We start from the raw sequence: 54806 nt of genomic DNA, 5'->3' as shown, positions 1-54806 counted from the left end.
GTGAGATCGCGGAACGCCAGCAGCTTGTCCGACTGCCCCTGATACAAATGCGTAATGCCCAGCGTCTGACAGCGATCTTCTACCAGTTTAGCTTTTCGTCCGGTAATAATCGCCACTTCAATGCCAGAGGTCAGCGCGCAGCGGATACCATAGCCATCGCGGACGTTGAACGCTTTCAGCTCCTCGCCGTGATTACCCATATAGATAAGCCCGTCGGATAATACACCGTCGACATCGAGGATCAGTAGACGGATCTTAGCCGCGCGATCGAGAAACATCTGGCTTACCGGCCCATAGCAGGTCGCTAACTGAGCATCAGCATTATTCATTATTTTTTCCTTACTTACACTACGCCCGCGCGCAGGAGATCGTGCATATGTACCACACCCAGCAGATGGTCGCCATCGGCAACCAACACGCAGGTGATATGACGGGATTGCATCAGGTTTAGCGCATCCACCGCGAGGGTGCCGGGACGGATGCGGATCCCTCCCCGGGTCATGACGTCGGCAATGCTGGCATCGCGCATATCGACGCCGGTGTCGAAGACCCGGCGCAGGTCACCATCGGTAAAGATACCGATGATGTTCATGTCGTCATCGCAGATAGCGGTCATACCTAAATTTTTACGAGTGATTTCCAGCAGCGCATCGCGCAGGGTGGCCTGCAGGCCGACGTGCGGGATCTCATCACCGGTATGCATAATATCATTGACGCGCAGCAACAGCTTACGACCGAGTGCGCCGCCCGGATGCGAGAGAGCGAAATCCTCAGCGGTAAAGCCGCGAGCCTCCAGCAGGGCGACGGCGAGGGCATCGCCCATCACCAGCGCGGCGGTGGTGCTGGAGGTGGGGGCCAGCCCTAATGGACAAGCCTCTTTCGGCACTTTCACGCACAGATGAATATCCGCCGCGCGCGCCATGCTGCTTTCAGGCCGGCTGGTGATGCAGATAAGCTTCACCTGCTGGCGTTTCAGGACCGGGATCAGCGCGAGGATTTCGTTCGATTCGCCGGAGTTCGACAGCGCAATCACCACGTCCTGCGGCGTAACCATGCCCAAATCGCCATGCGCGGCTTCGCCAGGGTGGACAAAAAATGCCGACGTGCCGGTACTGGCGAAGGTTGCCGCCATCTTGCGGCCAATATGGCCGGATTTGCCCATCCCCATCACCACGACTTTCCCGCCGCAGCGGAAAATCGTTTCGCAGGCGCGGGTGAAATCTTCATTTATATATTGATCGAGCTGGGCCAGACCTTCACGTTCAATTTCCAGCACCTGACGGCCGGCCTGTTGAAAGTCAAAATCCGTGGGCAAATCTATTTGCGACATGATGTTATCCCGAGTCATTCAACGAAGAGCGGCGCTGTCCAGAACAGCATCGCCAACCAAACCACAAAACCACTGACCAGCAGCGCGCCAACCAGTCGTCCCGGCTGCTGCCTACGGCGCCAGCACAGCACCGCGAAGATCAGGCTGACCAGCAACATCACGCCATAGTCGCGGGTAAAGGCTTCCGCCGCAAAGGCTCCCGGCGCGATCAGCGCCGGCAAACCCAGCACCAGCGCAATATTGAGGATATTCGCGCCGATGATATTGCCGATGGCAATGTCATCTTCCCCTTTGCGCGCCCCGGCGATGGCGGTGGCCAGCTCCGGCAGGCTGGTGCCTATCGCCACTACCGTCAGGCCGACGGTCAGTTCGCTGATGGCAAAATAGTTTGCCAGCACCGTGCTGTTATCCACCACCATGCGGGTGGCCATCGGCATGACGATCATCGCCACCCCTAACCACAGCAGAGCGACCGGCAGCGACCCTTCACGCGGCAGTTCCGCCAGCTGTTCGCGGGTCAGGCTATCGCTTCCCTGGCGTTCCGCCAGACGGGCGATCTTGATGGTGAACAGCAGCCATAGCAGCGCCAGCGCCAGTAAAAACAGGCCGTCGAGACGGGACAGTTGACCATCATAGAGCACCAGCCCCGCCAGCACGCTGACCAGCAACATTAGTGGTAATTCGCGGCGCAGAATATCAGAATGCACGGTAAATGGCCTGAGTAAGGCAGCCAGACCGAGGATCAGGAGAATATTGGTGATATTGGAGCCGAGCGCGGTGCCCACCGCCAGATCGGTCTGCCCATGCAGCGAGGCCGCGGTGGAAACCATGATCTCTGGCAGGCTGGTGCCAATACTCACCACCGTCATACCGATGATCAGCGGCGGGATCCCCAACATGCGACAAAGGATGGAGGCGGCATAGACCAGACGATCGGCGCTGTAGACAACCAGCAATAAACCAATAATTAACAGAGCCGTCGCTAAGAGCATCTAAAGTCCTTTCTTCAGGTATAATCGTCGCCTCGCTGGGTTATCCCTACGCAGCGTAACGAATTCTTAATTTTGACTTTATGCGTGCCAAAAGTAAAACAAATGCCAGCTTTCGCTAACCTGTGCAGGTAAGATTCTGTAAAAATGTTGTGATTGTGGCGTAAGAAAGGGCGATGCTTGCCCATCAGGTGCTTAGTAAGGATGATTTTATGAGCCAAACTCAGGCGAATTTAGTTGAAGTGCGCGGTATCCGCTTTTCTCGCGGCGATCGCGTGATCTTCGACGACATCTCGCTGTCGGTGCCGCGCGGTAAAATTACTGCGATTATGGGACCTTCGGGGATCGGCAAGACTACCCTGTTACGCCTGATCGGCGGACAGATCCCGCCGGACAGGGGAGAGATCCTGTTCGATGGCGAGAACGTGCCGCAGATGACCCGTTCACGTCTGTACACGGTGCGTAAGCGGATGAGCATGCTGTTCCAGTCCGGGGCGCTGTTTACCGACCTGAATGTTTTTGACAACGTCGCCTACCCGCTGCGCGAACATACGCATCTGCCGCCTGCGCTGCTGCATACGACGGTGATGATGAAGCTGGAGGCGGTGGGGCTGCGCGGTGCGGCGAAGTTAATGCCCTCCGAGCTTTCCGGCGGCATGGCGCGCCGCGCCGCCCTGGCGAGGGCCATCGCCCTGGAGCCGGATCTCATTATGTTCGACGAACCGTTCGTCGGGCAGGATCCCATCACCATGGGCGTGCTGGTGAAGCTGATTTCTGAACTCAACAGCACGCTGGGCGTCACCTGCATCGTGGTTTCGCACGATGTGCCAGAGGTGCTGAGCATCGCGGACTATGCGTATATCGTGGCGGATAAAAAGATTGTCGCCCACGGCAGCGCCCAGTCGCTACGGGAGAATGCCGACCCTCGGGTTCGTCAGTTCATTGATGGTATTGCCGACGGTCCGGTGCCGTTCCGTTATCCGGCTGGCGACTATCACCATGATTTATTAGGCATAGGGAGTTGAGCGACTGATGCTGTTTAATGCGCTGGCCGCGCTAGGCCATCGCGGTATTAAAACCACCGCGACCTTTGGACGCGCCGGATTAATGCTGTTTAACGCCGTTGTCGGCAAACCAGAGTTTCGCAAGCACGCGCCGCTGCTGGTTCGTCAACTCTACAACGTCGGCGTTCTGTCGATGCTGATTATCATTGTATCGGGCCTGTTTATCGGTATGGTGCTCGGGCTGCAGGGTTATCTGGTCTTAACCACCTACAGCGCAGAGACCAGTCTTGGCATGCTGGTGGCGCTGTCGCTGCTGCGCGAGCTGGGGCCGGTGGTCGCCGCGCTGCTGTTTGCCGGTCGCGCCGGGTCGGCGCTGACCGCCGAGATTGGCCTGATGCGGGCCACGGAACAGCTCTCCAGTATGGAGATGATGGCGGTGGATCCGCTGCGCCGCGTCATTTCTCCCCGTTTCTGGGCCGGCGTCATTTCGCTGCCGCTGCTGACGATTATCTTCGTCGCGGTGGGGATCTGGGGTGGCGCGCTGGTGGGCGTGAGCTGGAAGGGCATTGACGGTGGTTTTTTCTGGACCGCGATGCAAAATGCCGTCGACTGGCGAATGGATCTGGTGAACTGCCTGATTAAGAGCCTGGTATTCGCCATTACGGTAACCTGGATTGCGTTATTCAATGGTTATGACGCTATCCCCACTTCCGCCGGGATTAGCCGGGCGACTACGCGCACCGTGGTGCATGCGTCGCTGGCGGTTCTGGGGCTGGATTTTGTGCTGACTGCGCTGATGTTTGGGAATTGAGTTCATGCAAACGAAAAAAAATGAAATCTGGGTAGGGGTGTTCTTACTGGTGGCGCTGCTGGCGGCGCTGTTTGTCTGCCTGAAGGCGGCAAACGTCACCTCGTTACGTACCGAGCCGACTTACCGTCTTTACGCGACCTTCGATAATATCGGCGGCCTGAAAGCGCGCTCGCCGGTGCGCATCGGCGGTGTGGTTGTTGGCCGCGTGGCGGACATCACTCTCGACCCGAAAACCTATCTGCCGCGCGTGGAGCTCGATATTGATGAGCGCTACAACCATATCCCCGATACCAGTTCGCTGGCGATCCGCACCTCTGGCCTGCTGGGCGAGCAGTATCTGGCGCTGAACGTCGGTTTTGAAGACCCGGACCTCGGGACGACTATCCTTAAAGACGGCGGTACTATCCAGGACACCAAGTCCGCCATGGTGCTGGAAGATCTGATTGGTCAGTTCCTTTATAACAGCAAGGGCGGCGACAATCAGAATTCTGGCAATGATAAGGCCGAGGCAGAAGGTCATACTGACGCGACGCCGGCAGCCGGCACGACGCATTAATTTCAGGAGAAATACGATATGTTTAAACGCTTACTCATGGTCGCCATGCTGGTGATTGCCCCGCTGACCGCGGTCCAGGCGGCAGACCAGTCCAATCCGTATAAGCTGATGAATGAAGCGGCGCAGAAAACCTTCGATCGCCTGAAGAATGAACAGCCGAAGATCAAGGCCAACCCTAACTATCTGCGCGACATCGTCGACCAGGAGCTTCTGCCGTATGTGCAGGTGAAGTATGCCGGCGCGCTGGTGCTGGGCCGCTATTACAAAGAAGCCACCCCGGCGCAGCGTGAAGCCTATTTTGCCGCCTTCCGTGAATACCTGAAGCAGGCCTATGGCCAGGCGCTGGCCATGTACCATGGTCAGACCTACCAGATTGCCCCGGAACAGCCGCTGGGCAGCGCGACCATCATTCCGATCCGCGTCACCATCCTCGACCCGAATGGCCGTCCGCCGGTACGTCTCGACTTCCAGTGGCGTAAAAACACCCAGACCGGCAACTGGCAGGCCTACGATATGATCGCGGAAGGGGTCAGCATGATCACCACCAAACAAAACGAGTGGAGCGATCTGCTGCGTACCAAGGGCGTTGATGGCCTGACCGCGCAGCTGAAAGCGATCTCCGCTCAGCCGATCACCCTGGAACAGAAAAAATAATGAGCGGGCAGCTGAGCTGGACTCGTGATGGCGAGACGCTGGCGCTGCACGGAGAGCTGGATCAGGATCTGCTGGTCCCGCTCTGGGAGGCACGCGCCCAGGCGACGGCGGGGACAGCGATCATCGATCTCAGCCAGACCACGCGCGTGGACACGGCGGGCCTGGCGCTGTTAGTGCATTTTGTCGCGCTGATTCGCCGCCAGGGCCGGGAAGCGCAGCTGATCGGCAAGAGCGAAAATCTGCAAACGCTGGTCGGTCTTTACAACCTGCCTGCCGATATGATCCCATAATCTTTTCAGTGCCTTAGCGCTGAAGCTATTCCGAAAGCCCCGGCAATCTTTTCGCCGGGGCTTTTTGCTTGTTTAAGACCGCGCCACTTTCCTCTAAGATGTTGGGCTGTTTTCACTATCAGATAAATTTGAGCCCATGGAAAATCATGAAATTCAGACCGTGCTGATGAACGCACTCCTCCTCCAGGAAGTCCACGTCTCTGGCGATGGCAGCCACTTTCAGGTTATTGCTGTGGGTGAGATGTTCGATGGCATGAGTCGGGTTAAAAAGCAGCAGAGCGTCTACGCGCCGCTGATGGAATATATTGCTGACAACCGCATCCATGCGCTGTCGATCAAGGCCTTTACTCCGCAGGAGTGGGCGCGAGACCGCAAACTAAATGGCTTCTAAGCTGTGGGGGATCCCCTGCAGCGTATGTGAATTTTTAATAGAGAACAGAATCAATGGATAAATTCCGTGTTCAGGGGCCGACTCGCCTTCAGGGCGAAGTCACCATCTCCGGTGCAAAAAACGCCGCCCTGCCAATCCTCTTTTCCGCGCTGCTTGCCGAAGAGCCGGTAGAGATCCAGAACGTACCTAAGCTGAAAGATATCGATACCACCATGAAGTTGCTGAGTCAGCTGGGCGCGAAGGTAGAGCGCAATGGTTCGGTGTGGATTGACGCCGGCCCGGTCGATGTATTCTGTGCTCCGTACGATCTGGTGAAAACCATGCGCGCCTCCATCTGGGCGCTGGGCCCGCTGGTGGCGCGTTTCGGTCAGGGACAAGTTTCTCTGCCTGGCGGCTGCGCCATCGGCGCGCGTCCGGTCGATCTGCATATTAGCGGGCTGGAACAGCTGGGCGCCGAGATCAAACTGGAAGAAGGTTATGTTAAAGCCTCGGTCAATGGTCGTTTGAAAGGCGCGCATATCGTGATGGATAAAGTGAGCGTCGGCGCCACTGTCACTATCATGAGCGCAGCGACCCTCGCCGAGGGGACGACGATTATCGAAAACGCCGCTCGCGAGCCGGAGATCGTCGATACCGCGAACTTCCTTAACGCGCTGGGCGCAAAAATCAGCGGCCAGGGCACCGATCGCATCACCATCGAAGGCGTGCAGCGTCTGGGCGGCGGCGTTTACCGCGTGCTGCCGGACCGTATTGAAACCGGGACCTTCCTGGTTGCCGCAGCCATTTCCGGCGGCAAGATCCTCTGCCGTCACGCGCAACCAGATACCCTGGACGCCGTACTGGCGAAGCTGCGCGACGCCGGAGCGGACATCGAAACGGGCGAAGACTGGATCAGCCTTGATATGCACGGCAACCGTCCGAAAGCGGTTAACGTGCGTACCGCGCCGCATCCGGGCTTCCCGACCGATATGCAGGCCCAGTTCACGCTGCTCAACCTGGTCGCGGAAGGGACCGGCGTGATCACCGAAACGATCTTTGAAAACCGCTTTATGCACATTCCGGAACTGATCCGTATGGGCGCCCACGCGGAGATCGAGAGCAATACCGCGATCTGTCACGGCGTGGAGCAGCTTTCGGGCGCGCAGGTGATGGCGACCGATTTGCGTGCCTCGGCGAGCCTCGTGCTGGCAGGTTGTATCGCTGAGGGAACCACCATCGTCGATCGCATCTATCATATCGATCGTGGCTATGAGCGTATCGAAGATAAACTGCAGGCGCTGGGTGCCAATATTCAGCGCGTGAAAGGCGAGTAACCGCATCCTGTCAGGGCCCGGGCGTCTATCCCGGGTCCTTGTCGAACAATCACATCACTTGTCCATCTTCTTTTGACGCATCATCTGCGTTCTGTCGATAAACTCATGCGTTACCGGATCATGGTAGCGTGACGGCCAGATGACCCACGGCTGTGTATCCAGCGCCGTGGCGATGATTAATTCGCCTTTCGGCCAGGGGCGGGTCAGGGCGTTCGCCAGCGTTGAAGAACTCAGACCGTGCCGTCGCGACTCTGCCGCCAGCGATGTTCCCCGTTTACGTAATCCCGCAACAATATCTGCGGGATGCCAGTCGATGAACTTATCCATAAATTCTCCTGGTGATAAAGATCCTGATCGGCCCATATGGGCGACGGGGACACTATACCCGCGCACCAGGTAAGGTTCTAACAAGTTCTGTTAAAGCGCCGGAATATTCAGAATGTATCAAGGTATCCGGAAATTTACGGTAGGGAATGGGTTTTTACTGGAACTTTCCCGCGCATTGCGCGGGAAGGGGGAGGGGATTAATGATCGCGCTGAACCGCGATATGCGCCAGCCCGATCAAGGCTTCACGCCAGGGGGTGTCAGGGAGAACCTGCAGCGCGGCAATCGCTTTGTCAGCTTCTTCTTCGGCACGTTTCTGCGTCCATTCCAGCGAACCGCAGGCAGCCATCGTTTCCAGGACGGCATCCAGCAGATGGCGGCCGTTGCCCTGCTCGATTGCCCCGCGAATCATCGCCGATTGATCGGCGGTACCATGGTGCATGGCGTGCAGCAGCGGTAGCGTCGGTTTGCCTTCGTTGAGGTCGTCACCGACGTTTTTACCAAGCCGCTCTCCGTCGGAGCTGTAATCGAGTAAATCGTCGATCAGCTGGAAAGCGGTGCCGAGATAGCGGCCATAATCCTGCAACGCGCGCTCTTCTTCCGCAGTGCAGTCGGCCAGTAATCCCGCACACTGCGAGGCAGCCTCAAACAGACGCGCCGTCTTGCTGTAGATGACACGCATGTAGTTCTCTTCCGTGATATCCGGGTCATTGACGTTCATCAGCTGCAGCACTTCGCCTTCGGCAATGACGTTCACCGCTTCCGACATGACCTCGAGGATCTTCAGCGAGCCCAACTGGGTCATCATCTGAAAGGCGCGGGTATAGATAAAATCGCCGACCAGCACGCTGGCGGCATTGCCAAACGCCGCATTTGCCGTGGCTTTGCCGCGACGCATATCAGACTCATCGACGACGTCGTCATGCAGCAGGGTGGCGGTATGAATAAATTCAATCAGCGCAGCAATGGTGACATGCGCGCTCCCCTGATAGCCCACCGCGCGGGCGGCGAGCACAGCAATCATCGGGCGAATGCGTTTGCCGCCGCCGCTGACGATGTAATAGCCTAACTGATTGATAAGCTGAACATCGGAGTTGAGTTGCTCAAGAATCGTCGCATTGACACCCGCCATATCTTGCGCGGTTAACTCATTGATTTTTTCTAAATTCATCGCAAAAGCCGGGCCAAATGTCCTGTTACCATGAATCCAGGTGGGATCACAGAAGGATTAAGACAGAATTAAAAGAAGTTATGATTGTACTGAAAAATTGCCGTAGATAAACGTTGTCGTGAAAGTTGTGTTTTTTTTCTGCATTGATCGCTAATCGCTCTTGTCAAAGGCTCGCGTTTTGCGTAATATTCGCGCCCTATTGTGAATATTTATAGCGCACTCTGAATCACACGAAGAGGTGCGCGGAAGCGGAGTTTTATATGTACGCGGTTTTCCAAAGTGGTGGTAAACAACACCGAGTAAGCGAAGGTCAGACCGTTCGCCTGGAAAAGCTGGACATCGCAACTGGCGAAGCTGTTGAGTTCGCTGAAGTGCTGATGATCGCAAACGGTGAAGAAATCAAGATCGGCGTTCCTTTCGTTGAGGGCGGCGTAATCAAAGCTGAAGTTGTTGCTCACGGTCGTGGCGAGAAAGTTAAAATCGTTAAGTTTCGTCGTCGTAAACACTATCGTAAGCAGCAGGGCCATCGTCAGTGGTTCACTGATGTGAAAATCACTGGCATCAGCGCCTAAGACCTGAGGAGTAGATTTAAATGGCACATAAAAAGGCTGGCGGCTCGACTCGTAACGGTCGCGATTCAGAAGCTAAACGTCTGGGCGTAAAACGTTTCGGCGGTGAAGCAGTTCTGGCAGGTAGCATCATCGTTCGTCAACGTGGTACCAAATTCCACGCTGGCACCAACGTTGGTTGCGGCCGTGACCACACTCTGTTCGCTTTGACTGACGGTAAAGTCAAGTTCGAAGTTAAAGGCCCGAAAAACCGTAAATTCATCAGCATCGTTGCTGAATAAGTTTTTCGCGTCCCGGTAACGGATGAAAGCCCCGCAACACGTTGCGGGGCTTTTTACATTCGTCTACCGGAAAATTTTTGCAGGGAAACAGGCATGAAGCAGCAGGCTGGGATTGGCATTATTCTGGCGCTTACCACCGCGATGTGTTGGGGAGCGTTGCCGATTGCAATGAAGCAGGTTCTTGAGGTGATGGCACCGCCAACGGTGGTGTTTTATCGCTTCCTGATGGCCAGTATTGGTCTTGGCGCGATCCTCGCGATCAAAGGCAAACTGCCGCCGCTGCGAATTTTTCGCAAGCCGCGCTGGCTGGTCTTATTAGCGATTGCCACCGGCGGCCTGTTCGGTAACTTCATCCTGTTCAGTTCTTCCCTGCAGTATCTCAGCCCCACGGCTTCTCAGGTCATCGGCCAGCTATCGCCGGTAGGCATGATGGTGGCTAGCGTCGTGATTCTGAAAGAGCGTATGCGCGGCACCCAGGTGGTGGGCGCGTTGATGCTGCTCAGCGGGTTGGTGATGTTCTTCAACACCAGCCTGATTGAAATCTTTACCCGCCTGACGGACTACACGTGGGGGGTAATTTTCGGCGTTGCTGCCGCAACGGTGTGGGTAAGCTACGGCGTCGCGCAAAAGGTGTTATTGCGCCGTCTGGCATCGCAGCAGATACTATTTTTGCTGTACACTTTATGTACGATTGCATTACTGCCGCTCGCTGAGCCTGGGGTGATATCCCGGTTAAGCAGCTGGCAACTGGCATGCCTGATTTTTTGCGGGCTGAATACTCTGGTCGGCTACGGGGCGCTGGCGGAAGCCATGGCGCGCTGGCAGGCGGCGCAGGTCAGCGCGTTAATCACCTTGACGCCACTGTTTACGCTACTGTTTTCTGATTTATTATCAATGGCCTGGCCCGATGTTTTCGCCAGACCGATGTTAAACCTGATTGGTTATCTCGGTGCGTTTGTCGTGGTTGCGGGCGCGATGTATTCCGCCATCGGTCATCGTCTTTGGGGACGTTGGCGTAAGCGAGAGGCGGTAGTACCGCTGCCCCGCTCAGGCGAATGATTTACGGAGAGTAAAATGAAGTTTGTAGATGAAGCAACGATCCTGGTCGTAGCAGGTGACGGCGGCAATGGTTGCGTAAGCTTCCGCCGCGAAAAATATATTCCGAAAGGCGGCCCGGACGGCGGCGATGGCGGTGACGGCGGTGATGTCTGGCTGGAAGCGGACGAGAACCTGAATACCCTTATCGACTACCGTTTTGAAAAATCTTTCCGCGCCGAACGCGGGCAGAATGGCCAGAGCCGCGACTGTACCGGTAAGCGTGGTAAAGACGTGACGGTAAAAGTGCCGGTCGGGACCCGGGTTATCGACCAGGGCACCGGCGAGACCATGGGCGATATGACCAAACACGGTCAGCGTCTGATGGTGGCGAAGGGCGGCTGGCACGGTCTGGGCAACACCCGTTTTAAATCATCCGTTAACCGTACGCCGCGTCAGAAGACCATGGGTACGCCGGGTGATAAGCGCGACCTGCAGCTGGAGCTGATGCTGCTGGCGGACGTCGGAATGCTGGGGATGCCGAACGCCGGTAAATCCACCTTTATCCGTGCGGTCTCCGCCGCCAAGCCGAAAGTGGCTGACTATCCGTTTACCACCCTGGTGCCAAGCCTGGGCGTGGTGCGTATGGACAATGAGAAGAGCTTTGTGGTCGCCGATATCCCGGGGCTGATTGAAGGCGCAGCGGAAGGCGCAGGCCTCGGCATCCGCTTCCTCAAGCACCTTGAGCGCTGCCGCGTATTGCTGCACCTGATCGACATCGAGCCTATCGACGGTTCCGATCCGGTTGAGAACGCGCGCATCATCATCGGCGAGCTGGAGAAATACAGCGAGAAGCTGGCCTCCAAACCGCGCTGGTTAGTCTTTAACAAGATTGACCTGATGGACAAAGCGGAAGCCGAAGCTAAAGCGAAGGCGATTGCTGAAGCGCTGGGTTGGGAAGAGAAATTCTACCTGATCTCCGCCGCCAGCCAGCAGGGCGTAAAAGATCTGTGCTGGGACGTGATGACCTTCATCATCGAAAACCCCATCGTGCAGGCGGAAGAAGAGCAGAAGCCGGAGAAAGTCGAGTTTATGTGGGACGACTATCACCGTCAGCAGCTTGAAGAGGCCGAAGCCGAAGTGGAAGATGACGAAGACTGGGATGACGACTGGGACGAAGACGACGAAGAAGGCGTTGAATTCATCTACAAACGTTAATCCTGACTTCTCTGGATCAAAAAGGGCCGCATCTGATGCGGCCCTTTTGTTTTTAGTTGTTCTGGTACAAATCTTTATAAAGCCGGCTTTCAAAGCGTACCAAGGGTATGCGGCGGTTACGCTGATCGGCTGGCTCCACGGCGTAGCCGGAGAGGTATTGCACGAAGGCCACCTTTTGCCCGCTGGCGGTAGTGATGAAGCCCGCAAGGTTATAAACCCCCTGCAGCGACCCGGTTTTCGCCGAGACTTTGCCATCGACGCCCGCCTGATGGAGGCCGGCGCGATACTGCAGCGAGCCGTCATGGCCCGCCAGCGGCAGCATAGAGATGAAGTTGAGCTCGGTGTCGTGCTGGGCGATATACTGCAACACCTGCATCATGGTCGCCGGGGCGATCAGGTTGTGGCGCGACAGGCCAGAGCCGTCGGCGATGATGGTGTTGCCGAGATCAACCCCAGCCTGTTGACGCAGGATCTGACGTACGGCATCGGATCCTGCCCGCCAGGTCCCTGGTACGCCGAACCGGGCATGACCGATGGTACGAAAAACGGTATCCGCAATCATGTTGTCGGATTTCTTCAGCATGATCCGTAGCAGATCGTGCAGCGGCGCCGACTGGGTGGTGGCTAATACCGTGCCGGGCTCATTGGCCAACGTCTGACGCAGCAGCGTGCCGCTATAGGCGATCCCCGCCTGCTTCAGCTCCGCTTTAAGGATCGCCCCGGCGTAGCTGGCGCCATCCTGTATCGCGAAGGCCAGCGGCAGCGGTTCGCTACGCTGCGGCAGGCAGCCGGTGAGGGTATAGCGATTGAGGTCGCCCGGCACCACGTCCAGTTCGCAATACTGGGCTTCCGATGAGCCACGCGCCAGGGTGCGAACCTGACTGAACATGGTGACCGGATAATAGGAGGCGACGCGAATGAAGGCGAGATCGCCCGGCTTCTGCGCGCTATACAGCGAGACCGAGAAGCAGTTGCGGTCGACAATCGCCGCCGCAGGCGGAGCGCTGAAGCATTGCGTCAGGTCGTTCCACGGCCACCCCGGCGCTTTATCATGGCTGGCGAAGACCGAGGTATCGATAAGCACATTGCCGTCGATACGCTGCACGCCAGCTTTTTTCAGTGTCGCCACCATGTTGCGAATATCCTGCCGCTTCAGCGTCGGGTCGCCGCCGAAGCGGGCGATCAGATCGCCTTTCAGCACGCCGCCGTCCAGTGAGCCTTTGGTTTCCAGCGTGGTGGTGAAGCGAAAATCGGGACCCAGCTGCAGCAGGGCCGCCAGCGCGGTGATGACCTTTTGCGTACTGGCCGGAAGCGCCATTTGCTGGCTGTGATAGTCGATTTCCGGCGTCGATGCGCCGACCTTTTGCGCCATAAAGGCAAGGTTCGCACCGGCGGGAAGCTGGGTGATGTACTCGTCAATATTCGCCGCCTGAGCGCTAAGCGCTATACCGGCAGTCAATCCGATGATAAATCTGGGAAATCGCATAATCTCGCGCTAACAACCTGAAGCCAGGCCGTCATACTACGGTGCAACGCCCAGTAAAGTAAACGATGACCCATAATGAACTTCGGGGTAAAATACCTATCAAATGAAAAATTGCTGCTGACCTGGGGAGTGTTTCCCGGGTCGGTTTCTTTTTGCTCGTGTCCTGCCCGTGGACAGGACAGGTGGCGGAGCGGAGCTATCCGTTTCCTGAAGGAATGATAAAGAGGTATAACTAATGCAAGCGATTCCGATGACCTTACGTGGCGCTGAAAAACTGCGCGAAGAACTGGATTATCTGAAGTCTGTGCGTCGTCCTGAAATCATTGCCGCTATTGCTGAGGCCCGTGAACACGGCGATCTGAAAGAGAATGCCGAGTATCACGCCGCGCGTGAACAGCAGGGCTTCTGCGAAGGGCGTATCAAGGATATCGAAGCGAAGCTGTCCAATGCGCAGGTTATCGATATCACCAAAATGCCGAACAATGGCCGGGTGATTTTTGGCTCTACTGTCAGCGTGCTGAACCTCGATACTGACGAGGAACAGACCTACCGTATCGTGGGCGATGACGAAGCTGATTTTAAGCAGAATCTGATCTCCGTGAACTCGCCGATTGCCCGTGGTCTGATCGGTAAAGAGCAGGATGACGTCGTGACTATCCGTACACCGGGTGGGGAAGTGGAATACGAAATTACCAAGGTTGAATACCTGTAAGGCGTATTTCCCGCTACGATGTTTATAGATTGTAAAGAAAGGAAAAAGGCCGCATAGCGGCCTTTTATCAACGTCACGAGCATGGCATTTTGCTCGCCTGGCCACAGAAATCCCTCGTTTTACACAAAGTTGTGTCGGGATTGAGGATATTCTTAGCGTGGCAGCGAGATTTTACGCTCTGGCGTTGGGCGGTACAGAACCAGCGTTTTACCGATGACCTGTACGTTACAGGCGCCGGTTTCGCGCACGATGGCTTCCACGATCAAGGCTTTAGTTTCGCGATCTTCTGAGGCGATCTTCACCTTGATGAGTTCATGGTGCCCTAACGCTTGTTCGATCTCGGCCAGTACCCCTTCGGTCAAACCATTGTTGCCAAGCATAACTACCGGCTTGAGCGGATGTGCCAGACCTTTCAGGTGCTGTTTTTGTTTAGTACTCAGATTCATCGTATTTTTTTGCTTACGTTGGGATTGAAAACGGGTCATTCTACCGCCATCTCCCATATATCGCCAAACTACCGCGTCGATTTTTACGCAGTAAAGTACGATGAACCCGAACGGGAATGTTAAATGACAGGTAAAAAGCGTTCTGCCAGCTCAAGCCGCTGGCTTCAGGAACACTTTAGCGATAAATATGTTCAACAGGCACAGAAAAAGGGGTTACGTTCCCGTGCCTGGTTTAAACTTGATGAAATACAGCAAAGTGACAAAATTTTTAAGCCGGGGATGACGATAGTTGACCTCGGCGCTGCTCCCGGGGGCTGGTCGCAGTATGCGGTCACGCAGATCGGCAACAGCGGCCGCATCATCGCTTGCGATCTTTTACCAATGGATCCAATCGTTGGTGTGGACTTCCTTCAGGGCGACTTTCGTGATGAATTAGTCCTGAAAGCGTTACTTGAGCGAGTAGGCGACAGTAAAGTACAAGTGGTCATGTCCGATATGGCGCCGAATATGTGCGGAACACCGGCGGTGGATATTCCCCGGGCGATGTATCTGGTAGAACTGGCGCTTGAAATGTCTCGTGATGTATTAGCGCCAGGTGGTAGTTTTGTAGTGAAGGTGTTCCAGGGCGAAGGCTTCGATGAGTATCTTCGAGAAATTCGCTCCCTGTTTACGAAGGTCAAAGTTCGTAAGCCGGACTCTTCCCGCGCTCGTTCGCGTGAAGTGTATATTGTAGCGACCGGGCGTAAACCATAACCGGCAGATTTCAAATGAAAGTTTGAAAGAAACTGGATATAGCGTATCCTGACGCTGTTTTTAACACAGTTGTAATAAGAGGTTAATCCCTTGAGTGACATGGCGAAAAACCTAATACTCTGGCTGGTCATTGCCGTTGTGCTGATGTCAGTATTCCAGAGCTTTGGGCCCAGCGAGTCGAATGGCCGCAAGGTGGATTATTCTACCTTCCTGCAAGAGGTCAATCAGGACCAGGTTCGCGAAGCGCGTATCAACGGACGTGAGATCAACGTTACCAAGAAAGATAGTAACCGTTACACGACTTACATTCCGGTTAACGATCCGAAGCTGCTCGATAACCTGTTGACTAAAAACGTCAAAGTTGTTGGTGAACCACCAGAAGAGCCAAGCCTGCTGGCTTCCATCTTCATCTCCTGGTTCCCAATGCTGCTGTTGATCGGCGTCTGGATCTTTTTTATGCGGCAAATGCAGGGCGGCGGCGGAAAGGGCGCGATGTCCTTCGGCAAAAGCAAAGCCCGTATGCTGACGGAAGATCAGATCAAAACCACTTTTGCTGACGTTGCCGGGTGTGACGAAGCGAAAGAGGAAGTCGGCGAACTGGTGGAATACCTGCGTGAGCCGAGCCGCTTCCAGAAACTGGGCGGTAAGATCCCGAAAGGCGTCCTGATGGTCGGTCCTCCGGGTACCGGTAAAACGCTGCTGGCGAAAGCGATCGCTGGCGAAGCAAAAGTGCCGTTCTTTACTATTTCCGGTTCTGACTTCGTAGAAATGTTCGTCGGTGTTGGTGCATCCCGTGTGCGTGACATGTTCGAACAGGCTAAGAAAGCAGCGCCTTGCATCATCTTCATCGATGAAATCGACGCCGTCGGCCGCCAGCGTGGCGCCGGTCTTGGCGGTGGTCACGATGAACGTGAGCAGACCCTGAACCAGATGCTGGTTGAGATGGACGGCTTCGAAGGTAACGAAGGCATTATCGTTATCGCGGCGACTAACCGTCCGGACGTTCTTGACCCCGCGCTGCTGCGTCCGGGCCGTTTTGACCGCCAGGTGGTGGTTGGCCTGCCGGATGTTCGCGGTCGTGAGCAGATCCTGAAAGTGCATATGCGTCGCGTTCCGCTGGCGCCGGATATCGATGCGGCAATCATTGCTCGCGGTACCCCTGGCTTCTCCGGTGCGGACCTGGCCAACCTGGTCAACGAAGCGGCCCTGTTTGCTGCCCGCGGCAACAAACGCGTCGTATCGATGGTTGAGTTCGAAAAAGCGAAAGACAAAATCATGATGGGTGCGGAACGCCGCTCCATGGTGATGACGGAAGCGCAGAAAGAGTCCACCGCTTACCACGAAGCGGGCCACGCGATTATCGGTCGTCTGGTGCCGGAGCACGATCCGGTGCACAAAGTGACGATTATCCCGCGCGGTCGTGCGCTGGGTGTGACCTTCTTCCTGCCGGAAGGCGATGCGATCAGCGCCAGCCGTCAGAAACTGGAAAGTCAGATCTCCACCCTGTACGGCGGTCGTCTGGCGGAAGAGATTATCTACGGTCCGGAACATGTTTCTACCGGCGCGTCTAACGACATTAAAGTGGCGACGAACCTGGCGCGTAACATGGTGACCCAGTGGGGCTTCTCCGACAAACTTGGTCCGCTGCTGTACGCGGAAGAAGAGGGTGAAGTGTTCCTCGGCCGCAGCGTCGCGAAAGCGAAGCATATGTCCGATGAAACCGCGCGTATCATCGACCAGGAAGTGAAATCGCTGATTGAGCGTAACTACGGTCGTGCTCGCCAGCTGCTGAACGACAACATGGACATTCTGCACGCGATGAAAGATGCGCTCATGAAGTATGAGACCATCGATGCGCCGCAGATTGACGACCTGATGGCTCGTCGCGATGTTCGTCCGCCTGCGGGTTGGGAAGAACCCGGTTCTTCTAACAACTCTGACAACAATGGCACGCCTCGTGCGCCGCGTCCGGTCGATGAACCGCGTACGCCGAACCCGGGCAACACCATGTCAGAGCAGCTGGGCGACAAATAAGCTGCCGCTGTTGATGTCTTGTTTTAACCTTAAAACCCCGGGGCGCCCGCTCCGGGGTTTTTCTTTTTTAACCTCTTCAGTCTCAGGGATTTTGTGATGAAACTTGTAGCCCAGGGCTCAACCCTCGATCTCTCTCACCCCCACGTGATGGGTATTCTTAATGTGACGCCTGACTCCTTCTCCGATGGCGGCGCCCATAATTCGCTGATTGAGGCGGTGAAGCATGCCAATCTGATGATCAACGCCGGGGCGACCATCATTGATATCGGCGGTGAATCGACGCGGCCAGGGGCGGCTGAGGTTAGCGTGGAAGAGGAGCTTGCGCGGGTGATCCCGGTGGTGGAGGCTATCGCCCAGCGCTTTGAGGTGTGGATCTCCGTGGATACCTCCAAAGCGGAGGTTATCCGCGAATCCGCCCGGGCAGGGGCGCATATCATTAACGATATTCGTTCGCTGACCGAACCCGGCGCGCTGCAGGCTGCGGCGGACACCGGGCTGCCGGTGTGTCTGATGCATATGCAGGGACAGCCGAAAACCATGCAGGAGGCGCCGAAGTATGAGGATGTCTTCGCCGATGTGGAGCGCTTTTTTAATGAACACATCGTGCGCTGCGAACAGGCAGGGATCGCAAAAGAAAAATTGCTGCTCGACCCGGGATTCGGTTTCGGTAAAAATCTCACCCACAATTATCAACTGCTGGCCAGGCTGGGAGAGTTTCATCACTTTGGTCTGCCGCTGCTGGTCGGTATGTCGCGTAAGTCGATGGTAGGTCAGTTGCTGAACGTCGGGCCGTCGGAACGGCTGAACGGCAGCCTGGCGTGTGCCGTCATTGCAGCAATGCAGGGCGCGCAGATTATCCGCGTCCATGATGTCAAAGAAACGGTAGAAGCGCTGCGCGTGGTGGAAGCCACTCTCGCCGCTAAGGGAAAAAAACGTTATGAGTAACCGCAAGTATTTTGGCACCGATGGTATTCGTGGCCGCGTCGGCGATGCGCCGATCACTCCGGAATTTGTGCTTAAGCTCGGCTGGGCGGCGGGCAAAGTGTTAGCGCGTCACGGCTCGCGTAAAATTATCATCGGCAAAGATACCCGTATTTCGGGCTATATGCTGGAATCGGCGCTGGAAGCCGGGCTGGCGGCAGCGGGGCTCTCTGCGTCGTTCACCGGGCCAATGCCAACGCCGGCGATCGCCTACCTGACGCGCGCCTTTCGCGCCGAGGCGGGGATCGTCATCTCCGCTTCACATAACCCTTTCTACGACAACGGCATCAAGTTCTTCTCCATTGAGGGCACCAAGCTGCCGGATGATGTGGAAGAGGCGATTGAAGCCGAAATGGAGAAAGAACTCACCTGTGTGGACTCGGCTGAGCTGGGTAAAGCCAGCCGCATCGTCGATGCCGCAGGCCGCTACATTGAGTTTTGTAAAGGCACCTTTCCTAACGAACTGAGCCTCTCCACGCTGAAAGTGGTGGTGGACTGTGCGCACGGCGCAACCTACCACATTGCGCCCAATGTTTTCCGCGAACTGGGCGCCCAGGTTATCGCGATGGGCTGCGAGCCTGACGGCCTCAACATCAACGAAGAGGTCGGGGCCACCGACGTGCGGGCGCTGCAGGCGCGCGTGCTGGCGGAAAAAGCCGATCTGGGCATTGCCTACGATGGCGATGGCGATCGGGTGATCATGGTTGACCACGAAGGCAATAAAGTCGATGGTGACCAGATCCTCTACATCATCGCCCGGGAAGGGCTGCGTCAGGGACTGCTGCGCGGCGGCGCCGTCGGTACGCTGATGAGCAATATGGGCCTGGAGCTGGCGCTCAAGCAGCTGGGCATCCCGTTTGCCCGCGCTAAGGTGGGTGACCGCTATGTGCTGGAGATGCTCCAGGAAAAAGGCTGGCGCATCGGTGCGGAAAACTCCGGCCATGTGATCCTGCTGGATAAAACCACTACCGGCGATGGCATCGTCGCCAGTTTGCAGGTGGTTGCGGCGATGGTACGCAACCATATGAGCCTGCATGACCTGTGCAGCGGCATGAAGATGTTCCCTCAGCTGCTGGTGAATGTGCGCTTTACCGAGGGCAGCGGTAACCCTCTGGAGAATGAGCATGTCAAAGCGGTGACCGCAGAAGTGGAAGCGGCGTTAGGTAAGCGTGGCCGCGTCCTGCTGCGTAAATCGGGTACGGAACCGCTGATCCGCGTCATGGTGGAAGGCGAGCATGAAGATCAGGTGCACGAGTTTGCGCATCGCATCGCCGAAGCGGTAAAAAGCGTCTAAGCTTGTCGGCTAAGTGGTTAAAAAGGCGGCGCTTGCCGCCTTTTTTATGATCGAATACCGGCTTTTTGCTGTTTTTTTCTGCAGTTGATACAATGTGTCGAAATTGCCCTTGCGAAGGTCATTCGCTTTGGTTAGTATTCACACCCGCTTCAGTGGGAAACGTTAAAACGTCCCGCTTTATTGGTCGAAGCACTTGGTATGCGGCGAATCCGCAAGGAACAGGTTGATTATGTACGAAGCTCTTTTGGTTGTTTTCCTTATTGTAGCGATTGGCCTCGTAGGTCTGGTTATGCTGCAGCAAGGTAAAGGCGCTGATATGGGAGCCTCCTTCGGTGCAGGCGCTTCCGGCACACTGTTTGGGTCCAGCGGTTCTGGTAACTTCATGACCCGTATGACCGGCATCCTGGCTGCGCTGTTCTTCATCATCAGTCTGGCGCTGGGTAACATCAACAGCAACAAGACCAGTAAAGGAAGTGAGTGGGATAACCTGAGCGCGCCGAAAACAGAGCAAACTCAGCCAACTGCGCCGGCTCAGCCGACCAGCGATATCCCGCACTAAGTATTCTGTACCGAGGTGGTGGAATTGGTAGACACGCTACCTTGAGGTGGTAGTGCCCTAACGGGCTTGTGGGTTCGAGTCCCATCCTCGGTACCAATATTCCAGAAAAAAGACGCTGAAAAGCGTCTTTTTTTGTTTTTATCCCCGCCGGTCATTTATTAATAAACATCTCTTCACTGGCTCCCGCCTTTTACTGTCGTTAAAGTCGCCACGTCTAATCAACAGAGGTGAAGTGACACAATGAACAAGATCGAGTTGCTTATCGTCGCCGGCGCGCTCGGTTTAGCGGGATGCAGTTCAACATCGCCATCCAAAACGGTGGAGACGATTAATGCGCTAACCGTACCGGTATCATACAGTGAGCCTGGCGTTGCAGCGAATAATGCCCAGGCGGTGACGCGCTATTTCCAGGACAATACGGCACTGATTGGCCGCCTTAACCATTCATTGAAAAGCAATTATCTGCAGGATGTTGAGCGCCGCGATGTGTTCGACAGACACAGCGAGGCGTATCAGGTGTATGGCGCTCTGACCCGCCTGGAGCAGATGGCGTCCATGAATGAGGTTTACCGCAAAGAGAATAATGTTGCTGGCCTGCAGGAGATTAACCGCGTACTGAAAAGCGTGCCGCAGGCCAGTTAAGAATGAAGCAGGGACTGCCGGATGGCAATCCCTGTGCATGGATTAAAAGCGGAAGTTAACCCCGGCGTAGGCCCCGTCGGCGAGGGTGTTGTCGCGATGGCCGTCTTTCCCCGCCATATCGATATATCGATAGCCTGCTTCGATATTCAGCGACGGCAGCACGTTAAGGCGTACCCCGGCATTGGCCTCCACATAATCATCGACGCCGCTGGACATCGAGTCCGGCGAGTAATAGCCCTCACCGAAGAGCGTGAAGTACTGGCCGAGAGGAAGCTCTGCTCCGCCACCCGCGGCGATGGCGTAACCTTCATCCCCATCTTTAGGGTTCAGATAGATGCCTTTACCGCCCAGCGTCATCAGGAAAGGCCCGAGGTTGAAGTTATAACCCATACCCAGTCCAATGGTGTCGCCGTCATTGTCACTATGCGCCCACTGGGTATTGAACGTCATTCCAGGTTCCCCGGCGCCAAAGCTGGCAGACAGATTGGTAAACTCGCTACCGGCTTCACCATGCAGATTAACGGATGCGCAGGCGGCGCCGCTGGCCCCCACAGCGATCATCAGGGCTACCATTTTTGGAGCAATAGACTTCATTGTTGAATTCCTTCAGATAAAAAAAAGCCCGATACGGGTGTTCGGGCAAAATTAACGGGTTTTTGGATCTCATCGTTATGGTCGAGCAGGCGGTAGGAGAGGGGATCAACTCCCGCTACCGCTGCTCACGCCTGGCCGATTGCCGTCGGCATATCCTGCACCTGCGCAGGCCCGGCGATGCACGCCTTGTATGGCTGTCTGCTGGTCGTGCCCGGCACAGGATGTCCTCCGGTAACTCAGGTATTTAGCTTAAAATTATTTTTTTGTTACCGTTAGCGTTTATTGGTTTAAATTTAAACAACTTCAGCTGTGAGATGAATAGCCACAAATGACAGAGGTTGGTGCGAGTCAGAATTTTTCAGGAAGTGAGGCAATGCTTTGTAAATAACCCCCCCGGGCAAAGGCAATATAACCGCCTTTCTTTAAGGCTGACAAGACATTAAGAATACTGCTGCGTGAGAGATGAGTCCGGTCCTGAATATATTCAAGAATAGATACGCGCTGTCGTGTCTCTTCAGTTAAGAGCATCATTTCCAGCAGATGGTTACGGATCACCGAATAGGTTCGCTGTTGCAAGACCAAATCGTCACGATACACCATATACGAGGTATGATAGGCCAGCAGGATTGTCACTTCTTCCCACAGATTATGCTGACGAAATAGCGCCGACGCCAGATCGTAGTCGATACGCAGCAGCTCGGATGAGACCTCTGCACGCAGGCTATGACTGCGGCTGGGCTGCAGCATTTCCGCCACGCCGAAAAGGTGGGGTTCATAGACGGTCACCATCAAGAGCCTGTCGGAATTACGAATAATCGACAACTCGCCTTTTTTAAAAATAAAGAGCTGGGTTTTGCCTTTATATTCCCACGTAAGTCTTTTTCTGGCGATCGCGTTAACGGGCGTCGCGTGTGGCTCAAGCACATCGATCAATCGGTCAATGGCCTTCTGCGGCCTGATAGGCGGTTTAATATTCATGATGTTTATCACCAGATACGAATTAATCAATTGAGGATATTATAGTCAACAATTTTGCTGACCAGGCGATAAGGAAATAATGCCTCTTTTCGAATTTTCTGGTGCAGACTGGTAACAAAAAATAAAAAAGCCGGCGGAGAGCCGCCGGCAGAGAGCAAACATCGTCGGGCGATTATTTGCCTTTGTTTTCCAGATTTTCAACCTGCGGTAAACCCGTCGCTGAGGAGGCGCTCAGCAGGCCAGACTGCGCGTAGCCGAACAGCTTCTCGCGGGTATCGGTGATATCCAGATTACGCATGGTCAGCTGGCCGATACGGTCTTCAGCGGTAAACATGGAATCACCTTTTTCCATGGTCAGACGCTCTGCTTTATAGGTTAGGTTGTCTGATACCGTATTGAGGATCGAGTAGTCGTTGCCGCGACGCAGCTCAAGGGTGACTTCGCCGGTGATCTGGCTGGCGACCCAGCGCTGCAGCGAATCACGCAGCATCAGCGCCTGGGAATCGAACCAGCGGCCCTGATACAGCAGACGGCCCAGCTGGCGACCGTGAGCGTGATATTGCTCAATAGTATCTTCGTTATGAATACCGGTCAGCAGACGCTCGTAAGCGATATGCAGCAGCGCCATCCCCGGGGCTTCATAAATGCCGCGGCTTTTCGCTTCGATAATCCGGTTTTCGATCTGGTCGCTCATGCCCAGGCCGTGACGACCGCCGATGCGGTTGGCTTCCAGCATCATCTCGACGTCATCGGCGAAGGTTTTGCCATTAAGCGCTACCGGGTGACCCTGCTCAAAGCGTACGGTGACCTCTTCCGCAGGGATCTTCACGTTTTCGTCCCAGAACTTCACGCCCATAATCGGGTTGACGATCTTGACGCTGGAATTCAGAAACTCCAGATCTTTCGCTTCGTGGGTAGCGCCGAGCATGTTGGAGTCGGTTGAATAGGCTTTCTCGACCGACATCTTGTAGTCAAAGCCGCAGGCGATCATAAATTCGGACATTTCGTGACGGCCACCGAGTTCATTGATGAAATCGCTGTCCAGCCACGGTTTGTAGATCTGCAGTTCAGCGTTGGTCAGCAGGCCGTAGCGATAGAAACGTTCGATATCGTTGCCTTTATAGGTGCTGCCATCGCCCCAGATGTTGACGCCGTCTTCTTTCATTGCCGCTACCAGCATGGTGCCGGTGACCGCGCGGCCCAGCGGCGTGGTGTTGAAGTAGGTCAACCCGCCGGTGGTGTTATGGAAAGCGCCACACTGAATCGCGGCGATCCCTTCTGCGACCAGCTGTTTGCGGCAGTCGATCAGACGGGCGCCTTCGGCGCCGTACTCTTTCGCGCGGCGCGGAATAGCATCGTAATCGTCTTCGTCCGGTTGACCCAGGTTAGCGGTATATGCATAAGGCACAGCGCCTTTTTTGCGCATCCATAACAGCGCGGCGCTGGTATCCAGTCCACCAGAGAAAGCGATACCAATACGTTGACCAACCGGGAGATGCTTGAGAATCGTCGTCATAAAATAAAACCCTGCTCGATAGACTGTGGTGAGTTCGACTCAACAACCTTAACTGCATTTTTATGCATTAATTGTGAGTATTCATTTAACCATCTTTTACTGGTGACAGGAAGGGCTTCATCATCTTTTTGCTAAAAAAGCCTGAAATACCAGCACAAACGGCAATCGGGGGCGATAAAATGCATGTTGACAAAATATACTAATTGTCGTTACAATTCATCCCGATTTTATGTCCCGTCTTCGGTACCAAATCCCAGCAGTATTTGCGTCTTTTGCTCAAAAAGAGTAAAATATGCCACGTTTCAGGCGCGGGGTGGAGCAGCCTGGTAGCTCGTCGGGCTCATAACCCGAAGGTCGTCGGTTCAAATCCGGCCCCCGCAACCACTTTCCCATTAAGTACTTTTTCAAATATACTGTGAGGACTAGGTGTCCTTCGTAGCCGAATTTGAAAGAATTCTTGCGGAAGGTGTTCCAGATCGCCATGGCGATCTCAGGGTTCAGTTATCTAAAGCCCCGATTTATCGGGGTTTTTTGTTATCTGACTTCAGAATAACTGGGCTATACGCCCTTTTTTTATGTCTTGGGGGTGGGTTTGTCCACATTAGAGCAAAAATTGACAGAGATGCTCACTGCGCCGGTTGAAGCGCTTGGCTTTGAGCTGGTCGGCATCGAATTTATTCGCGGTCGCACATCCACACTGCGCATCTATATTGATAGTGAAGATGGCATCAACGTTGATGATTGTGCTGATGTGAGCCACCAGGTAAGCGCCGTCATGGATGTCGAAGACCCGATCACTGTCGCTTACAACCTGGAAGTCTCTTCGCCTGGTCTCGACCGTCCGATGTTCACCGCCGAACACTATCAACGTTTCACTGGCGAAGAAGTTGCGCTGGTGCTGCGCATGGCGGTTCAGAACCGTCGCAAATGGCAGGGCATTATCAAAGCGGTAGACGGTGAAATGATCACGGTAACCGTCGAAGGCAAAGATGAAGTGTTCGCGCTGAGTAACATCCAGAAGGCGAACCTGGTTCCCCACTTTTAACAGTCTGGATTGAGGTGAAAGGCCCCGATGAACAAAGAAATTTTGGCTGTTGTTGAAGCCGTTTCCAACGAAAAAGCGCTGCCGCGTGAGAAAATTTTCGAAGCGCTGGAAAGCGCGCTGGCAACGGCCACCAAGAAAAAATACGAACAAGAGATCGACGTTCGCGTTGAAATCGACCGTAAGAGCGGCGATTTCGACACTTTCCGTCGCTGGCTGGTTGTAGAAGAAGTCACCCAGCCGACGCGCGAGATCACGCTGGAAGCCGCGCGTTTCGAAGATGAAAGCATGAACGTCGGCGACTACGTCGAAGATCAGATTGAATCTGTCACCTTCGACCGCATCACCACCCAGACCGCTAAACAGGTTATCGTGCAGAAAGTTCGCGAAGCCGAGCGCGCGATGGTGGTCGATCAGTTCCGCGAGCACGAAGGTGAGATCATCACCGGCGTGGTGAAAAAAGTGAACCGCGACAACATCACTCTGGATCTGGGCAACAACGCTGAAGCCGTGATCCTGCGTGAAGATATGCTGCCGCGTGAAAACTTCCGTCCGGGCGACCGCATTCGCGGCGTACTGTACGCCGTCCGTCCGGAAGCACGTGGCGCCCAGCTGTTCGTGACCCGTTCCAAACCTGAGATGCTGATCGAACTGTTCCGCATCGAAGTGCCGGAAATCGGTGAAGAAGTGCTGGAGATCAAAGCGGCAGCTCGCGATCCGGGCTCTCGTGCCAAAATCGCGGTGAAAACCAACGACAAGCGTATCGACCCGGTTGGCGCTTGCGTCGGTATGCGCGGCGCGCGCGTGCAGGCGGTATCCACCGAGCTGGGCGGCGAGCGTATCGATATCGTCCTCTGGGATGATAACCCGGCGCAGTTCGTGATTAACGCTATGGCGCCGGCAGACGTCGCGTCCATCGTGGTGGATGAAGATAAACACACCATGGATATCGCGGTAGAAGCGGGCAACCTGGCGCAGGCGATTGGCCGTAATGGTCAGAACGTCCGCCTGGCCTCGCAGCTTAGCGGCTGGGAACTCAACGTGATGACCGTTGACGATCTGCAGGCTAAGCACCAGGCGGAAGCGCATGCCGCTATCGATACCTTCACCAAATATCTCGATATTGATGAAGATTTCGCGACAGTGCTGGTTGAAGAAGGCTTCTCCTCACTGGAAGAGCTGGCCTATGTGCCGATGAAAGAACTGCTGGAAATCGACGGTCTGGATGAAGCCACCGTTGAAGCACTTCGTGAGCGTGCGAAAAACGCACTGACTACGCTGGCGCTGGCTCAGGAAGAAAGCCTGGGAGATAACAAACCTGCCGATGATCTGTTGAATCTCGAAGGTCTGGATCGTGCCCTGGCATTCAAACTGGCTGCCCGTGGTGTTTGTACGCTGGAAGATCTCGCCGAGCAGGGCGTTGATGACCTGGCTGATATCGAAGGGATGACCGACGAGAAAGCTGGCGAGCTCATCATGGCCGCTCGCAACATTTGTTGGTTCGGCGACGAAGCGTAATAAACTGTAGCAGGAAGGAACAGCATGACAGATGTGACTATTAAAGCGCTGGCCTCAGAGATTCAGACCTCTGTGGATCGCCTGATACAGCAATTTGCTGACGCAGGCATCCGCAAAACGGCTGATGATTCTGTGACCTCGCAAGAGAAACAAACTTTGTTGACGCACCTGAACCGTGAGCACGGTTCGGCGCCAGACAAGCTGACGTTACAGCGTAAGACGCGCAGTACGTTGAATATTCCAGGTACCGGTGGAAAGAGTAAATCGGTACAAATCGAAGTCCGCAAGAAACGCACCTTTGTGAAACGCGATCCGCAAGAGGCTGAACGCCTGGCCGCGGAAGAGCAGGCGCAGCGTGAAGCGGAAGAGCAGGCCCGTCGTGAAGCTGAAGAAGCAGCGAAACGCGAGGCGCAATTAAAAGCTGAACGTGAGGCCGCAGAACAAGCTAAACGTGAAGTCGCTGATAAAGCGAAACGTGAAGCTGCGGAAAAAGACAAAGTGAGCAATCAACATACCGACGAAATGACCAAAACCGCCCAGGCTGAAAAGATCCGTCGCGAGAACGAAGCCGCGGAACTGAAGCGCAAATCGGAAGAAGAAGCACGCCGCAAACTTGAAGAAGAAGCGCGCCGTGTAGCGGAAGAAGCACGCCGTATGGCAGAAGAAAACGAAAAAAATTGGTCTGAAACTTCAGACAGCCCGGAAGACACCAGCGACTATCACGTCACCACGTCACAGCATGCTCGTCAGGCTGAAGATGATAACGATCGTGAAGTCGAAGGCGGCCGCAGCCGCAGCCGTAGCAGCAAAGCGGCGCGTCCGGCGAAGAAAGGCAACAAACACGCTGAATCTAAAGCCGATCGTGAAGAAGCCCGTGCGGCCGTTCGCGGCGGCAAAGGCGGTAAGCACCGTAAAGGTTCCGCTCTGCAGCAGGGCTTCCAGAAGCCGGCGCAGGCCGTTAACCGTGACGTCGTGATCGGCGAAACCATCACCGTTGGCGAACTGGCTAACAAGATGGCGGTGAAAGGTTCGCAGGTCATCAAAGCGATGATGAAGCTGGGCGCCATGGCGACCATCAACCAGGTCATCGACCAGGAAACCGCACAGCTGGTTGCCGAAGAGATGGGCCACAAAGTTATCCTGCGTCGTGAAAACGAGCTGGAAGAAGCGGTAATGAGCGACCGTGACACCGGCGCGGCGGCTGAACCGCGCGCACCGGTTGTGACCATCATGGGTCACGTTGACCACGGTAAAACCTCGCTGCTGGACTACATTCGTTCCACTAAGGTTGCCTCCGGCGAAGCGGGTGGTATTACCCAGCACATCGGTGCTTACCATGTAGAAACCGACAACGGCATGATCACCTTCCTGGATACCCCGGGCCACGCCGCGTTTACCTCCATGCGTGCTCGTGGTGCGCAGGCGACGGATATCGTGGTTCTGGTGGTGGCGGCAGACGACGGCGTGATGCCGCAGACTATCGAAGCTATCCAGCACGCCAAAGCGGCGCAGGTGCCGGTGGTGGTTGCGGTGAACAAGATCGATAAGCCTGAAGCCGATCCGGACCGTGTGAAGAACGAACTGTCCCAGTACGGCATCCTGCCGGAAGAGTGGGGCGGCGAGAGCCAGTTCGTCCACGTCTCCGCGAAAGCCGGTACCGGTATCGACGACCTGCTGGACGCGATCCTGCTGCAGGCTGAAGTACTCGAGCTGAAAGCGGTCCGTAACGGGATGGCGAGCGGCGCGGTGATCGAATCCTTCCTTGATAAAGGTCGTGGTCCGGTCGCTACCGTTCTGGTTCGCGAAGGTACGCTGCACAAGGGCGATATCGTTCTGTGCGGCTTCGAATACGGTCGTGTGCGTGCGATGCGTGACGAACTGGGTCGCGAAGTGCTGGAAGCGGGTCCGTCCATTCCGGTGGAAATCCTCGGCCTGTCCGGTGTGCCGGCTGCCGGTGATGAAGTGACCGTGGTTCGTGACGAGAAAAAAGCGCGTGAAGTGGCGCTGTATCGTCAGGGCAAATTCCGTGAAGTTAAGCTGGCGCGTCAGCAGAAATCTAAACTGGAAAACATGTTCGCTAACATGACCGAAGGCGAAGTTCACGAAGTGAACATCGTGCTGAAAGCGGACGTACAGGGTTCTGTCGAAGCGATTTCCGATTCCTTACTGAAACTGTCTACCGACGAAGTGAAAGTGAAGATCATCGGTTCCGGCGTAGGTGGTATCACCGAAACCGACGCCACCCTGGCTGCAGCATCCAACGCGATTCTGGTTGGCTTCAACGTTCGTGCCGATGCCTCTGCGCGTAAAGTTATCGAAGCGGAAAGCCTGGATCTGCGTTACTACTCCGTCATCTATAACCTGATCGACGAAGTGAAAGCGGCGATGAGCGGCATGCTGTCTCCGGAACTGAAACAGCAGATCATCGGTCTGGCTGAAGTGCGTGATGTCTTTAAATCGCCGAAATTCGGCGCCATCGCGGGCTGTATGGTTACCGAAGGGACGATCAAACGTCACAACCCAATCCGCGTGCTGCGTGACAACGTGGTTATCTATGAAGGCGAGCTGGAATCCCTGCGCCGCTTCAAAGATGACGTTAACGAAGTCCGTAACGGCATGGAATGTGGTATCGGTGTGAAGAACTACAACGACGTTCGCGTTGGCGATATGATCGAAGTGTTCGAAATCATCGAAATCCAGCGTAGCATCGATTAATCATCGGATGGCTAAGCCGCCGGGGAAGCGAAGCGCCACCCGGCAATCATTTTAAAAAGGGGCTTTAGGCCCCTTTTTTGTCTTTATTCTGGAGAATTTATTATGGCGAAAGAATTTGGTCGCCCGCAGCGCGTGGCCCAGGAGATGCAAAAAGAGATTGCTATCATCCTGCAGCGTGAAATCAAAGATCCGCGTCTGGGCATGATGACCACCGTTTCCGGGGTGGAAATGTCCCGTGACCTGGCCTATGCCAAGGTGTATGTCACCTTCCTCAACGACAAAGATGAAGCCGCGGTGAAAGCGGGCATCAAAGCGCTGCAGGAAGCCTCTGGCTTTATCCGCTCTCTGCTGGGGAAAGCGATGCGCCTGCGCATCGTGCCGGAGCTGACCTTCTTCTACGACAACTCACTGGTGGAAGGGATGCGTATGTCCAACCTGGTCACCAGCGTGGTGAAACACGACGATGAGCGTCGTGTGAACCCGGACGACAGCAAGGAGGACTGATGAGTCGTCCTCGTCGTCGCGGCCGCGACGTGCACGGCGTATTGCTGCTGGATAAGCCTCAGGGCGCCTCCAGCAACGATGTGCTGCAGAAAGTAAAGCGTATATATAACGCCAACCGCGCCGGACACACCGGCGCGCTGGATCCGCTGGCGACCGGTATGCTGCCGATCTGCCTTGGCGAAGCGACCAAGTTTTCCCAATACCTGCTGGACTCCGATAAGCGCTACCGCGTGATAGCTAAACTTGGCCAGCGCACCGATACCTCCGATGCCGATGGCCAGGTGGTGGAAGAGCGCCCGCTGACCTTTAGCGACGAACAGCTGGCGGCGGCGCTGGACAGCTTCCGCGGCGAGACGCAGCAGGTGCCGTCGATGTATTCGGCGCTGAAATATCAGGGCAAGAAGCTGTACGAATATGCCCGTCAGGGGATTGAGGTCCCGCGTGAAGCTCGGCCGATTACCGTTTATGAGCTGCTGTTTATTCGCCATGAAGGCGATGAACTGGAGCTGGAGATCCACTGCTCGAAAGGCACCTACATCCGGACGATTATCGATGATTTAGGTGAGAAGCTCGGCTGCGGCGCGCACGTGATTTTCCTGCGTCGCCTGGCGGTGAGCAAATACCCGGTTGAGCGGATGGTGACCCTCGAGCAGCTGCAGGCGCTGGTCGATCAGGCGGCGGCGCAGGATATTCCTGCCGCGCAGCTGCTCGATCCGCTGCTGATGCCCATGGACAGCCCGGCGTCGGACTATCCGCTGGTGACGATCCCGGAGACCTCCGCGGTCTACTTTAAAAACGGCAACCCGGTACGTCAGTCAGGCGCGCCGCTTAACGGGCTGGTGCGGGTGATGGAAAGCGAATCCGGCAAGTTTCTCGGCATGGGCGAAATTGACGATGAAGGCCGCGTGGCGCCGCGTCGTCTGGTGGTGGAATACCCGGCGTAAGCGCTTTTCTTGCGATAAAAGCCTGCTACGAGTAGAATATCGCCGCTTAACGTCCGCTAAAGTGTTTTAACATTTTCGGGCGTTGCATCAGGGGTCGCTGAATTAGAGATCGGCACCCTTTCTTTCTTTTAATTTTGGAGTTCTAAAATGTCTCTAAGCGTTGAAGCTAAAGCAAAAATCGTTTCTGAGTTTGGTCGTGGCGAAAACGACAGCGGTTCTACCGAAGTTCAGGTTGCACTGCTGACTGCACAGATCAACCACCTGCAGGGCCACTTTGCAGAGCACAAAAAAGATCACCACAGCCGTCGTGGTCTGCTGCGCATGGTTTCTCAGCGTCGTAAACTGCTCGACTACCTGAAACGTAAAGATGTTGCACGTTACTCTGCGCTGATCGAGCGTCTGGGTCTGCGTCGCTAATTCTGCGAGTTTCAGAAAAAGGGGCCTGACGGCCCCTTTTTTCGACCGGGCGGCAGCAATTCATTCAAAACTCATGTATTGTTGCTAGTAATGATCTTCATGCAGAGGTTCGCGCGGCTAATGAGAGGCTTCATCCGCAGGGGCGGGTAAAGGTTGTCATTAGTCGCGAGGATGCAGAGGATCGGGTCAATAGACGCTATGTCGTGGATATGGCGTGATTTATAGATAAAAAGGATAGAATTTTGCTTAATCCGATCGTTCGTAAATTCCAGTACGGCCAGCATACCGTGACCCTGGAAACCGGCATGATGGCGCGCCAGGCAACGGCCGCTGTGATGGTTAGCATGGATGACACTGCGGTATTCGTGACCGTTGTGGGCCAGAAAAAAGCGAAGCCAGGCCAGGACTTTTTCCCGCTGACGGTTAACTACCAGGAGCGTACCTACGCTGCCGGTAAAATCCCGGGTGGTTTCTTCCGTCGTGAAGGCCGCCCAAGCGAAGGCGAAACCCTGATCGCGCGTCTGATTGACCGCCCGGTTCGCCCGCTGTTCCCGGAAGGCTTCGTTAACGAAGTTCAGGTTATCGCCACCGTGGTTTCCGTTAACCCGCAGGTTAACCCGGATATCGTCGCGATGATCGGCGCTTCCGCAGCGCTGTCCCTGTCTGGTATTCCGTTCAATGGCCCAATCGGCGCCGCGCGCGTGGGTTACATCAACGACCAGTACGTACTGAACCCAACCCAGGAAGAGCTGAAGTCCAGCAAACTGGATCTGGTGGTTGCCGGTACCGAAGCGGCCGTGCTGATGGTGGAATCCGAAGCGGAACTGCTGAGCGAAGACCAGATGCTGGGCGCGGTGGTCTTTGGCCACGAGCAGCAGCAGATTGTTATTCAGAACATCAACGACCTGGTGAAAGAAGCCGGTAAACCGCGTTGGGACTGGCAGCCGGAAGCCGTCAACGAAGCGCTGAACGCGCGCGTGGCTGCGCTGGCTGAATCCCGCCTGAGCGATGCTTACCGTATCACCGACAAACAAGAGCGTTACGCTCAGGTTGATGTGATCAAATCTGAAACCATCGCTACGCTGGTTGCAGAAGATGAAACCCTGGACGCTAACGAACTGGGTGAAATCCTGCACGCTATCGAGAAAAACGTGGTTCGTAGCCGCGTGCTGGCCGGTGAGCCGCGTATCGATGGCCGCGAAAAAGATATGATCCGTGGTCTGGACGTTCGTACCGGCGTTCTGCCGCGTACTCACGGTTCCGCACTGTTCACCCGTGGCGAAACGCAGGCGCTGGTTACCGCGACTCTGGGTACCGCACGCGATGCGCAGAACATCGACGAACTGATGGGCGAGCGTACCGACTCCTTCCTGTTCCACTACAACTTCCCTCCGTACTCCGTAGGCGAAACTGGCATGGTGGGATCTCCGAAGCGTCGTGAAATCGGTCACGGTCGTCTGGCTAAGCGCGGCGTTCTGGCCGTGATGCCGACTATCGACGAATTCCCGTACACCGTTCGCGTGGTGTCTGAAATCACCGAATCCAACGGCTCTTCTTCCATGGCTTCCGTCTGTGGTGCCTCTCTGGCGCTGATGGACGCTGGTGTGCCGGTGAAAGCCGCCGTGGCGGGTATCGCCATGGGCCTGGTGAAAGAAGGCGACAACTTCGTCGTGCTGTCTGACATCCTCGGTGACGAAGACCACCTTGGCGATATGGACTTCAAAGTAGCGGGTTCCCGCGACGGTATCTCTGCGCTGCAGATGGATATCAAAATTGAAGGTATCACCAAAGAAATCATGCAGGTTGCATTGAACCAGGCTAAAGGTGCGCGTCTGCACATCCTGGGCGTGATGGAGCAGGCGATTAACGCGCCGCGCGGCGACATCTCTGAATTCGCACCGCGTATCCACACCATCAAGATCAACCCGGACAAGATCAAAGACGTTATCGGTAAAGGCGGTTCTGTTATCCGTGCCCTGACCGAAGAGACCGGCACCACCATCGAAATCGAAGATGACGGTACCGTGAAGATCGCAGCGACCGACGGCGACAAAGCACAACATGCTATCCGTCGTATCGAAGAGATCACCGCTGAGATCGAAGTTGGCCGTATCTACAATGGTAAAGTGACCCGTATCGTTGACTTTGGCGCGTTCGTTGCCATCGGCGGCGGTAAAGAAGGTCTGGTTCACATCTCGCAGATCGCCGACAAGCGCGTTGAGAAAGTGACTGACTACCTGCAGATGGGTCAGGAAGTACCGGTTAAGGTTCTGGAAGTTGACCGTCAGGGCCGTGTCCGTCTGAGCATCAAAGAAGCAACTGAACAGACTCCGTCTGCCGCAGCGCCGGAAGTTCCGGCTGCCGAGCAGGGCGAGTAAGGTTGCCGTTAGCCCTCCGCTTTTGCGGAGGGCGTTTTACGGGCAGGACGCCTCGTTTGCAGCCGGGGAACAGGACGTTCATCCAATCGTTGTCTTCGGGAGTGGGAAATGAAGCCTTTTTTGCGCTGGTGTTTCGTGGCGACAGCTCTCACGCTGGCAGGATGCAGTAGCACCGCCTGGCGTAAGGACGCCGTCCTCGCAGTACCATTGCAACCGACTTTACAGCAAGAAGTGATTCTGGCACGTATGGAACAAATTCTTGCCAGTCGGGCTTTATCCGATGACGAACGCGCACAGCTTTTATATGAGCGCGGAGTGTTGTATGATAGTCTCGGTCTGAGGGCATTAGCGCGAAATGATTTTTCACAAGCGCTGGCAATCCGACCCGATATGCCTGAAGTATTCAATTACTTAGGCATTTACTTAACGCAGGCAGGCAATTTTGATGCTGCCTATGAAGCGTTTGATTCTGTACTTGAGCTTGATCCAACTTACAACTACGCGCACTTGAACCGCGGTATCGCCCTGTATTACGGCGGCCGGGCTAAGTTAGCGCAAGATGATCTGCTGGCGTTTTATCAAGACGATCCCAATGATCCTTTCCGTAGCCTGTGGCTTTATATCGCCGAGCGTAAACTCGACGAGAAGCAGGCGCTTGAAGCACTCAGAGAGCGCTTAGACAAGTCGGACAAAGAGCAATGGGGATGGAACATTGTCGAGTTCTACCTTGGCGACATTAGCGAAAAAGAGCTGATGACTCGTCTGAAGGCAGACGCAACGGATAACACCTCGCTCGCTGAGCATCTCAGTGAAACCAACTTCTATTTAGGTAAGTACTACCTAAGTCTGGGGGACAAGGACAGCGCTACGGCACTGTTCAAACTGGCGGTCGCCAACAACGTACATAACTACGTTGAGCACCGATACGCATTGTTGGAATTATCGCTCTTGGGCCAGGAGCAAGATGACCTGGCAGAATCGGACCAGCAATAGCTGACGAACACATCAGCCCATAGTTTTTTGCTTGCCATCACCTTCGCGGGTGAGGGCGTTGTTGTTCGTTAATACACCTACTTTGAGCCGGTTCACACTTTTCAATGAAAATTACCGTAAATTTTCACGATGAGTTATGTAGACTGGCCGCCATTAATTTTGAGGCACACGTACTACATGGCTGAATTCGAAACCACTTTTGCAGATCTGGGCCTGAAGGCTCCTATCCTTGAAGCGCTTACCGATCTGGGTTACGAAAAACCATCTCCGATCCAGGCTGAGTGCATTCCGCATCTGCTGGACGGCCGCGACGTTCTGGGTATGGCCCAGACCGGTAGCGGTAAAACCGCAGCGTTCTCTTTACCGCTGCTGAACAACATCGATCCTGAGCTGAGAGCACCACAGATCCTGGTGCTGGCGCCGACCCGCGAGCTGGCGGTACAGGTTGCTGAAGCAATGACGGAATTCTCTAAACATATGCGCGGCGTAAACGTGGTTGCCCTGTACGGCGGCCAGCGTTATGACGTGCAGCTGCGCGCCCTGCGTCAGGGTCCGCAGATCGTTGTCGGTACCCCGGGTCGTCTGCTGGACCACCTGAAGCGCGGCACCCTGGACCTCTCTAAACTGAGCGGCCTGGTACTGGATGAAGCAGATGAAATGCTGCGCATGGGCTTTATCGAAGACGTAGAAACCATTATGGCGCAGATCCCGGAAGGGCATCAGACCGCGCTGTTCTCCGCCACCATGCCGGAAGCGATCCGTCGCATTACCCGCCGCTTTATGAAAGAGCCGCAGGAAGTGCGTATTCAGTCCAGCGTGACGACTCGTCCGGACATCAGCCAGAGCTACTGGACTGCCTACGGCATGCGTAAAAACGAAGCGCTGGTGCGTTTCCTGGAAGCGGAAGATTTTGATGCGGCGATTATCTTCGTGCGTACCAAAAACGCGACCCTGGAAGTGGCTGAAGCGCTGGAGCGTAACGGCTACAACAGCGCGGCGCTGAACGGCGACATGAACCAGGCGCTGCGTGAGCAGACCCTGGAGCGTCTGAAAGACGGTCGTCTGGATATCCTGATTGCGACTGACGTTGCAGCCCGTGGTCTGGACGTTGAGCGTATCAGCCTGGTGGTGAACTACGACATCCCGATGGATTCCGAGTCTTACGTTCACCGTATCGGCCGTACCGGTCGTGCGGGCCGCGCCGGCCGCGCGCTGCTGTTCGTTGAGAACCGCGAGCGTCGTCTGCTGCGCAACATCGAACGTACGATGAAGCTGACCATTCCGGAAGTTGAACTGCCGAACGCAGAGCTGCTGAGCAAACGTCGTCTGGAAAAATTCGCCGCGAAAGTTCAGCAGCAGCTGGAAAGCAGCGATCTGGACCAGTACCGTGCGCTGCTGGCGAAAATCCAGCCGACGGCGGAAGGCGAGGAGCTGGACGTGGAAACGCTGGCTGCTGCGCTGCTGAAAATGGCCCAGGGCGAACGCTCGCTGATCGTGCCGCCGGATGCGCCAATGCGTCCGCGTCGTGAGTTCCGTGACCGTGACGATCGCTTCGAGCGTCGTGGCGACCGCAACGACCGCGCTCCGCGTGGCGATCGCGAAGATCGTCCGAAGCGTGAGCGTCGTGACGTAGGCGATATGGAACTGTATCGCATTGAAGTGGGTCGCGATGACGGTGTTGAAGTACGTCATATCGTTGGCGCGATCGCTAACGAAGGCGATATCAGCAGCCGTTACATCGGTAACATCAAGCTGTTCGCTTCTCACTCCACCATCGAACTGCCGAAAGGGATGCCGGGCGAAGTGCTGCAGCACTTTACTCGTACCCGCATCCTGAACAAGCCGATGAACATGCAGCTGCTGGGCGATGCGCAGCCGCGCACCGAACGTCGTGGCGGCGGTGAACGTCGTGAAGGCGGTCGTAGCTTCGGCGGTGAGCGTCGTGAAGGCGGTCGTGGCTTCGGTGGCGAGCGTCGTGAAGGTGGTCGTGGTGATGGTCGTCGTTTCAGCGGCGAACGTCGTGAAGGCCGTGCGCCGCGTCGTGACGATGCATCCGCGCCGCGCCGCGATGACTCTGCCGGTCGCCGTCGCTTCGGTGGCGATGCGTAATTAACGCAGCCCGCTAGCGTAAACTAAATAATACAGCCCCGATCGTTATGATTGGGGCTTTTTTTATTTCTTTTGTACTCGTGTACTGGTACAGTGCGTCACATCCATCGTGGGAAAGTATTTTTGACTGGAGATTTCGGTAAATGGCGACACTAACCACTACGGCAACCCGTCCGTCCCTGTTTGGCGGCGTGGTGATCATCGGCGGCACGATTATCGGCGCGGGCATGTTCTCGCTGCCGGTGGTGATGTCCGGCGCGTGGTTTTTCTGGTCGCTGGCGGCGCTGGTCTTCACCTGGTTCTGCATGTTGCACTCTGGTCTGATGATCCTCGAGGCCAACCTTAACTACCGGATCGGCTCCAGCTTCGACACCATTACCAAAGATCTGCTCGGCAAGGGCTGGAACCTGGTCAACGGCGTGTCGATCGCCTTTGTGCTGTATATTCTGACCTACGCCTATATTTCAGCCAGCGGCTCGATACTGCATCATACGTTTAGCGAGATGTCGCTGAACGTACCGGCGCGGGCGGCGGGTTTTGGCTTTGCGCTGCTGGTGGCATTTATCGTCTGGATGAGCACCAAAGCGGTGAGCCGCATGACGGCTATCGTGCTTGGCGCCAAGGTGATCACTTTCTTCCTGACCTTCGGCAGTCTGCTGGGGCACGTCGAGCCGACGACGCTGTTTAACGTCGCGGAAAAGAACGCCTCCTATGCGCCATACTTGCTGATGACGCTGCCGTTCTGCCTGGCCTCGTTTGGCTACCACGGCAACGTGCCGAGCCTGATGAAATACTACGGAAAAGATCCACGTACCATCATCCGCTGCTTAACCTACGGTACGTTGCTGGCGCTGGGTCTGTACGTGGTCTGGCTGCTGGTGACGATGGGCAATATCCCGCGCCCGCAGTTTATCGACATCGCGCAGAAGGGCGGCAACATTGATGTGCTGGTGCAGGCCCTGAGCGGGGTGCTGAACAGCCGGAGCCTGGATCTGCTGCTGGTGGTGTTCTCTAACTTTGCCGTCGCCAGCTCGTTCCTTGGCGTCACGCTGGGGCTGTTCGACTACCTGGCGGATCTGTTTGGCTTTGACGACAGCGCGCTGGGGCGCTTTAAAACTGCGCTGCTGACCTTTATTCCGCCGATGATTGGCGGGTTGGTGAAACCCGATGGCTTCCTCTACGCCATCGGCTATGCTGGCCTGGCGGCGACGATCTGGGCGGCGATTGTACCGGCGCTGCTGGCTCGCGCCTCGCGTAAACGCTTCGGCAGCCCACAGTTCCGCGTATGGGGCGGAACACCGATGATTGTGCTGATCCTGCTGTTTGGCCTGGGCAATGCGGTCGTGCACATTCTGTCGAGCGTTAATCTGCTGCCGGTTTACCAGTAAGAGGCTTACCCGGTGGCGCGACGTCCACCGGGCCTGGATTTTGATTAACCCAACAATTCCTCTTTCACCTGCATCGCTAAATCGAAAGAATGCAGGCGCGCCTGGTGGTCGAAGATCTGGCCATTGACCATGATTTCGTCCGCCTCGGTTTCCCGCAAAATCGACTCCAGGCCGTGGCGGACTTTGGTTTTATCACCCACCAGCGACATGCGCAGCGCCTGCTGCACGCCATACTGCTCGGACGCTGACCACAGCTGATGCATATTTTCCACCGGCGGCGGCAGCTGTCCGGTTTCGCCGCGACGTAGCTTCACAAACGCCTGCTGCATGGAAGTGAAGAGAAACTCCGCATCGCGGTTGCTGTCGGCGGCGATGATATTAATGCACACCATGGCATACGGTTTTTCCAGCCGCGCTGAGGGCGTAAAGTTGCTGCGATACAGGTGCAGGGCCTGGAACAGCATATCCGGCGCGAAGTGCGAAGCGAATGCGAACGGCAGGCCGAACTGCGCCGCCAGCTGGGCGCTGTAGAGGCTTGAGCCCAGCAGCCACACCGGAATTCGTTCGCCATAGCCAGGAACCGGGCGCACGTGCGGGTTCGGATCGCGGGCGTCAAACCAGTCCACCAGCTCCGCGACATCGCGCGGGAAGTTATCGACATCGCCGCTCATATGGCGACGCAGGGCGCGCATGGTGGGCTGATCACTGCCCGGCGCGCGGCCAAGGCCGAGATCGATACGCCCGGGATAGAGGGTATTCAGGGTGCCGAACTGCTCAGCGATCACCAGCGGAGAGTGGTTGGGCAGCATCACGCCACCGGAACCCAGATGCAGGGTGGTGGTATTGGCCGCGAGATAGCCAATGAGCACCGAGGTCGCTGCGCTGGCAATGCCGACCATATTGTGGTGCTCCGCCAGCCAGTAGCGGTGATAGCCGCGCGATTCGGCCAGCCGGGCGAGATCCAGAGAGTGGGTAAAGGCTTCTTTAGCAGAAGATCCTTGCGGGATCGGCGCCAGATCGAGCACCGAGAACGGAACAGATTTGTCAGTCATAAAGGCTCACTTTGCTACAGCATCGTCATCAGATTGAAGGTCTTCTTCCAGCCTGGCGCATCCAGGACGCGCCAGCCAGAAAAGCTGCATCTTTAATAATGCATTAAAATCTGAGCACTGCTGTTAACAAAGTGAGCGGTTTATCAGGCCTGCAGCGCCAGCCCAGGCAGCCGTTTCCAGTAGCCGTTGCAATCGCTGTTGCCGGTGAGCGCCAGCGGCGCAGCGCCGTTTTCATTGGCGCGGAAGGCGTCGAGCATGGCGAAGGTCTCGTTGCCCATCGGCGACAGGCGCACCATATCCACCAGGCCGTGCATGGACGTCAGCTCATTGCCCAGGTTGTAGACATAGCCGCTCATGGTCTGGATACCGTTGAGCACGAACACCTGCTGGTTCTCCTGGGACAGCATGCTGCGCCCGGTTGGGTACTTGATGCAGCAGGTCTCGCACTCATCCTTTGGCCGATCTTCCGAGCGGGCGGTAAAGCAGCGGGCGGAATAAGCCAGCGGCAGATGGCCGTAGCTCAGCACTTCGACTTCAAACTGATTGCGAATACCCAGCTCTTCGCACTGGGTCAGTAAATTAGCCAGCCAGTCGCGGGAAAGCTCCACCGGCATGCACCAGCGCACCATACCTTGCTTAAGCAGCAGACGCAGAGTGACGGCGTTGTAGCAGTTCAGCGCATGCCCGGCGACGAACGGCAGCTTGCGTTCGGCGCAGAGGTTCACCACGCCCAAATCGCTGGCCTCAATCAGGAACTCACCGTTATCGACATAGCGCTTCAGCTCGCCCAGTTCAGAGGAGGCCTGCACCAGCGCGAGGGTAGACAGCACCACCTGCTTGCCGCTGCCGGCCAGCGCTTTCGCCATCTCGATCCAGTCGCCGACTTTGGTGGCGCGGCGTTTGCTGCACACCGCTTCGCCGAGATAAATGGTGTCGGCGCTGCAGTTTGCCGCCTGCTGGTAAAAATCTTCCAGCATCTCTTTTGGCCAGTAGTAAAGCACCGGCCCTAATGAATATTTCATGTTTCTCACTGCCATTTACGGTGATAGGCGCCAAGGGTGGTTTGTGTCCCTTCGGACATGGAGCCAAGGGTTTCCATCCATGCGGATTGCGGCACGAAATTCTGCGGATCGGCTTTGCAGCGATCGATCGCCTGGCGCCAGACTTTCGCCACCTGGGTGACGTAGGCTGGGCTGCGCTGACGGCCTTCGATTTTCACTGAGGCGATATTGGCGGCCATCAGCTCCGGCAACAGTTCCAGAGTGTTGAGGCTGGTGGGCTCCTCCAGCGCGTGATAGCGCTCGCCATCGACCAGGTAGCGGCCTTTACACAACGTTGGGTAGCCCGCGTTTTCCCCATCCTGATAGCGGTCAATCAGCACCTCATTGAGACGCGATTCCAGCCCCTGCGGGGTTTGCTGCCAGCGCACGAAGCGCGCAGGCGAACAGGCGCCGACGGTGTTGGGCGATTCGCCGGTCAGGTAGGAAGAGAGATAGCAGCGGCCTTCCGCCATGATGCACAGGCTGCCGAAGGCAAAGACTTCCAGCGGCACCGGCGTGGCGCGGGCCAGCTGTTTCACCTGGTGAATAGATAACACCCGCGGTAGTACGACGCGCGCCACGTCGAAGTTGCGATGATAGAAGCGAATGGCCTCTTCATTGGTGGCGGAAGCCTGTACCGACACATGGCGTTCTATATGCGGATAGCGCTCCGCGGCATACTCCAGCATGGCGATATCGGCCAGAATGAGCGCATCGGCGCCCAGCTGAGCCGCCATATCCACCGCGCGCTGCCAGCGGGCGTAGCCATCGGGGTGAGCGAAGGTGTTGATGGCGATATGCAGCTTACGACGGTGCTGATGCACAAAGCTGACGGCTTCCTGCAGTTTCTTTTCGGTGAAATTAAGGCCGGCAAAGTGGCGGGCGTTGGTGTCATCTTTCAGCCCGATATAGACGGCATCGGCGCCGTTTTCGATGGCCGCCTTAAGCGCCGGAAGGTTACCGGCTGGGCAGAGCAGCTCCATAATTTTTCCTGAAAAATGCGGCCCGTCAGGGACGCTGAATGGTTAACGAGCAGGGATTTTAGTTAACCTTCTGGTGACAATTTTTGATTTGAGGCAGTTAAAAGTGTATTGGCGGCGCCAATAACTGGCTGCCGTCATCGCGTTTTTGTTGATTTACGCCGCTATGTTGTTTATGTGATATGGCACAATAGCGGCACAATTGCATTCATGGAGTAAAGCTTGTGTTGGATAAACTGCGTTCCCGGCTGGTCCACTTTGGCCCGTCTTTAATGAGCGTGCCGGTTAAGCTGGCGCCTTTTGCCCTCAAGCGCCAGGTGCTGGAGCAGGTGCTTAGCTGGCAGTTTCGCCAGGCGCTGGCGGAGGGTGAGCTGGAGTTTCTCGAGGGGCGCTGGTTAAGTATTCATGTGCGTGACATCGGTCTGCTGTGGTATACCTCGGTAGTTGATGGGCGCCTGGTGGTCAGCCAGCAGGCCGACGCCGACGTCAGCTTCAGCGCCGACGCCAGCGATCTGTTAATGATCGCCGCGCGCAAGCAGGATCCGGATACGCTATTCTTCCAGCGTCGTCTGGTTATTGAAGGCGATACGGAGCTGGGGCTGTATGTAAAAAATTTGATGGACGCCATTGAGCTCGAGCAGATGCCCAAAGCGCTGCGCGTGATGTTGCTTCAACTGGCGGATTTTGTCGAAGCTGGACTGAAGAGCCCGCAGAAACCTGAACAGACATCGGTAGGTGAGGCATGCTGATTCGAGTGGAAATTGGGATTGATGCACCGGGAATCGACGCGCTGCTGCGTCGTACCTTCGGCCGCGATGCCGAAGCGCAGCTGGTGCACGATCTGCGTGAAGATGGACTGATCACGCTGGGGGTAGTGGCGACGGATGATGAAGGCCAGGTGATCGGCTACGTTGCCTTCAGCCCGGTTGCGGTGGAAGGTGAAGAGCTGCAGTGGGTCGGCCTGGCGCCGCTGGCGGTGGATGAACGCTATCGTGGACAGGGCATTGGCCGGCAGCTGGTCTATGAAGGGCTGGATTCGCTGAATGAGTTTGGCTATGCCGCGGTGGTGACGCTGGGCGACCCGGCGTTATACCGTCGCTTTGGTTTTGAACCGGCCGCGCGCTTCGATCTCCGCTGCCGCTGGCCGGACAGCGCGGAGGCGTTCCAGGTGCATCGCCTGGCGGATGACGCCCTCGAAGGCGTCCACGGCCAGGTCGAATACAGCGACCACTTTAATCGTTTTTGAGCCTTGCCAGCAGGGTTTCAACGGTATCCTCTCCGGCAACGAGGCGCTCTTTTTCGCGCTTCGTTAGCTGCTTAATGCGGTATTCCAGCCGCAAAGCAAGTGAGTGTTCACCAACTTCATGACTAAAGGCCAGTCGCAGGTCGCCTTTGCCGCGCAACGCCTTCGCGCCTTTCCCTGCCTGATGCTGGCGAAAGCGGCGCGGCACATCGGTGGTGATGCCGGTATAGAGGCGATTATCCGCGGTTCGAATGAGATACAGAAACCAGCACACGGTCACAAAGTCACTATGGTAAGGTGTATGCACCATAGCATAACGGAGAAGAAAGATGGATACGCTTGCCGCCATTGGCCGCTGGCTGAGTAAACAGCACGTCGTCACCTGGTGCGTCTCCCGTGACGACGAGCTGTGGTGTGCGAATGCCTTTTACGTCTATGACCCGGATACCGTGGCCTTTTATCTGCTCAGCGAGGAGCACACCCGCCACGGCCAGATGACCGGCGAGCGGGCGAAGGTGGCCGGGACGGTCAACGGTCAGCCCAAGACCGTGGCCCTGATCCGCGGCGTGCAGTTCCAGGGCGAGATCCGTCGTCTGCGCGGCGACGAAGAGGCGCGAATGCGCCAGCGCTACGTCAAGCGCTTCCCGGTGGCCCGCATGCTGTCGGCGCCGGTCTGGGAGATTCGTCCGGACGAAATCAAGTTTACCGACAACACGCTGGGGTTCGGGAAAAAGCTACACTGGCGGCGCGATGCCGGCGCCGAGCAGGCGTAGCGCTTCGCGATTGAAGGCCGGCAGATCGTCCGGCGTTCTGCTGGTGACCAGCTGTTCGTTATCGACCACCACCTCCTGGTCGTAAAACTCGCCCCCGGCGTTTTTCACATCCACCACGATCGGTTTTACCGCCGTGAGCTTGCGCCCGCGGATCACATCGGCGCTGATCAGCAGCTGCGGGCCGTGGCAGATGGCGAAGACCGGCTTCCCGCCGTTGACAAAATCGCGCGTAAAGGTGACAAAGCGTTCATCCCCGCGCAGCTGGTCCGGGGAATAGCCCCCTGGCAGCAACAAGGCATCAAATTCACCCGGTGTGACGTCATCAATGGCCCGATCGATGGCGACCTCTGCTTCTCCCTGTTTACCCTTCACCGTCTTGCCAGCCTGCTTTTCGATCGTCACGACCTGATGCCCGGCGAGCTTAAACGCCTCGGCGGGAGAGGTAAATTCAGAATCTTCAAAGTCGTCGGTAATGAGCACGGCTATCTTTTTACTCATGCTTCCTCCGCTGTCTGGATGGTCAATGAGGTAATTCCATGATGATGGTGGATACTTACCTTGTAAGGTATTAAGCCTGGAACATGAGCGCGAAAGTGCAAGGCAGAGAATTCCGTAAAGGAGAATCAATGAGTCAGGTATTATTGACCGGCGCGACCGGGTTAGTTGGCGGTCACTTACTCCGGCTGCTGCAGAATGAACCCCGCATCAGCACCATCGCCGCCCCGACGCGTCGCCCACTGGCGCCGGCGGAAGGCGTGTTTAATCCGTACGATCCGCAGCTGACCGATGCCCTGGCGCAGGTGGTCGACCCGGTCGACATTGTCTTCTGCTGTCTGGGAACGACGCGCCGGGAAGCGGGAAGTAAAGAGGCCTTTGTCCATGCCGACTTTACGCTGGTTGTTGATACGGCGCTGACCGGCAAACGGCTAGGCGCTCAGCATATGCTGGTGGTCAGCGCGATGGGCGCTAACGCCCACTCGCCATTTTTCTACAATCGGGTGAAGGGGGAAATGGAGGCGGCGCTGATCGAGCAGGGATGGCCGCGGCTGACCATTGCCCGGCCGTCGATGCTGTCAGGCGAGCGGGAAAAAAAACGGGCCAATGAGACCTTCCTCGAACCGCTGTTCCGACTCTTACCGGGGAACTGGAAATCCATTGCGGCCCGCGACGTGGCGATTGCCCTGCTGGAGGAGGCGCTGTCGCCCACTCACGAAGGGGTGCAAATTCTGTCATCGTCCGAGCTGCGGGAGCGCGCCGCGCGGCAGGCGGAATAGCGGTTTGCAAACGCAGGCTTCCGGCGTAGTATTCACGGCTTCAATTCATATCCACATTTCTTGCTGGGGAATGCTATGGCTGGTCAGTCTTCATCTCAGGCGGCGTCACCATTTCAATGGTGGAAACCCGCGCTTTTCTTTCTCGTCGTGATTGTCGGCCTGTGGTTCGTCAAATGGCAGCCGTACTACGGGAAAGCCTTCACCGCTGCGGAAACCCACAGTATCGGTAAATCCATTCTCGCCCAGGCCGACGCTAATCCGTTAAAGGCGGCGTGGGACTACGCGATGGTTTACTTCCTTGCCGTCTGGAAAGCGGCGGTGCTCGGCGTGCTGCTCGGGTCGCTGATTCAGGTGCTGATCCCGCGCGACTGGCTGCTGCGCACCCTGGGGCAATCGCGTTTTCAGGGGACGCTGCTGGGGGCGATTTTCTCGCTACCAGGCATGATGTGCACCTGCTGCGCCGCGCCGGTCGCGGCCGGGATGCGCAAACAGCAGGTGTCGATGGGCGGGGCGCTGGCGTTCTGGATGGGCAATCCGCTGCTCAACCCGGCGACATTGGTGTTTATGGGCTTTGTTCTGGGCTGGCAGTTTGCGCTGGTTCGCCTGGTGGCGGGCCTGGCGACGGTGCTGATTGTCGCAACGCTGGTGCAGAAATGGGTAAAAGAGGCGGCGACGCAGCCTGCCGTGGTGCCTGAAGCGCAACCGGAAGCGGCCCAGGGCGGTTTCTTTAGCCGCTGGCTGCGGGCGCTGTGGACGTTGTTCTGGAACACCATCCCGGTTTATATCCTTGCGGTACTGGTGCTGGGGGCGGCGCGCGTCTGGCTGTTCCCGCACGCTGATGGCGTGGTGGATAATACCTTGTTCTGGGTCATCGCGATGGCGATCGCCGGCTGCCTGTTTGTGATCCCTACCGCGGCGGAAATTCCGATTGTCCAGACGATGATGCTGGCGGGGATGGGCGTCGCGCCGGCGCTGGCGCTGCTGATTACGTTGCCGGCGGTGAGCGTGCCGTCGCTGATTATGCTGCGCAAAGCCTTCCCGGCCAAAGCGCTGTGGCTGACCGGCGGGCTGGTGGCGCTGTGCGGCGCGATTGTCGGTGCGCTGGCGCTGGTGTAGTGTGCTGTAAACGTACGGATAGCCGGATTGTGTGCCGGGCGGCGGCTACGCCTAACCCGGCACATAACGAACAGGGGACTGCAGCCCGGCTAAGCGTAGCGCCAGCCTGGAAACTGCAGCTTTATTTGATGTAGGTAAAGGCGGTGGTCACCCGGGACACGCCGCTCACCCGGCTGGCGATATCCGCCGCCGCGCGGCCTTCACGGTCGGTCACCAGCCCCATCAGGAAGACTTCGCTGTTTTCCGTGGTCACCTTCACGTTCGAGGATTTGACCTGATCGGTGCCCAGCAGCTGCGAACGCACCTTGGTGGTAATCCAGGTATCAGAAGAGGCGGTGCCTAAACCAATCGGCTGGCCCTGGCGCACTTCGTTAAACACTTCCGTGGTTCCTTCCACGCCCATGGCGATTTGCTTGGCGCGGGCTGAGAGGTCCGGCGTCGGCGACTGACCGGTCAGCAGGACTTTGCCCTGATAAGCGGTAACGTTGATGCGGGCCTGTTTCTTAATCTGTTCATCTTTCGACAAGGCGCTATTGACGCGCAGTTCCAGGGTGCTGTCATCGACCTGGGTTCCCACCGTACGCGGGTCCGTTGCGGCTTTAGTGCCGACTGCTGCCGTTCCGACTACCGCGGCGGCAACGCAGCCCTGCAGCAGTAGTGCAGAAAGCAGGATGGCGAGGGGCGAGAGAGCCTTCATGTGTTCTCCTTAATCGTCCTGGTGTGGAAAAAGAGTGTTATCTATCAAATCGCACAGACAGTTGACGGTCAGCATATGCATCTCCTGGATACGCGCGCTGCGGTGCGAGGGGATGCGAATTTCGACATCCTGCTGACCTAACAGGCCCGCCAGCTCACCGCCGTCATAGCCGGTCAACGCGACGATGGTCATGTCGCGGGTCACGGCGGCTTCCACTGCCTTGACGATGTCCCGGCTGTTACCGCGCGTGGAGATTGCCAGCAGCACATCGCCGGCGTGTCCCAGGGCGCGCACCTGCTTGGCGTAAATCTCGTCATGCAGGCGATCGTTAGCGATGGCAGTTAAGACCACATTATCGGTGTTTAGTGCAATGGCGGGTAAACCAGGGCGTTCCGTTTCAAAACGATTAATCATGCTGGCAGCAAAATGCTGTGCGTTGGCGGCGGAAGTGCCATTACCACAACAGAGGATTTTGTTGCCGTTGAGCAGGGACTGCACGAGCGTCATCGCCGCCCGGGAGATGGCGTCCGGGAGTGCTTCTGCTGCGGCAATTTGGGTTTGAATGCTTTCGGTAAAGCAGGCTTTGATTCTGTCGAGCACGGGATCCCTTACTTCTGGTATTACGCTATTCGCCAAAGGCGTTTTTTAGCCATTGGATGTCGTTGCCGGTGAAGGCTACCACATCGAAACGGCAATCCACAGTCTCAAAGCTCCCATTCTGTCGGCAGAGCCACAAACGGGCGGCTTTAAGGAGGCGTTGCTGTTTTTGCGGGGTGACGCTGGCCGCCGCGTCACCGTACAGGGCGCTGCGGCGGTAGCGCACCTCGACAAAGACGGTGACGGCGCCGTCGCGCATGATGAGGTCAATTTCGCCGCCACGCTCGCGGGCGTTGGCGGCGATAAAACGCAGGCCCTGGCCTTCCAGCCAGCGGCGAGCACGGTGTTCCCATGCATCGCCGGTCTGTTTGCTTAGCTGGCCGGGACGATTTGTCCCTGCTGGTACTTGAGCCATGACAGTTTCCTGTTAATCACGCAGTCCTGAGTCGCCGTCAGATCGCCGGTATTCCCGTTCAGTTCGAAGCCCGGCGTCTGGCGCATTTGCGTGAAGTGGTTTGCCAGCGACCAGGCGTCAGCGCCCATCGCATACAGACGCGCCAGCGAGTAGTCATTGCGCACCGCAGACAGCGCCTGCTGCATCAGCGCCGGGTTGCTGCCAGCCAGCATCGGGATTTCGCTATACTGCAGGCCTTCCATCTCCAGACGGAAATCCGGACCGGCGGTGCCCTGCGCGCTGCGCGAGCTGGCGTACAGGGTGACATTGCTCTGGCTGCCGTTGCGCATCGCGATCATGGGTTTGATATAGCCAATCTGTTCCGGGGTGGCGAGGATGTAGGCCGCGTCGACGCTGCCGCCGCTGCTAACCGGCATCTCATCCGCACTGCCGAGGACGCTGTTCTGCGCTGATGGCAGGGTGGAGACCGGGGTGCCGCTCAGCGCAATGCCCCCTCCGCCGTTAACGCCGGCGCGCAGCTCCGCCGTGGAGCCAAAACGCTGCTGCAGAACGCTGGCGCCGCCCAGCTTCAGCCACTCGTCGGCAAACGCGCTGACCACACGATCGCCCAGCGCGCCGCGCGGAACCAGCAGCAACGGCGTCTGTTTGCCCTGTTGATGGATATGTCGGGCGGCGTCACGCGCTTCGTCTTCCGGCGACAGCGCGAAATAGCAGATATTAGCGCGGCCTTCGACCTTCTCCGGCTGGTTGAGCGCCAGCACGTTGAGCGGCGTATTGCTCTTGATAACATCTTCGACGTTCTCTTTCAGCAGCGGTCCGACGACGAGGGTGGCGCCGTCCTGCTGAGCCTGAGCAAGCAGCTGGCCGATCGGCTGGCTGGTGGTATCGTAAATTTTCAGTTCTGCAGAGGGGTTGGCGGCGGTGGCGACCACTGGCTGCGGCTGTGCGGCCGGGGCAGTGACCGGCTGGGTGGCCGGAGAGGCGGTGGTCTGCGGCGCGGCGACCGCTGCCGGGGCCTGAGCGGCCGGCTCCGCGGCTGGCGTTGCCTGGGTTTGCGCCGGGGCCTGCACCGGTTCAGCGCGACTTCCGGTAGCCGTAAGATCGCTAATTTCCGCCTGCGACGGGCTTACCACGTCATCATTACCGGACGCGTTCGCCGCCTGGGCGACCTGAGCGGGAACCGCGCTGCCCGTCACCGACGGCGCGCCGTTTTTGGCGGCTTCGAAGCCCTGCTGGATGGTACGGCCGAAGATCGACGCCTGGCCGTTCAGCGGCAGGAAAAGCGCAATCTTGTTGATGGAGGCGGGCTTATAGTTTTGCATGTTCACCAGCGCCGTCGGCAGCATTTTGGCGCCCGGGTTTTGCGGGTAGCGCGTCTGCCAGTCTTTGACGCCGGCTTTCAGCAGCGTGGGATCGTTGCGGTTGTCAAACCACATCCGCTGCAGATCCAGCCAGCCCTGGAGGGTATTTTCATCGGCATTGATCACCAGCGCATTGGCCTGATCCTGGGTCATCGCGGTCAGCGCTTGCCAGGTCGCGTCAATATTTTGCTGGCGCTGTTTGGCATCGCTCAGCAGCGGCTGCTGGGCGATTAAGGCGCGCAGCAGCGTAACCGATGGTTTACCCTGGCTGGCATCGATTTGCGCCTGCCAGTAGCGCGCCTGCTGAGGCTGCTCCAGGCTTGCCGGGTCAAGCTTAGCCAACAGCGTACGGGCCCCCTGATAGTCGTTCTGCGCCAGCTTCACTTCTATCGCCAGCAGTGACTGTTCACGGGCCTGGGTGCTGTCCAGGTTCGACGGCAGCTGGTTAAACAGGTCGATGGCCTGCTGCTTCTTTCCTTCCTGCAGCAGTGCACGAATGGCGAGTAATTGCCAGTTGGTCTTGCTATCATTCGTGCTTTGCTGCATCTGCTGCAAGTAGAAACTGGAGTTGGCCTGCGACGTACCCTGCATAAACGCCGTACTTTGATCCTGCGTGTGGGTGCCGCAGCCAGCAAAAAGAAGAGTAGCCAGCAATACGGGCAGACAGCGCGCGGGCTTAGAACGAAGAAATGTTGACGGTACCATAAGTGTCCAGTGATATTTTTTTGGCTCAATGCTCAATATTAAATCGGCAATACGGACGAGACAATGAAACAACACGAATCAGCGGATAATTCTCAGGGGCAGCTCTATATTGTGCCCACTCCGATAGGAAATCTGTCTGATATCACGCAGCGCGCACTGGAGGTGTTGCAAGCCGTTGATTTAATTGCTGCGGAGGATACCCGCCACACCGGTTTGCTGCTGCAGCATTTTGCGATTAACGCCCGCTTGTTTGCGCTTCATGACCATAACGAGCAGCAAAAGGCGGAAACACTTCTCGCTAAACTGAAAGAAGGGCAAAACATCGCGCTGGTCTCCGATGCCGGCACGCCGCTGATTAACGACCCAGGCTACCATCTGGTGCGCACCTGTCGTGAAGCGAATATTCGCGTCGTACCGCTGCCGGGACCCTGCGCGGCCATCGCCGCCCTCAGCGCCGCCGGTTTGCCCTCCGATCGTTTCTGCTATGAAGGCTTCCTGCCGGCGAAATCGAAAGGCCGTCGCGATACCCTGAAAGCGCTGGAAGAAGAGCCGCGCACCCTCATCTTCTACGAGTCGACCCACCGGCTGGTGGAGAGTCTGGAAGATATCTGCGCGGTACTGGGAGAATCCCGCTACGTGGTGCTGGCCCGCGAGCTAACCAAAACCTGGGAATCGATCCACGGGGCGCCGATTGGCGAGCTGGTGACGTGGGTCAAGGAAGACGAAAACCGGCGCAAAGGCGAGATGGTGCTGATCGTCGAAGGCTTTAAGGCGCAGGAAGAGGCGCTGCCGGCGGCGGCGCTGCGTACCCTGGCGCTGCTGCAGGCGGAGCTGCCGCTGAAGAAAGCCGCTGCGCTGGCCGCGGAGATCCACGGTGTGAAGAAGAATGCGCTGTATAAGTATGCCCTGGAGCAGCAGGGAGAGTGATCCTGTAAAACCAGTTAAAGCCTGGCAAGCCGCCCTTGAGATTGTGAAGGGCGGCTTGAGCGTCATCCGACATGTCGGAAGAAATGTCGGAAGAAATGTCGGAAGAAAAGTGCAGCCCGCCTTCCTTGCCGCACAGCACCCCTAACCAACCAGCCCGGATAAATCCGGGCTTAACGTGGTTAAACCCTTACGCTCTCGATCAGGTCACCGGCGCCGGGTTAAACACCGCCAGTTGGTTATGCAGACCCCATTGATCGGAGAAGGTTTTCTTGCGTCCGCTGGCCACGTCGAGAATGAATTCGAACAGCTTCAGCCCCACATCCTCAATCGTCTCTTCGCCGGTGGCGATGGTGCCGGCGTTAATGTCCATTAAGTCATACCAGCGGTTAGCCAGCTCGGTACGGGTCGCCATTTTTATCACCGGTACCGCCATCAGTCCGTAAGGCGTGCCGCGGCCGGTGGTGAATACCTGCACCGTGATGCCAGAGGCCACCTGCTGGGTGCCGCAGACAAAATCGCTGGCAGGGGTGGCAGCGTAAATCAGGCCGCGTTTGGTCGGGCGCTGCCCAGGGGAAAGCACCTCAACGATGGCGCTTTTGCCTGATTTGGCAATCGACCCCAGCGCTTTTTCCACCACGTTGGCCAGGCCGCCTTTCTTGTTGCCGGGGGAGGGGTTGGCGCTGCGGTCGGTTTTGCCCATGTCGAGATAGTTATCGTACCAGGCCATCTCTTCCAGCAGGCGTTGACCCACCTCTTCGTTGATTGCCCGCGGGGTCAGCAGATGGATAGCATCGCGGACTTCGGTCACCTCTGAGAACATCACCGTCGCGCCACAGCGCACCAGCAGATCGGAGGCGTAACCCACCGCCGGGTTGGCGGTCACGCCGGAGAAAGCGTCGCTGCCGCCGCACTGCATACCCACCACCAGCTCAGAGGCCGGGCAGGTTTCCCGCTGACGCTGGTTGAGTTTCGTCAGATGGCGCTCGGCGACCTGCAGAATGTCATCGACCATCGATTTAAAGCCCACGTGCTTTTCATCCTGCAGGCTGACGATGCTGGCGCTGTCCACCGGGATGCTTTTGACATCTTCGGTCCCCTGCAGCAGGCGTTCGGGCTGCAGCTTTTCACAGCCAAGGCCAATGACCATCACTTCGCCGCCGAAGTTCGGGTTAAGGGCGATATTGTGGATGGTGCGAATCGGCACCACCGCCGCTGGCGCATTAATCGCTACGCCGCAGCCATAGAGGTGATTCAGACCCACCACGCCGTCGACGTTGGGATAGTTCGGCAGCAGGTCGCGTTCAATGAGTTTCACCACGTAATCGACCACGCCCGCAACGCAGTGCACGCTGGTGGTGATACCCAGCAGATTTTTGGTGCCCACGCTGCCGTCGGCATTGCGGTAGCCCTCGAAGGTGTAGCCTTCCAGCGGCGGTAGCGGGGCGGGCACTTTGGTGGCCAGCGGCAGGGTGTTCAACGGCGGGGCGGTAGGCAACTCCACTAACGACTCGTCAATCCAGCTTCCCTGGGGGATGTCGCGCACCGCGAAGCCAATCACTTCTCCGTAACGGATAATTTCACCGCGGGCAGGGATATCCGCCAGGGCGACTTTATGCCCCTGTGGGATGTGCTCGATGAGCGTCAGGCCGTCCGGGAAACGCGTTCCGGCGGTCAATCCCCGATCGTTGACAATAATCGCCACATTATCTGTTGGGTCAACTTTTATATAAAACGCGGTCGGCGATGGTTGTCGAATTGAAATATCGGCCATTGTCCAGTTATCTCCAAACAGGTGCTAAAAATATAATTAAATGGTCATTCTGGCGCGGTAGATCAGAATAATGAAATAAAGAATGTCAGGTGTGTCGGCATGAAGATGTGATCTAAATCACTCCTTATCGCCATGGACGCGTGCGGTGGGCGGGCAATCGTAAGAAGTGTGGATTAGCGCCCATGGCTTAAGGCGATTGCCCAACTTAAGCTTTAAAAAATGTATTTATATTGTGTTTATGCATAGTGTCTGGCGAGTTGGCGCTGACTATACTGAGTCGTGTTTTTGTGACGTCCGATATCTGCATGGTTGGCCTTTGAATCGCGGGTTAATAATTTAGCCGTGACCTAATGAATAATAAAAAATGGTTAATTTGCGATGGGCTTACATTTTCCGGACTCAAGGTCAGGGAATAAAAAAGGACACCCATTCGCCGGTTTACTCTGCGGATAATATTTGGGGTCAGGCGATACGCTTTTCCAGCCTAATGGGGCTCTCTCGCCGGGCTGGTGATATAACGAATGAATTGCAGAAGTCAGCAACGGTTAACGCAAGGTAAAAATCATGGATAACGCAATTTTCCCGAACAAATTTAAGGCCGCGCTGGCGGCTCATCAGGTGCAGATTGGCTGCTGGTGCGCGCTGGCCAATCCGATTAGCACCGAGGTGTTGGGTCTGGCGGGTTTCGACTGGCTGGTACTGGACGCGGAACACGCGCCGAACGACGTCACCACGCTTATCCCGCAGCTTATGGCGCTGAAAGGCAGTTCCAGCGCTCAGGTGGTTCGCGTGCCGACCAACGAGCCCATCATTATTAAGCGCATGCTGGATATCGGCTTCTATAACTTCCTGGTGCCGTTTGTCGAGACGGCTGAACAGGCGGCGCAGGCGGTGGCTTCTACCCGCTATCCGCCGGAAGGGATCCGCGGGGTTTCCGTTTCCCATCGCGGCAATATGTTCGGCACCGTGCCGGACTACTTCGCCCAGTCCAATAAGAACATTTCCGTTCTGGTACAGATTGAGAGCCAGATCGGGGTGGACAACGTCGAGGCGATTGCCGCGACCGAAGGTGTCGACGGCCTGTTCGTCGGCCCGAGCGACCTGGCCGCCGCGCTAGGTCATCTGGGCAATGCCGCCCATCCTGAGGTGCAGCGCGCCATCCAGCATATCTTCGCCAGCGCGAAGAAGCACGGTAAGCCAAGCGGCATTCTGGCGCCGGTGGAGGCCGATGCGCGGCGCTACCTGGAGTGGGGCGCCTCTTTTGTCGCCGTCGGCAGCGATCTGGGCGTCTTTCGTTCCGCAACCCAGAAACTTGCTGATGCCTTTAAAAAATAGTCACCAGGATGAAGAGAGAGAACAATATGACAATCAAAGTGGGTTTTATCGGTCTTGGCATTATGGGCAAGCCGATGAGCAAAAATTTGCTGAAGGCGGGTTACTCGCTGGTGGTGTCTGACCGTAACCCGGAAGCGATTGCCGACGTGATTGCCGCGGGCGCAGAGACCGCGACCACGCCGAAGGCGATTGCCGAGCAGTGCGACGTGATCATCACCATGCTGCCGAACTCGCCGCATGTCAAAGAGGTGGCGCTGGGGGAGAATGGCATTATTGAAGGCGCGAAACCGGGCACCGTGGTGATCGACATGAGCTCTATTGCGCCGCTGGCCAGCCGGGAAATCAGCGAAGCGCTGAAGGCTAAAGGCATTGATATGCTGGACGCGCCAGTAAGCGGCGGCGAACCAAAAGCGATCGACGGCACCCTGTCGGTAATGGTCGGCGGCGACAAGGCGATCTTCGACAAATATTACGAGCTGATGAAAGCGATGGCTGGCTCCGTGGTGCATACCGGCGACATCGGCGCGGGCAATGTGACCAAACTGGCCAATCAGGTGATTGTCGCCCTGAACATCGCGGCCATGTCCGAAGCGCTGACTCTGGCCACCAAAGCCGGCGTCAATCCGGATCTGGTTTATCAGGCGATCCGCGGTGGTCTGGCGGGGAGTACCGTGCTGGATGCCAAAGCGCCGATGGTGATGGATCGTAACTTCAAGCCGGGCTTCCGGATCGATCTGCATATTAAAGATCTGGCCAATGCGCTGGATACCTCCCACGGCGTGGGCGCTCAGCTGCCGCTGACGGCGGCGGTAATGGAGATGATGCAGGCGCTGCGTGCGGACGGTCTGGGCACCGCTGACCATAGCGCGCTGGCTTGTTACTACGAAAAGCTGGCGAAAGTGGAAGTGACTCGCTAACAAGAAGAGCTCTGCGCGGCCCGGTGGTTATGCCTGGCGCAACAGCATCAGACTGCCACGGCGGGGCGAGCCTGGACGCGGTATCGGCGTCGTCTTCTGCGTGTTTACCTCGGTTGCGACGCAGGAAGCGGCGTTTCGCGCGCGTTGGACAATATTTCTCGTGCGTCGCGCAATAGCGCTGCCGCCCTGCAGGGCGGGATGACGACAGAGGGATGACAACGGGCGGTAAACCCACTATACTGCGCGCCGAAGCTGACCAGACAGTCGCCGCTTCGTCGTCGTCCTCTTTCGGGGGGAGACGGGCGGAGGGGAGGAAAGTCCGGGCTCCATAGGGCAAGGTGCCAGGTAACGCCTGGGGGGTGTCACAGCCCACGACCAGTGCAACAGAGAGCAAACCGCCGATGGCCCGCGCAAGCGGGATCAGGTAAGGGTGAAAGGGTGCGGTAAGAGCGCACCGCGCGGCTGGTAACAGTCCGTGGCACGGTAAACTCCACCCGGAGCAAGGCCAAATAGGGGTTCATAAGGTACGGCCCGTACTGAACCCGGGTAGGCTGCTTGAGCCAGTGAGCGATTGCTGGCCTAGATGAATGACTGTCCACGACAGAACCCGGCTTATCGGTCAGTTTCACCTCTTTATGTCAAAACCCCGCTTCGGCGGGGTTT

The 54806-nt window shown here is 56.8% G+C and carries 57 protein-coding genes, 2 tRNA genes and 1 other RNA gene (1 of these 60 running past the window's edge); 40 read left to right on the top strand and 20 right to left on the bottom strand.

Translation table 11 applies throughout. The features are described from left to right. The 3 genes in view from kdsC to ABLV04_RS13815 are tightly spaced (at most 14 nt apart) and all read right to left on the bottom strand, a layout consistent with a single transcriptional unit that may run on beyond the window. Positions 1-329: the 5' portion of a 3-deoxy-manno-octulosonate-8-phosphatase KdsC gene (kdsC, locus tag ABLV04_RS13825; protein ID WP_048298440.1), read on the bottom strand. Its footprint begins 238 nt before the window's first position; 329 of the gene's 567 nt are visible here — the first part of the coding sequence; the start codon lies at positions 327-329; its stop codon lies off the left edge, out of view. Between the two features lie 14 nt (positions 330-343). Further along, complete coding sequence (kdsD, locus tag ABLV04_RS13820; RefSeq protein WP_023291128.1) at positions 344-1330, bottom strand: arabinose-5-phosphate isomerase KdsD; 987 nt, start codon at positions 1328-1330, stop codon at positions 344-346. Between the two features lie 14 nt (positions 1331-1344). Continuing rightward, the gene (locus ABLV04_RS13815) at positions 1345-2322 is read right to left on the bottom strand and encodes a calcium/sodium antiporter (RefSeq protein ID WP_044524837.1); all 978 of its coding nucleotides are present in this window, start codon (positions 2320-2322) and stop codon (positions 1345-1347) included. Between the two features lie 209 nt (positions 2323-2531). Between ABLV04_RS13815 and mlaF the strand changes: the two genes are divergently transcribed. The 7 genes from mlaF to murA all read left to right on the top strand — a co-directional run bounded on the left by mlaF (position 2532) and on the right by murA (position 7338). Continuing rightward, positions 2532-3344 carry a phospholipid ABC transporter ATP-binding protein MlaF gene (gene mlaF / locus ABLV04_RS13810; protein ID WP_004206196.1) on the top strand — a complete coding sequence of 271 codons (813 nt, stop codon included), beginning with the start codon at positions 2532-2534 and terminating at the stop codon, positions 3342-3344. Between the two features lie 7 nt (positions 3345-3351). After that, positions 3352-4134: a lipid asymmetry maintenance ABC transporter permease subunit MlaE gene (mlaE, locus tag ABLV04_RS13805; protein WP_004150949.1), complete on the top strand. Its 783-nt coding sequence runs from the start codon at positions 3352-3354 to the stop codon at positions 4132-4134. Positions 4135-4138: 4 nt separating this feature from the next. Next, positions 4139-4690 carry an outer membrane lipid asymmetry maintenance protein MlaD gene (gene mlaD / locus ABLV04_RS13800; protein ID WP_004206195.1) on the top strand — a complete coding sequence of 184 codons (552 nt, stop codon included), beginning with the start codon at positions 4139-4141 and terminating at the stop codon, positions 4688-4690. An 18-nt stretch (positions 4691-4708) separates the two neighbouring features. Then, positions 4709-5344 carry a phospholipid-binding protein MlaC gene (gene mlaC / locus ABLV04_RS13795; protein ID WP_023291126.1) on the top strand — a complete coding sequence of 212 codons (636 nt, stop codon included), beginning with the start codon at positions 4709-4711 and terminating at the stop codon, positions 5342-5344. Next, positions 5344-5634 carry a lipid asymmetry maintenance protein MlaB gene (mlaB, locus tag ABLV04_RS13790; RefSeq protein ID WP_023291125.1) on the top strand — a complete coding sequence of 97 codons (291 nt, stop codon included), beginning with the start codon at positions 5344-5346 and terminating at the stop codon, positions 5632-5634. Before mlaC ends, mlaB begins: the two co-directional genes overlap by 1 nt. Positions 5635-5770: 136 nt before the next feature. Further along, on the top strand, positions 5771-6025 hold the full coding sequence (gene ibaG / locus ABLV04_RS13785) for a BolA family iron metabolism protein IbaG (RefSeq protein WP_323076049.1): 255 nt from the start codon (positions 5771-5773) through the stop codon (positions 6023-6025). Between the two features lie 53 nt (positions 6026-6078). Continuing rightward, on the top strand, positions 6079-7338 hold the full coding sequence (murA, locus tag ABLV04_RS13780; RefSeq protein WP_023291124.1) for a UDP-N-acetylglucosamine 1-carboxyvinyltransferase: 1260 nt from the start codon (positions 6079-6081) through the stop codon (positions 7336-7338). A gap of 54 nt (positions 7339-7392) precedes the next feature. Here murA and sfsB read toward each other — a convergent pair whose 3' ends face one another. Both sfsB and ispB read right to left on the bottom strand, forming a co-directional pair. Continuing rightward, the gene (gene sfsB / locus ABLV04_RS13775; RefSeq protein WP_004206189.1) at positions 7393-7665 is read right to left on the bottom strand and encodes a DNA-binding transcriptional regulator SfsB; all 273 of its coding nucleotides are present in this window, start codon (positions 7663-7665) and stop codon (positions 7393-7395) included. Positions 7666-7862: 197 nt separating this feature from the next. Beyond that, positions 7863-8834: an octaprenyl diphosphate synthase gene (ispB, locus tag ABLV04_RS13770; RefSeq protein ID WP_023291123.1), complete on the bottom strand. Its 972-nt coding sequence runs from the start codon at positions 8832-8834 to the stop codon at positions 7863-7865. A gap of 260 nt (positions 8835-9094) precedes the next feature. On the opposite strand from ispB, the gene rplU reads away from it, so the two are divergent. The 4 genes from rplU (at position 9095) to cgtA (ending at position 11937) form a co-directional block, all read left to right on the top strand. Continuing rightward, a complete protein-coding gene (rplU, locus tag ABLV04_RS13765) occupies positions 9095-9406 on the top strand; it encodes a 50S ribosomal protein L21 (RefSeq protein ID WP_002918379.1) in 312 nt (103 codons plus the stop codon). A gap of 20 nt (positions 9407-9426) precedes the next feature. Next, positions 9427-9684: a 50S ribosomal protein L27 gene (gene rpmA, locus ABLV04_RS13760; RefSeq protein ID WP_002434222.1), complete on the top strand. Its 258-nt coding sequence runs from the start codon at positions 9427-9429 to the stop codon at positions 9682-9684. Positions 9685-9777: 93 nt separating this feature from the next. Then, positions 9778-10743: a DMT family transporter gene (locus tag ABLV04_RS13755; RefSeq protein WP_004206187.1), complete on the top strand. Its 966-nt coding sequence runs from the start codon at positions 9778-9780 to the stop codon at positions 10741-10743. A gap of 15 nt (positions 10744-10758) precedes the next feature. After that, positions 10759-11937, top strand: a complete 1179-nt coding sequence (gene cgtA / locus ABLV04_RS13750; RefSeq protein WP_004206186.1) for an Obg family GTPase CgtA — start codon at positions 10759-10761, stop codon at positions 11935-11937. 52 nt (positions 11938-11989) lie between these two features. On the opposite strand, the gene dacB is transcribed toward cgtA, so the two are convergent. After that, positions 11990-13423 (bottom strand): serine-type D-Ala-D-Ala carboxypeptidase, encoded by a 1434-nt coding sequence (gene dacB, locus ABLV04_RS13745; RefSeq protein ID WP_023291122.1) that lies wholly within the window; start codon positions 13421-13423, stop codon positions 11990-11992. Positions 13424-13658: 235 nt separating this feature from the next. On the opposite strand from dacB, the gene greA reads away from it, so the two are divergent. Continuing rightward, positions 13659-14135: a transcription elongation factor GreA gene (greA, locus tag ABLV04_RS13740; RefSeq protein ID WP_002918375.1), complete on the top strand. Its 477-nt coding sequence runs from the start codon at positions 13659-13661 to the stop codon at positions 14133-14135. A gap of 152 nt (positions 14136-14287) precedes the next feature. On the opposite strand, the gene yhbY is transcribed toward greA, so the two are convergent. Beyond that, positions 14288-14581, bottom strand: a complete 294-nt coding sequence (gene yhbY / locus ABLV04_RS13735; protein WP_002918374.1) for a ribosome assembly RNA-binding protein YhbY — start codon at positions 14579-14581, stop codon at positions 14288-14290. A 123-nt stretch (positions 14582-14704) separates the two neighbouring features. Between yhbY and rlmE the strand changes: the two genes are divergently transcribed. From rlmE to ABLV04_RS13700, 7 genes are all read left to right on the top strand, one after another. After that, the gene (rlmE, locus tag ABLV04_RS13730; RefSeq protein WP_008806638.1) at positions 14705-15334 is read left to right on the top strand and encodes a 23S rRNA (uridine(2552)-2'-O)-methyltransferase RlmE; all 630 of its coding nucleotides are present in this window, start codon (positions 14705-14707) and stop codon (positions 15332-15334) included. 99 nt (positions 15335-15433) lie between these two features. Continuing rightward, positions 15434-17368, top strand: coding sequence for an ATP-dependent zinc metalloprotease FtsH (gene ftsH / locus ABLV04_RS13725; protein WP_004206183.1), 1935 nt, complete (start codon positions 15434-15436; stop codon positions 17366-17368). Between the two features lie 96 nt (positions 17369-17464). Further along, positions 17465-18313: a dihydropteroate synthase gene (gene folP, locus ABLV04_RS13720; RefSeq protein ID WP_182962423.1), complete on the top strand. Its 849-nt coding sequence runs from the start codon at positions 17465-17467 to the stop codon at positions 18311-18313. Beyond that, a complete protein-coding gene (gene glmM / locus ABLV04_RS13715; protein ID WP_348815809.1) occupies positions 18306-19643 on the top strand; it encodes a phosphoglucosamine mutase in 1338 nt (445 codons plus the stop codon). Before folP ends, glmM begins: the two co-directional genes overlap by 8 nt. 229 nt (positions 19644-19872) lie before the next feature. Continuing rightward, positions 19873-20202, top strand: a complete 330-nt coding sequence (gene secG / locus ABLV04_RS13710; RefSeq protein ID WP_002918369.1) for a preprotein translocase subunit SecG — start codon at positions 19873-19875, stop codon at positions 20200-20202. A 9-nt stretch (positions 20203-20211) separates the two neighbouring features. Beyond that, positions 20212-20298, top strand: a tRNA-Leu gene (locus ABLV04_RS13705). Positions 20299-20595: 297 nt separating this feature from the next. Next, positions 20596-20844: a hypothetical protein gene (locus tag ABLV04_RS13700; protein WP_072096600.1), complete on the top strand. Its 249-nt coding sequence runs from the start codon at positions 20596-20598 to the stop codon at positions 20842-20844. Positions 20845-20886: 42 nt separating this feature from the next. Here ABLV04_RS13700 and ABLV04_RS13695 read toward each other — a convergent pair whose 3' ends face one another. The 3 genes from ABLV04_RS13695 to argG all read right to left on the bottom strand — a co-directional run bounded on the left by ABLV04_RS13695 (position 20887) and on the right by argG (position 23932). Beyond that, positions 20887-21438, bottom strand: a complete 552-nt coding sequence (locus tag ABLV04_RS13695; protein ID WP_032454172.1) for a YfaZ family outer membrane protein — start codon at positions 21436-21438, stop codon at positions 20887-20889. 348 nt (positions 21439-21786) lie between these two features. Next, positions 21787-22416, bottom strand: a complete 630-nt coding sequence (locus tag ABLV04_RS13690; protein ID WP_023291118.1) for a winged helix-turn-helix transcriptional regulator — start codon at positions 22414-22416, stop codon at positions 21787-21789. 172 nt (positions 22417-22588) lie between these two features. Next, the gene (gene argG / locus ABLV04_RS13685; protein WP_004144895.1) at positions 22589-23932 is read right to left on the bottom strand and encodes an argininosuccinate synthase; all 1344 of its coding nucleotides are present in this window, start codon (positions 23930-23932) and stop codon (positions 22589-22591) included. 307 nt (positions 23933-24239) lie between these two features. Here argG and ABLV04_RS13680 point away from each other — a divergent pair. The 12 genes from ABLV04_RS13680 (at position 24240) to mtr (ending at position 37940) form a co-directional block, all read left to right on the top strand. After that, a tRNA-Met gene (locus ABLV04_RS13680) sits at positions 24240-24316 on the top strand. 208 nt (positions 24317-24524) lie between these two features. Next, a complete protein-coding gene (gene rimP, locus ABLV04_RS13675) occupies positions 24525-24977 on the top strand; it encodes a ribosome maturation factor RimP (RefSeq protein ID WP_002918364.1) in 453 nt (150 codons plus the stop codon). Positions 24978-25004: 27 nt separating this feature from the next. Further along, positions 25005-26492 carry a transcription termination factor NusA gene (gene nusA, locus ABLV04_RS13670; RefSeq protein ID WP_002918252.1) on the top strand — a complete coding sequence of 496 codons (1488 nt, stop codon included), beginning with the start codon at positions 25005-25007 and terminating at the stop codon, positions 26490-26492. A gap of 24 nt (positions 26493-26516) precedes the next feature. Beyond that, positions 26517-29207 carry a translation initiation factor IF-2 gene (gene infB, locus ABLV04_RS13665; RefSeq protein WP_023291117.1) on the top strand — a complete coding sequence of 897 codons (2691 nt, stop codon included), beginning with the start codon at positions 26517-26519 and terminating at the stop codon, positions 29205-29207. Between the two features lie 102 nt (positions 29208-29309). Continuing rightward, on the top strand, positions 29310-29711 hold the full coding sequence (gene rbfA / locus ABLV04_RS13660; protein ID WP_002918248.1) for a 30S ribosome-binding factor RbfA: 402 nt from the start codon (positions 29310-29312) through the stop codon (positions 29709-29711). Next, positions 29711-30655: a tRNA pseudouridine(55) synthase TruB gene (gene truB, locus ABLV04_RS13655; protein WP_023291116.1), complete on the top strand. Its 945-nt coding sequence runs from the start codon at positions 29711-29713 to the stop codon at positions 30653-30655. Before rbfA ends, truB begins: the two co-directional genes overlap by 1 nt. 147 nt (positions 30656-30802) lie before the next feature. Next, positions 30803-31072 carry a 30S ribosomal protein S15 gene (gene rpsO, locus ABLV04_RS13650; protein WP_002918244.1) on the top strand — a complete coding sequence of 90 codons (270 nt, stop codon included), beginning with the start codon at positions 30803-30805 and terminating at the stop codon, positions 31070-31072. Between the two features lie 242 nt (positions 31073-31314). Beyond that, on the top strand, positions 31315-33450 hold the full coding sequence (gene pnp / locus ABLV04_RS13645; protein WP_023291115.1) for a polyribonucleotide nucleotidyltransferase: 2136 nt from the start codon (positions 31315-31317) through the stop codon (positions 33448-33450). A gap of 108 nt (positions 33451-33558) precedes the next feature. Beyond that, entirely contained in the window at positions 33559-34443 is an 885-nt protein-coding gene (gene nlpI / locus ABLV04_RS13640; protein WP_348815807.1) for a lipoprotein NlpI, read from the top strand. 104 nt (positions 34444-34547) lie between these two features. After that, the gene (yrbN, locus tag ABLV04_RS13635; protein ID WP_085903200.1) at positions 34548-34628 is read left to right on the top strand and encodes a protein YrbN; all 81 of its coding nucleotides are present in this window, start codon (positions 34548-34550) and stop codon (positions 34626-34628) included. Next, positions 34621-36552: an ATP-dependent RNA helicase DeaD gene (deaD, locus tag ABLV04_RS13630; RefSeq protein WP_023291114.1), complete on the top strand. Its 1932-nt coding sequence runs from the start codon at positions 34621-34623 to the stop codon at positions 36550-36552. The genes yrbN and deaD overlap by 8 nt, the downstream gene beginning before the upstream one ends. A gap of 143 nt (positions 36553-36695) precedes the next feature. Beyond that, positions 36696-37940 (top strand): tryptophan permease, encoded by a 1245-nt coding sequence (gene mtr / locus ABLV04_RS13625; protein ID WP_032454170.1) that lies wholly within the window; start codon positions 36696-36698, stop codon positions 37938-37940. 44 nt (positions 37941-37984) lie between these two features. Here the strand turns inward: mtr and ABLV04_RS13620 are convergent, their stop codons facing one another. From ABLV04_RS13620 to ABLV04_RS13610, 3 genes are all read right to left on the bottom strand, one after another. After that, positions 37985-38992, bottom strand: coding sequence for a luciferase-like monooxygenase (locus tag ABLV04_RS13620; RefSeq protein ID WP_180402060.1), 1008 nt, complete (start codon positions 38990-38992; stop codon positions 37985-37987). Positions 38993-39135: 143 nt separating this feature from the next. Continuing rightward, complete coding sequence (locus ABLV04_RS13615) at positions 39136-40014, bottom strand: U32 family peptidase (protein ID WP_102005919.1); 879 nt, start codon at positions 40012-40014, stop codon at positions 39136-39138. A 5-nt stretch (positions 40015-40019) separates the two neighbouring features. Continuing rightward, on the bottom strand, positions 40020-41015 hold the full coding sequence (locus ABLV04_RS13610) for a peptidase U32 family protein (protein ID WP_004206164.1): 996 nt from the start codon (positions 41013-41015) through the stop codon (positions 40020-40022). Positions 41016-41236: 221 nt separating this feature from the next. Here ABLV04_RS13610 and ABLV04_RS13605 point away from each other — a divergent pair, with 221 nt between their 5' ends. Together ABLV04_RS13605 and ABLV04_RS13600 are read left to right on the top strand one after the other, a co-directional pair. After that, complete coding sequence (locus ABLV04_RS13605; protein WP_002918231.1) at positions 41237-41761, top strand: SCP2 domain-containing protein; 525 nt, start codon at positions 41237-41239, stop codon at positions 41759-41761. Beyond that, positions 41755-42258, top strand: a complete 504-nt coding sequence (locus ABLV04_RS13600) for an N-acetyltransferase (RefSeq protein WP_023291110.1) — start codon at positions 41755-41757, stop codon at positions 42256-42258. The genes ABLV04_RS13605 and ABLV04_RS13600 overlap by 7 nt, the downstream gene beginning before the upstream one ends. On the opposite strand, the gene ABLV04_RS13595 is transcribed toward ABLV04_RS13600, so the two are convergent. Then, the gene (locus ABLV04_RS13595; protein WP_032429219.1) at positions 42245-42535 is read right to left on the bottom strand and encodes a GIY-YIG nuclease family protein; all 291 of its coding nucleotides are present in this window, start codon (positions 42533-42535) and stop codon (positions 42245-42247) included. The genes ABLV04_RS13600 and ABLV04_RS13595 overlap by 14 nt on opposite strands. Positions 42536-42584: 49 nt before the next feature. On the opposite strand from ABLV04_RS13595, the gene ABLV04_RS13590 reads away from it, so the two are divergent. Next, positions 42585-43028: a YhbP family protein gene (locus ABLV04_RS13590; RefSeq protein ID WP_023291108.1), complete on the top strand. Its 444-nt coding sequence runs from the start codon at positions 42585-42587 to the stop codon at positions 43026-43028. Here the strand turns inward: ABLV04_RS13590 and ABLV04_RS13585 are convergent. Then, a complete protein-coding gene (locus ABLV04_RS13585) occupies positions 42990-43526 on the bottom strand; it encodes a type 1 glutamine amidotransferase domain-containing protein (protein ID WP_004206160.1) in 537 nt (178 codons plus the stop codon). The genes ABLV04_RS13590 and ABLV04_RS13585 overlap by 39 nt on opposite strands. Positions 43527-43654: 128 nt before the next feature. Between ABLV04_RS13585 and ABLV04_RS13580 the strand changes: the two genes are divergently transcribed. Both ABLV04_RS13580 and ABLV04_RS13575 read left to right on the top strand, forming a co-directional pair. Beyond that, entirely contained in the window at positions 43655-44302 is a 648-nt protein-coding gene (locus tag ABLV04_RS13580; RefSeq protein ID WP_023291107.1) for an NAD(P)H-binding protein, read from the top strand. Between the two features lie 75 nt (positions 44303-44377). Next, complete coding sequence (locus ABLV04_RS13575; protein ID WP_023291106.1) at positions 44378-45418, top strand: permease; 1041 nt, start codon at positions 44378-44380, stop codon at positions 45416-45418. Between the two features lie 121 nt (positions 45419-45539). On the opposite strand, the gene dolP is transcribed toward ABLV04_RS13575, so the two are convergent. The 4 genes from dolP to ABLV04_RS13555 are packed head-to-tail and all read right to left on the bottom strand — an operon-like array spanning position 45540 to position 49193. Beyond that, on the bottom strand, positions 45540-46115 hold the full coding sequence (dolP, locus tag ABLV04_RS13570) for a division/outer membrane stress-associated lipid-binding lipoprotein (protein ID WP_023291105.1): 576 nt from the start codon (positions 46113-46115) through the stop codon (positions 45540-45542). 9 nt (positions 46116-46124) lie between these two features. Then, on the bottom strand, positions 46125-46715 hold the full coding sequence (gene diaA, locus ABLV04_RS13565; RefSeq protein WP_002918211.1) for a DnaA initiator-associating protein DiaA: 591 nt from the start codon (positions 46713-46715) through the stop codon (positions 46125-46127). 25 nt (positions 46716-46740) lie between these two features. Further along, positions 46741-47127 carry a YraN family protein gene (locus ABLV04_RS13560; RefSeq protein ID WP_023291104.1) on the bottom strand — a complete coding sequence of 129 codons (387 nt, stop codon included), beginning with the start codon at positions 47125-47127 and terminating at the stop codon, positions 46741-46743. Further along, positions 47085-49193: a penicillin-binding protein activator gene (locus ABLV04_RS13555; RefSeq protein WP_048298403.1), complete on the bottom strand. Its 2109-nt coding sequence runs from the start codon at positions 49191-49193 to the stop codon at positions 47085-47087. The genes ABLV04_RS13560 and ABLV04_RS13555 overlap by 43 nt, the downstream gene beginning before the upstream one ends. Positions 49194-49256: 63 nt before the next feature. Here ABLV04_RS13555 and rsmI point away from each other — a divergent pair, with 63 nt between their 5' ends. Continuing rightward, positions 49257-50120, top strand: coding sequence for a 16S rRNA (cytidine(1402)-2'-O)-methyltransferase (gene rsmI / locus ABLV04_RS13550; RefSeq protein WP_180266261.1), 864 nt, complete (start codon positions 49257-49259; stop codon positions 50118-50120). A gap of 199 nt (positions 50121-50319) precedes the next feature. Here rsmI and garD read toward each other — a convergent pair whose 3' ends face one another. Beyond that, on the bottom strand, positions 50320-51891 hold the full coding sequence (gene garD / locus ABLV04_RS13545) for a galactarate dehydratase (protein WP_048298401.1): 1572 nt from the start codon (positions 51889-51891) through the stop codon (positions 50320-50322). A 564-nt stretch (positions 51892-52455) separates the two neighbouring features. On the opposite strand from garD, the gene garL reads away from it, so the two are divergent. From garL to rnpB, 3 genes are all read left to right on the top strand, one after another. Beyond that, a complete protein-coding gene (gene garL / locus ABLV04_RS13540; protein ID WP_049014794.1) occupies positions 52456-53226 on the top strand; it encodes a 2-dehydro-3-deoxyglucarate aldolase in 771 nt (256 codons plus the stop codon). A 26-nt stretch (positions 53227-53252) separates the two neighbouring features. After that, positions 53253-54143, top strand: coding sequence for a 2-hydroxy-3-oxopropionate reductase (gene garR / locus ABLV04_RS13535; protein ID WP_032454164.1), 891 nt, complete (start codon positions 53253-53255; stop codon positions 54141-54143). 248 nt (positions 54144-54391) lie between these two features. Beyond that, positions 54392-54774, top strand: an RNA gene (gene rnpB, locus ABLV04_RS13530) — RNase P RNA component class A. The last annotated feature ends 32 nt before the right edge of the window (positions 54775-54806 follow it).

It is taken from the genome of Klebsiella sp. JN_Kp127 (assembly GCF_040062505.1).
Classification (GTDB): domain Bacteria; phylum Pseudomonadota; class Gammaproteobacteria; order Enterobacterales; family Enterobacteriaceae; genus Klebsiella; species Klebsiella quasipneumoniae.
The sequence above is the reverse complement of the archived record's forward strand: the minus strand, read 5'-3'. Positions and strand labels throughout refer to the sequence as shown.

What these genes read in the sequence shown, in the direction of transcription:
- kdsD (WP_023291128.1), bottom strand. Translation starts at nt 1,330, where the DNA reads ATGTCGCAAATAGATTTGCCCACGGATTTTGACTTTCAACAGGCCGGC.
- ABLV04_RS13815 (WP_044524837.1), bottom strand. Translation starts at nt 2,322, where the DNA reads ATGCTCTTAGCGACGGCTCTGTTAATTATTGGTTTATTGCTGGTTGTC.
- mlaF (WP_004206196.1), top strand. Translation starts at nt 2,532, where the DNA reads ATGAGCCAAACTCAGGCGAATTTAGTTGAAGTGCGCGGTATCCGCTTT.
- mlaE (WP_004150949.1), top strand. Translation starts at nt 3,352, where the DNA reads ATGCTGTTTAATGCGCTGGCCGCGCTAGGCCATCGCGGTATTAAAACC.
- mlaD (WP_004206195.1), top strand. Translation starts at nt 4,139, where the DNA reads ATGCAAACGAAAAAAAATGAAATCTGGGTAGGGGTGTTCTTACTGGTG.
- mlaC (WP_023291126.1), top strand. Translation starts at nt 4,709, where the DNA reads ATGTTTAAACGCTTACTCATGGTCGCCATGCTGGTGATTGCCCCGCTG.
- mlaB (WP_023291125.1), top strand. Translation starts at nt 5,344, where the DNA reads ATGAGCGGGCAGCTGAGCTGGACTCGTGATGGCGAGACGCTGGCGCTG.
- ibaG (WP_323076049.1), top strand. Translation starts at nt 5,771, where the DNA reads ATGGAAAATCATGAAATTCAGACCGTGCTGATGAACGCACTCCTCCTC.
- murA (WP_023291124.1), top strand. Translation starts at nt 6,079, where the DNA reads ATGGATAAATTCCGTGTTCAGGGGCCGACTCGCCTTCAGGGCGAAGTC.
- sfsB (WP_004206189.1), bottom strand. Translation starts at nt 7,665, where the DNA reads ATGGATAAGTTCATCGACTGGCATCCCGCAGATATTGTTGCGGGATTA.
- ispB (WP_023291123.1), bottom strand. Translation starts at nt 8,834, where the DNA reads ATGAATTTAGAAAAAATCAATGAGTTAACCGCGCAAGATATGGCGGGT.
- rplU (WP_002918379.1), top strand. Translation starts at nt 9,095, where the DNA reads ATGTACGCGGTTTTCCAAAGTGGTGGTAAACAACACCGAGTAAGCGAA.
- rpmA (WP_002434222.1), top strand. Translation starts at nt 9,427, where the DNA reads ATGGCACATAAAAAGGCTGGCGGCTCGACTCGTAACGGTCGCGATTCA.
- ABLV04_RS13755 (WP_004206187.1), top strand. Translation starts at nt 9,778, where the DNA reads ATGAAGCAGCAGGCTGGGATTGGCATTATTCTGGCGCTTACCACCGCG.
- cgtA (WP_004206186.1), top strand. Translation starts at nt 10,759, where the DNA reads ATGAAGTTTGTAGATGAAGCAACGATCCTGGTCGTAGCAGGTGACGGC.
- dacB (WP_023291122.1), bottom strand. Translation starts at nt 13,423, where the DNA reads ATGCGATTTCCCAGATTTATCATCGGATTGACTGCCGGTATAGCGCTT.
- greA (WP_002918375.1), top strand. Translation starts at nt 13,659, where the DNA reads ATGCAAGCGATTCCGATGACCTTACGTGGCGCTGAAAAACTGCGCGAA.
- yhbY (WP_002918374.1), bottom strand. Translation starts at nt 14,581, where the DNA reads ATGAATCTGAGTACTAAACAAAAACAGCACCTGAAAGGTCTGGCACAT.
- rlmE (WP_008806638.1), top strand. Translation starts at nt 14,705, where the DNA reads ATGACAGGTAAAAAGCGTTCTGCCAGCTCAAGCCGCTGGCTTCAGGAA.
- ftsH (WP_004206183.1), top strand. Translation starts at nt 15,434, where the DNA reads ATGGCGAAAAACCTAATACTCTGGCTGGTCATTGCCGTTGTGCTGATG.
- folP (WP_182962423.1), top strand. Translation starts at nt 17,465, where the DNA reads ATGAAACTTGTAGCCCAGGGCTCAACCCTCGATCTCTCTCACCCCCAC.
- glmM (WP_348815809.1), top strand. Translation starts at nt 18,306, where the DNA reads ATGAGTAACCGCAAGTATTTTGGCACCGATGGTATTCGTGGCCGCGTC.
- secG (WP_002918369.1), top strand. Translation starts at nt 19,873, where the DNA reads ATGTACGAAGCTCTTTTGGTTGTTTTCCTTATTGTAGCGATTGGCCTC.
- ABLV04_RS13695 (WP_032454172.1), bottom strand. Translation starts at nt 21,438, where the DNA reads ATGAAGTCTATTGCTCCAAAAATGGTAGCCCTGATGATCGCTGTGGGG.
- ABLV04_RS13690 (WP_023291118.1), bottom strand. Translation starts at nt 22,416, where the DNA reads ATGAATATTAAACCGCCTATCAGGCCGCAGAAGGCCATTGACCGATTG.
- argG (WP_004144895.1), bottom strand. Translation starts at nt 23,932, where the DNA reads ATGACGACGATTCTCAAGCATCTCCCGGTTGGTCAACGTATTGGTATC.
- nusA (WP_002918252.1), top strand. Translation starts at nt 25,005, where the DNA reads ATGAACAAAGAAATTTTGGCTGTTGTTGAAGCCGTTTCCAACGAAAAA.
- infB (WP_023291117.1), top strand. Translation starts at nt 26,517, where the DNA reads ATGACAGATGTGACTATTAAAGCGCTGGCCTCAGAGATTCAGACCTCT.
- rbfA (WP_002918248.1), top strand. Translation starts at nt 29,310, where the DNA reads ATGGCGAAAGAATTTGGTCGCCCGCAGCGCGTGGCCCAGGAGATGCAA.
- truB (WP_023291116.1), top strand. Translation starts at nt 29,711, where the DNA reads ATGAGTCGTCCTCGTCGTCGCGGCCGCGACGTGCACGGCGTATTGCTG.
- rpsO (WP_002918244.1), top strand. Translation starts at nt 30,803, where the DNA reads ATGTCTCTAAGCGTTGAAGCTAAAGCAAAAATCGTTTCTGAGTTTGGT.
- nlpI (WP_348815807.1), top strand. Translation starts at nt 33,559, where the DNA reads ATGAAGCCTTTTTTGCGCTGGTGTTTCGTGGCGACAGCTCTCACGCTG.
- yrbN (WP_085903200.1), top strand. Translation starts at nt 34,548, where the DNA reads ATGAAAATTACCGTAAATTTTCACGATGAGTTATGTAGACTGGCCGCC.
- deaD (WP_023291114.1), top strand. Translation starts at nt 34,621, where the DNA reads ATGGCTGAATTCGAAACCACTTTTGCAGATCTGGGCCTGAAGGCTCCT.
- mtr (WP_032454170.1), top strand. Translation starts at nt 36,696, where the DNA reads ATGGCGACACTAACCACTACGGCAACCCGTCCGTCCCTGTTTGGCGGC.
- ABLV04_RS13620 (WP_180402060.1), bottom strand. Translation starts at nt 38,992, where the DNA reads ATGACTGACAAATCTGTTCCGTTCTCGGTGCTCGATCTGGCGCCGATC.
- ABLV04_RS13615 (WP_102005919.1), bottom strand. Translation starts at nt 40,014, where the DNA reads ATGAAATATTCATTAGGGCCGGTGCTTTACTACTGGCCAAAAGAGATG.
- ABLV04_RS13610 (WP_004206164.1), bottom strand. Translation starts at nt 41,015, where the DNA reads ATGGAGCTGCTCTGCCCAGCCGGTAACCTTCCGGCGCTTAAGGCGGCC.
- ABLV04_RS13600 (WP_023291110.1), top strand. Translation starts at nt 41,755, where the DNA reads ATGCTGATTCGAGTGGAAATTGGGATTGATGCACCGGGAATCGACGCG.
- ABLV04_RS13590 (WP_023291108.1), top strand. Translation starts at nt 42,585, where the DNA reads ATGGATACGCTTGCCGCCATTGGCCGCTGGCTGAGTAAACAGCACGTC.
- ABLV04_RS13585 (WP_004206160.1), bottom strand. Translation starts at nt 43,526, where the DNA reads ATGAGTAAAAAGATAGCCGTGCTCATTACCGACGACTTTGAAGATTCT.
- ABLV04_RS13580 (WP_023291107.1), top strand. Translation starts at nt 43,655, where the DNA reads ATGAGTCAGGTATTATTGACCGGCGCGACCGGGTTAGTTGGCGGTCAC.
- ABLV04_RS13575 (WP_023291106.1), top strand. Translation starts at nt 44,378, where the DNA reads ATGGCTGGTCAGTCTTCATCTCAGGCGGCGTCACCATTTCAATGGTGG.
- dolP (WP_023291105.1), bottom strand. Translation starts at nt 46,115, where the DNA reads ATGAAGGCTCTCTCGCCCCTCGCCATCCTGCTTTCTGCACTACTGCTG.
- ABLV04_RS13560 (WP_023291104.1), bottom strand. Translation starts at nt 47,127, where the DNA reads ATGGCTCAAGTACCAGCAGGGACAAATCGTCCCGGCCAGCTAAGCAAA.
- ABLV04_RS13555 (WP_048298403.1), bottom strand. Translation starts at nt 49,193, where the DNA reads ATGGTACCGTCAACATTTCTTCGTTCTAAGCCCGCGCGCTGTCTGCCC.
- rsmI (WP_180266261.1), top strand. Translation starts at nt 49,257, where the DNA reads ATGAAACAACACGAATCAGCGGATAATTCTCAGGGGCAGCTCTATATT.
- garD (WP_048298401.1), bottom strand. Translation starts at nt 51,891, where the DNA reads ATGGCCGATATTTCAATTCGACAACCATCGCCGACCGCGTTTTATATA.
- garL (WP_049014794.1), top strand. Translation starts at nt 52,456, where the DNA reads ATGGATAACGCAATTTTCCCGAACAAATTTAAGGCCGCGCTGGCGGCT.
- garR (WP_032454164.1), top strand. Translation starts at nt 53,253, where the DNA reads ATGACAATCAAAGTGGGTTTTATCGGTCTTGGCATTATGGGCAAGCCG.